Source organism: Tabrizicola sp. (assembly GCF_041913445.1).
Taxonomy (GTDB): domain Bacteria; phylum Pseudomonadota; class Alphaproteobacteria; order Rhodobacterales; family Rhodobacteraceae; genus Tabrizicola.
The window spans coordinates 330,279-379,634 of record NZ_JAYSFG010000002.1 but is presented as its reverse complement, the minus strand read 5'-3'; the positions used below and the strand labels follow the sequence as shown (position 1 = coordinate 379,634).

Genomic DNA, 49,356 nt, shown 5'->3' with positions numbered 1-49,356 from the left:
TCCGTTCCCGTCCGCTTCCGTCCGTCACCGTCGCTGTTCCGCTTCGGTGAGGGGGCTTTTAGGCCCTGGTTCCGGGACCCGCAAGCGGAAAATGTCGGAAAGATGACGATTTTTTTGGAACCCTCATCTTTCTTCGCAAAATCAATACCTTATGCGGCCCCGCCTGCCATCGCCGACGGGTCGTGGGTCACCCTGCCCCCGGCAATCGTCAGCGCGATTCCCGTCTTTCCCAGCCTCTCGGCCGGAATCGCCTCGATGTCCCCGTCGATGAGCACCAGGTCCGCCGCCAGCCCCTCGCGCAGCACACCCGTCAGCTTCTCCATATGCGCAGCCCAGGCGCCCCCTGCCGTATAGGCGCGCAGGACCTCCATCAGGCCGACGCGTTCATCCTGGCAGCCCTCATAAGGCTTCCGGGTCAGCGCAGCCTGGATGCCCCGCATCACGCTGACATCCGTCACCGGCCAGTCCGAGGCGAAGGCCAGGTGCGCGCCATGGTCGGCCAGGGTCCGGGTCAGGTAGGCGTCCTTCCAGCGGTCCCGGTGAAAGACGTGGTCCATCGTCGACATCGGGAAATCCATCGCCCCCGGCGGATGCGGCGGCTGGACCGAGGCCGTGATCCCCAAGGCCCCAAGGCGTGGCACATCCGCCCGGTCGATCAGCTCGATATGTTCGATCCGGTGGCGCAGGTCGGGCCGCCCCGCCGCCTCATAGCCGTCGATCGTCTGCCGCACTGCCCCATCGCCGATCGCATGGACCGCGATCTGCAGGTCCCGCCGGGAAATCTCCCGGCAAATCTCCTTGAACCGCTCATGCTCGAAGAGCGGCGCGCCGCGGTCCGTGGTCCCCGGATAGTCGTGCAGCATATAGGCGGTGCGGCTGTCGACGACCCCGTCCTGGAACATCTTGACGAAACCGCTCGTCACCCAGTCGCCCTGGAACTCCTCGGCCATCGCGGAGGCGCGATCCAGCTCCGACAATTCCATGTGCGGCTTGAAGTGGAAGGGCACCTTGACGCGGGCCGTCAGCCGGCCCTCGGCTTCCATCTCTTTCAAAAGGACGCAGGTGTAGCGGTTGCCATCCATGTTCACCATGCTGGTAATCCCGTGCATGGCGCAATGCTGAAGGCCGGCCGCGACCTTCTCCTTGTCCTTCGCGCGCTGCTCGGCCGACGGCCAGGGGTCCGGCTCGCCCCCCGTGGCGATTCCCAGCTGCAAGTGCAGGTCCCCGGTCAGCGCCAGCACGGGAGAAAACGCCTCGAACTCCAGCAATTCGCCCGTCGCCGTGCCATCCGCGCCCATGACGACCACATGGCCCGCAGGCATCTTCGCCCCGTGCAGAAGCCCCGCCGACTTGAGCGCCGCCGTATTGGCCCAGACCGTATGGTGATCCGGAGCCATCATCGCGATCGGGCGGTCGGCGATGACCTTGTCCAGGTCGTGCCGCGTCACCGGATGATCGAGGATCTCGTAGGCCGCCCCCTGCGCCATCAGAAGCGGCAGGCCGGGGTTCTTCGCCGCATAGGCCCGGAAGAGCCGCGCCAGTTCCTCGAAGCCCGAGACGCCGCCCAGCTGCAGCTGCGACAGCTCGTTGCCGCCGAGCACCAGGTGCAGGTGACTTTCCACAAACCCGGGCAACAACGTCCGCCCGCCGGCATCCACGACCCGTGTCCCCTGCCCCGCCAGCGCCTCGACCTCGGCCCGGCTCCCGACCGCCAGGATGCGCCCCCCCGCAAAGGCCACCGCCTCGGCCCGAGGGCGGCCCTCGTCCATCGTCAGGACCTTCGCATTGGTGATGATCATCTCAGGCTGCATGGCCCACCCTTTCATTTTTGCAGAAATATCCCGGGGGTCCGGGGGCTGGCCCCCGGTCCGCCCTCAGCCCCGAGCGACCCGTTCGGCCATGACGCAAAGCATCTCGAACATCAGGCTGATCCCCAGCCAGGCCGTCCCGCCCGACTGGTCGAACGGAGGCGACACCTCCACCAGGTCCGCGCCCACCACGTCCAGTCCGCGCAAGCCCCGCGCCACCTGCAGCGCCTGCCACGACGTCGGCCCGCCCACCTCGGGCGTCCCGGTCCCGGGCGCGAAGGTCGGGTCCACGAAGTCGATGTCATAGGTCACGTAAACAGGCCCCTGGCCCACGATCTCTCGCGCCTCGGCCATCACGTCCTCGGGGCCCCGCGCATGGAACTCGGCGATGGGGATGATCCGGATGCCGTTCGCGGCGGCAAAGTCCCAGTCCTCCCGCCCGTAAGCCGTGCCCCGGATGCCGATCAGGCAATAGCGCTTGGGGTCGATCAGCCCCTCTTCCACCGCCCGGCGGAACGGAGTGCCATGATTGTAGCGCGAGGTCCCGAAATAGATGTCGTTCAGGTCGGTATGGCTGTCGAACTGGATCATCCCCACCGGCCTAGCCTTCGCCACCGCCCGCAGGATAGGCAACGAACACAGATGATCCCCGCCCCCCGTCAGCGGTCGGATCCCCGCCACGACGACACGGGAATAGAACGCCTCCATCCGCGCCATCGAATCCATCAGGTCGCCCGGATTGGGTGCCACGTCCCCCAGGTCCGCGCAGCGCGCCAGCTCGAACGGCGCCACCCAGGTCGCCCCGTTCATCGCCCGGATCATCGTCGACAGGTCCCGCAGCTGGCGCGGCCCGTGCCGAGGCCCCGGCCGGTTGGTCGTCCCCCCGTCCCAGGGTGCCCCGATCAGGCCGATCTGCACCTCCGAAAACCGCGGATGGTCGAAGCCCACATGCGGCAGCCGCATGAAGGTCGGCACCCCGGCAAAACGCGGCAGGTCAAAGCCCGAAACCGGCTGGAAGAACGTGTCGGACATGCGGCAAGACCCCCTGATTCCCGGCCCGATCTGACCACTCCGGCCCCGCCTTGTCAGCCCCGCCAGCGACATCGTCCCCGGGGAAAGCCGCCTTCCGCGTACGCCGCCCCTTGACCCGACAACCGCCTTCCGTCCTTATCAACCTGATTGCCCGCCCAAGGATTGCCCACCATGTTCTCCAAGACTTCCGACCCGACCTCAGCCCCGTCCGTGCCCCGCCCCTCGGCCCCCGGCACCAACTCGGCCCGCTCGGTCCTGGGCGCCGATCTGAAGATCACCGGCGAAATCACATCCTCCGGCTATGTCGAGGTCCTGGGCGAGGTCGACGGCAACATCACCGCGAACGGGCTCATCATCGGCACCGAAGGCCGCATGAAGGGCACGGTCAACGCCCATACGGTCGAGGTGAAGGGCAAACTGGACGGCAAGGTCTCGTGCGAAAGCTTCACGCTGCGCGCCTCGTCCGAGGTGAAGGCCGACGTCAACACCGCGTCGCTGGTGATCGAAAGCGGCGCGACGATCGAGGGGCGCTTCCTCAAGCCGAAGTCCTGACCGGCGGGATCGAATAGGTCAGGCCCGCCCGCGCCACGGGATCGGCCGCGCCTTCGCTGAAGACCAGCACATCGCCCACCGCGAGACTGCGCCCCAGCTTCAGAATCCGCGCTTCGCCCAGAAGGTCGCACCCCATCGCGGGCTTCCGCATGAAGTCGATACTGCAGTTCGTCGTGACCGCCAGCGCCACTGGCCCGATTCGGCTCAGGATCGCCAGGTACATCGCCACATCCGCCAGCGCGAAGATGTTCGGCCCGCTGACCGTGCCGCCCGGCCGCAGATGCCGCTCGGCCACCTTCAGCCGCAGCACCACGCCGCCCGCGTCCACCCGGTCCACCGCGAAATCCGCCGCCACCTGGCCGAACTCTTCCTGCAGGAACACCTCCAGCGCGCCCGCATCCATCCGCAACTGCATCTTCCCCTCATGCCTGCCCGTCCCTAGACTGGCCGCGAAGAAGGGGGACCGCAATGCCCGACAACCTGACGAACAGCCTGATCCGCCGCGAAGACCAGGATGGCATCGCGACCGTCACCCTGGCCTCGCCCGGCACGCTGAATGCGCTCTCCACCCCGATGCTGATGACCCTGGCCGAGACGTTCGCAGCCCTCGCCATCGACGACAGCGTCCGGGTCGTCATCCTTGCAGCCGAGGGCAAGGCCTTCTCGGCCGGCCACGACCTGAAGGAAATGCAGGCCTACCGCGCCGCGCCCGATGATGGGAAGGCGCAGTTCGAAACCCTCTTCGACCGCTGCGCCGATGTCATGCAGCAGATCCATGCCCTGCCCCAGCCCGTCATCGCCCAGGTCCAGGGCGTCGCCACTGCCGCCGGCTGCCAGCTTGCCTGCACCTGCGACCTGATCGTGGCCAGCGAGACCGCGCGCTTCGGCGTCAACGGCATCAACCTCGGCCTCTTCTGTTCGACCCCCGCCGTAGCGCTGACCCGCCGCCTCGCCCCCGGCATGGCGTTCGAGCTTCTGACGACCGGCGATTTCCTCCCCGCCGACCGCGCCCAGGCGCTGGGGGTCGTCAACCGCCTCGCGCCGCCCGACCAGCTGGCCGAGACGACCCTCGCCCTCGCCCGGCAGATCGCCGCCAAGGACCCCGCCGCGATCCGCCTTGGAAAGCGCGCCTTCCAGGCCCAGCTTGGCCAGCCGCTGGACCGGGCCTATGCGCTTGCCGGCGGGATCATGGTCGAGAATGTCCTCCTCCCCGACACCGCCGCGGGGATTCAGGCGTTCATCGACCGTCGCCCCGCAAAGGCACAGTGAAGTCACGCACCTACCGCGTCCTGTCGCTTGGCGCGGGCTACAAGGTGAACGACAGCCTCGAGGTCCATGCCGATCTGGGCCGGCACAAGAACCATTTCGGCGGGGGCGACGTGTTCCGGGCCGACATGGTCAACCTCGGCGTCCGGTTCGGCCTCGGTGGCGACCCGGGGCGGCTTTTCTGGTTTCAGCCGCTGAACTGATCGCGCCGCAGCAACAGCATCGCCATCAGCGCCAGCCCCGTCACGGCCAGCCCCAGGCAAACCGCGTAGACCAGCCCCGTCCCGCCGAAGGCCAGCAGCGCCGCGCCCACCGACGGCGCCGCGGCCGAGGCGAGGATCGGCGCCACGGCCGCAGCGCCCGAGATCGCGCCAAAGCCCTGGCGTCCCAGCGTCTCGGCGATCAGCACCGGCCGCAGGATCGAAGTCAGCCCGATCCCCGCCCCCTGCGCAAGCGCAAAGCCGAAGATCAGCCAGGGCGCCACGCCCGCCAGCCACAAGAGCACGCCCGCCAGCACCGCACCGCCCAGGGACGCCATCGTCGCCTGCGCCGTCGTCACCCTCGCCCCCGCCGCCAGCAGCAACAGCCGCCCCGCCACCTGCGCGGGCCCGATGCAGGCCGCCGCCAGTGCTGCCATGCCCGGTTCGGCCCCGCGGTCGGCGAAAAGCACGAGCGCATAGGTTATCAGGATCCCATGGTTCAGGTAGACCGCCAGGAACCCCAGCGCGATGGCCCAGAAGGCAGGCCGCCGCAGCGCCGCCTGCAAGACGCCCGGAGGGGTTGGCGGGATCACCTGCCCGGCCCGCTCACGCCTCCGCAACTGCCGCGCGGCCACCGCGTTCAGGGGTGCGGCCAGCAGCACGAGCCCCGCAAAGACCAGCAAGGCCCCCTGCCCGCCAAAGGCTGCACCCAGCCAGTGCCCAAGGGGAAAGGCCAACGTGCCCGCGAACCCCGCGACCAGCGTCACCTGGGTGATCGCGGCCCGTGCCCCGTCCCCCAACCGTCGGGTCAGGAAGGCGAAACAAGTCTCGTAAAGGCTCCCCGCCTGCGCCACCCCGATCAGGGCCCAAAGTGCCAGCCATCCGGCCAGAGAGCCCACCAGCCCCAGCCCCGCCACACCAAGGGCGATGACCGCGGGCAGCCAGGTCAGCATCTCGCCCCCCAGGCCCCGGTCGACCAGCTTTCCGGTAAAGGGCGTCAGTGCCGCCATGACCAGGAAGGCCAGCGTCGGACCAAGCGCCAGTTCCCCCTTGCTCCAGCCCGTTGCGGCCTCGAGGTCGGGCAGAAGCGCGGGGAAGGAATAGTAGCAGCCCGCATAGATCAGCGTTTGGCCGACCGCGAGCAACCAGACCGCCGCCCCGCCCTTCTCCGTCACCGCCGTTCCATCCCTGCCGCCCGACATGCCCTGACTGCCCCATCGCCCCGCGCCCCGCAAGGCCCTGCCGCCTTGCTTCGGGACGAATGGCCGCTCCCCCTGCGCCCCTTGCCGGAAGGTCGCATCATGCCCTGTCATATCCTGCCCGCCCCGCGCCGGGCAGGCGATGGCCCCCGCCGTCACCCTGCCCGGTGCCGCTTCCACCTCTCCGGCCAGCGCACGCTACACCTTTCGCCCCGCCCGGCCTGGGCCTGCCCCGTGATCGCGCCATACGCCCGCCGATTTGCGCCACCGGAGGCACTCTCGACGGGCCGGGTCGTGACTTCCTCGTAGCGACTTCGCGTCATCGTCGGAACGGCCTTGGCGAGAAGCGCCGAAGGCGCGCGACGGGCGGACCCGCCGCGCGATATCAAGACCTTAAGAGTTCCCTAACGTCCGCGACCAAGTCATTGATCCCAAAAGCATCGGAGCGATTGTCCACCGTGGACACCCTGCCGTCACACCCCGTAGATCGCCCCGAACTTGGCCTCAAGGTAGTCCAGCAGCGGCCCCTCTGACGGCTCGAACCCACAGGCCCGCCGCACCACATCGCGGGGCTCATAGAGCCCCCCATGCCGCTGCAGCCGCTCCCGCAGCCACCCCGTCGCCGCCGAGACGTCACCCTGCGCCATCATCCCGTCCAGCCCCGGAACCTCCGCCCGCAGGGCCTTCACGAGGCACCCCGCATAGACATTCCCCAGCGTGTAGGTCGGGAAGTAGCCAAACAGCCCGCAGGACCAGTGCACGTCCTGCAGCATCCCGTTCGACGGCCGGTCCACCGCCACCCCGAAGTCCGCCCGGAACCGCTCGTTCCACGCCGCCTCCAGATCCTCGACCTGCAGGTCCCCCCGGATCAGCGCCCGCTCCAGATCGAACCGCATCATCACATGCAGGTTGTAGTGGACCTCGTCGGCCTCGGTCCGGATATACCCCGGATGCACCCGGTTCACCGCCTTGTAGAACGCCTCCGCATCCGCAATCCCGAAATCCCCGAACACCTCCCGCATCCGGCCGAAAAGCCACCCCGTGAAGGCCCGCGACCGCCCCAGCTGGTTCTCGTAGGACCGGCTCTGGCTCTCATGCACCCCCATCGACACGCCCTGCCCGATGGGCGTCAGCGCGTAGGCCGGATCGATCCCCTGCTCATAGGCCGCGTGGCCCACCTCGTGGATCGTCGAGTAGAAACAGTTGAACGGGTCCGTCTCGTTGACCCGCGTCGTGATCCGCACATCATGCCCCGACCCCGAGGAGAACGGATGCACCGCCAGGTCCACCCGCCCCCGGTTGAAGTCATAGCCGAACACCGTCGCCAGCTCGCGGCTCAGCGCCAGCTGCGCCTCGCTCGGGAACACGCCCACCACCCCCTTCGGAGCCGAAGCCCCGAGCACCTTCTCCCGCAGCGCAACCAGCCGCGGCCGCATCGCATCGAACATCGCCGCAATCGCCGCTCCGGTCATCCCCGGCTCGTAATCGTCCACCAGCGCGTCGTAAGGGTCGCCTCCCGCCGCCAGCGCCGCGCCCTCGGCCCGCTTCAGGTCCACGACCTTCCGAAGGGTCGGCAGGAACCCCGCGACATCCTCCTTCGCCCGACACTCCGCCCAGACCCCTTGGGCCAGCGACATCGTCGTCGCGATCTCTTCGGCCAGCTTCGCCGGCACCTTCATCGTCCGATTGAAGGACCGCCGGATCTGCCGCAGCTGCGCCTCGCCCACCGCGTCCGGGGCCTTCGCCTCGGCCAGCCACCCGGCAATCCGCGGATCGGTCCGCCGCGCGTGCAAGACACTCTCCAACGCCCCGATCTCCTCGGCCCGCTGCCCGGCCGAGCCCTCGGGCATCACCGTCTCCTGGTCCCAACCCAGGCGACCAGCCACCTGAGCCAAAGCCTCGGTCTGGCGCTGGAAGGCCATCAACTCCTGAAACGCGCTCATGCCGTGCCCTCCCGGATCGACCCTGCCACGGGGTACATGGACAGATGCCGTGCCCGCAGGATCAGCACCCACAGGATCACCGCGCCGATCTGGTGGGTGATCGCGACGTGGACATGCGCCACGGTCAGGACCGTAGCGATCCCCAGCGCCATCTGGACAACCAGCATCGCCATCACCTGATGGAAGGCCATCTGCGTCGCCTGATAGCTGGACCTCCGCCCCCGCAGCCAGACCACAACGCCGAAAGCGAACAGCAGGTAGCCCGACATCCGGTGGATGAACTGGACGAGGCCAGGATTTTCAAAGAAAGCATGCCAGACCGGCAGCGTCCCCCCGTTCCCGTCCGGCACATAGAACGCATCCGCCGGGAAGAACTGCCCGTTCATCAAGGGCCAGGTCGGAAAGGCCCGCCCTGCGTCGATCCCCGCGACCAGCGCGCCTAGGACGATCTGCAGAAAGGCGAAATGCATCAGGCCCGTGGACATGGAGTACAGCTTCGCCTCACGCCCCCGCCGCGCCGTCATCAGCTCGGCCTCGCTTCGACCCAGCAGGAAGACATACCAGGCGAGGAAGCCCAGGATCACGAAGGCCAGCCCCAGATGCGTCGCAAGGCGGTACGAGGCCACGTCCAGCATCTCGCCCTCAAGCCCCGACGAGACCATCCACCACCCGATCGCCCCCTGCAGCCCGCCAAGGCCACCCAGCAGCAGCAGGCGCCCGGTCCAGCCCGGAGGGATCTGGCGGGCCACGGCAAAGCCCAGGAAGCCCACCGCCCAGACCAGGCCGATCACCCGGCCCAGCTGCCGATGGCCCCATTCCCACCAGTAGATGACCTTGAACTCCTCCAGGCTCATCCCCTTGTTCTGCAACTGGTATTCGGGGATCGCGCGGTACTTGTCGAACTCGGACTGCCAGGTCGCCTCATCCATCGGCGGCAGCGCGCCCGTCACGGGCCGCCATTCGGTGATCGAAAGACCCGAGTCCGTCAGCCGTGTCAGCCCGCCCACCGCGATCATCGTCGCGACCAGCAGGAACAGCGCCACCAGCCACAGCCGGATGCCCCGTCTCGCCCCCTTCGGCCGCGCGTCGATCCCCCCCCCGACCGGGGCTGCAGGCACCGCCTCTCCCTCACCGACCTCTTGGAAAATGCTGCGCTTCGTGGCCATGCGTCGAACCCTTTCGTCTTGGGCCGGGACACTAGGCCCCCCCACCCCCACCTTCAAGGCCCTGCGGCAAACCGGCCGCCGCTTGAGCATCCGCCCCGCTTCCTGTATCCCCGCGTTTTATCCCTGCCCGAAAGCCCCGGCCATGAAGTTCCTCGACCTCGCCAAAGTCTACATCCGCTCGGGCGGCGGCGGGGCCGGCTGCGTGTCGTTCCGGCGCGAGAAGTTCATCGAGTTCGGCGGCCCGGACGGCGGCGACGGCGGCCACGGCGGCAGCGTCTACGCGGAAGCGGTGGAGGGCCTGAACACCCTCATCGACTATCGCTACCAGCAGCACTTCTTCGCCAAGTCCGGCCAGCCCGGCATGGGCAACCAGAAGACGGGCAAGTCGGGCGACGACATCGTCCTGAAAGTGCCGCTCGGCACCGAGATCCTGGACGAGGACGAGGAAACGGTCCTTGCTGACCTGACCGAACCGGGCCAGCGCGTCTGCCTGGCCGAGGGCGGTAACGGCGGCTGGGGCAACCTGCGCTTCAAATCCTCGACCAACCGCGCGCCGGCCCGCGCCAACCCGGGGCAAGAGGGCATCGAGCGCACCATCTGGCTGCGCCTGAAGCTGATCGCCGATGCGGGGCTGGTGGGCCTCCCGAACGCCGGCAAGTCCACCTTCCTCGCCGCCGTTTCGAACGCCCGGCCGAAGATCGCCGACTACCCCTTCACCACGCTGGTCCCGAACCTTGGCGTCGTCGGGATCGATGGGCACGAGTTCGTCATGGCCGACATCCCCGGCCTGATCGAGGGCGCATCCGAGGGCCGCGGCCTTGGCATGCAGTTCCTCGCCCACGTCGAACGCTGCAAGGTTCTGCTGCATCTGGTCGACGGCACGTCTTCGACAATCACGAAGGATTTCAAGACCATCGTGACCGAACTTGAAGCTTATTCTGAAGTCTTGGGCGACAAGCCCCGCATCGTCGCGCTGAACAAGACCGACGCGATGGACGCGAAACAGATCAGCGACCGCCGCCGCGCGCTGGAGAAGGCGTCGGGCGGCCCGGTCCATGTCATCTCCGGCGTCTCCGGCAAGGGCCTGCCCGAGGTCCTGCGCGCCCTTTACGCCACCATCACGGCGGAGGCCCCCGCCGAGGAGTCCGCGCCGTGGCAACCTTGACGCTGAGCGCTCCCGACATCCGCACCGCCAAGCGGCTGGTCGTGAAGATCGGCTCCGCCCTCCTCGTGGACCGCCGCACGGGGCTGAAACAGAACTGGCTCTCCGCCCTCGCCCTCGACGTGGCAGAGGCGAAGACGCGCGGGACGGACGTGGTCCTCGTCTCCTCCGGCTCCATCGCGCTTGGCCGCAAGGTCCTGGGCCTGCCCGAGGGCGTGTTGACCCTGGAACAGAGCCAGGCCGCCGCCGCCGTCGGCCAGATCCGCCTCGCCCGCGCCTATGAGGAGGTGCTGGCCCCCCACGGCATCACCACCGCCCAGGTGCTGGTGACGCTGGAGGACACCGAGGACCGCCGCCGCTACCTGAACTCCCGCGCGACGATGGAAACGCTTCTGGGCCTGGGCGTCGTGCCGATCGTGAACGAGAATGACACCGTCGCCACCGACGAAATCCGCTTCGGCGACAACGACCGCCTCGCCGCGCAGATCGCGGTGACGGTGGGGGCGGACCAGCTGGTCCTCCTAAGTGACGTCGACGGCTTCTACACCGCCAACCCGAAGGAAGACGCCAGCGCCACCCGCTTCGACGTGGTGGACACGATCACTCCGGAAATCGAGGCGATGGCGGGCGACCCGATCAGCGGCCTGTCGAAGGGCGGCATGAAGACCAAGCTCCTCGCCGCCAAGACCGCTGTCGCGGGCGGCTGTGCGATGGCGATCATGGAAGGCTCCACCCTGCGGCCCCTGAAGGCCCTGGCCGAAGGCGCGACGCGGACCTGGTTCGTGCCCTCCGCCGACCCACATGTCGCCCGCAAGCGCTGGATCAACGCGATGAAGCCGAAGGGCGAGTTGATGCTCGACGCGGGCGCCGTGATCGCCCTCAAAGCGGGGAAAAGCCTGCTCCCCGCTGGCGTTACCAAAGTGACCGGCAGCTTTGGCCGGGGCGAGCCGGTGGCGATCCTGTCGCCGGAAGGCGTGGTTCTCGGCAAGGGCCTCGTGCGCTATACTTCCGCCGAGGCCCGCAAGATCGCCGGGCACCGGTCGGGCGAGATCGAGGCGATCCTCGGCTACCAGGGCCGCGCGGCGCTGGTGCATCGGGACGACATGGTGGTTTGAAAGGCCCGATTTCTTCAAAGAAATCGGACCGGAAATTTTGAAATTTCCGGCGCGGAGTTTTCGAAAACTCCGCCGCCCGGACGGAAAGGAAGCGCAATGGACGGCCAGTTCACCGACCTGATGACCGACATCGGCCGCAAGGCGCGCGAGGCCGCCGCCGAACTCGCCTGCGCCTCCTCGGAACGCAAGGCCGCCGCGCTTATCGCCGCCGCCGATGCCGTCTGGCGGCGGAGGCAGGAGATCTTCGACGCCAACACCCTCGACCTCGACGCAGCCGACCAGCGGGGCATCACCCCCGCCATGCGCGACCGCCTGCGGCTCGACGACACCCGCCTGCGCGGGATCGTCGACGCGCTCCGCCAGATCGCCGAGCAGAAGGACCCCGTGGGCCGCGTCCTCGCCGAATGGGACCGCCCGAACGGCCTTCACATCCAGCGCGTCGCGACCCCCCTGGGCGTCGTCGGCGTGATCTACGAATCCCGCCCCAACGTCACCGCCGACGCGGGCGCGCTCTGCCTCAAGTCCGGCAACGCCGTCATCCTGCGTGGCGGCTCTGAAAGCTTCGAGACCTCCGAGGCCATCCACTCCTGCATGCTCGACGGCCTCAAATCCGCCAACCTCCCCGCCGCTGCCATCCAGTTCATCCCCACCCGCGACCGCGAGATGGTGACGGCCATGCTCCAGGCCACCGACTGGATCGACGTCATCGTCCCCCGCGGCGGCAAGGGCCTCGTCGGCCTTGTCCAAAGGGAAGCCCGCGTCCCCGTCTTCGCCCACCTCGAAGGCATCTGCCACGTCTACGCCGACCGCGACGCCGACCTGGAAAAAGCCCGCCGCGTGGTCCTGAACGCCAAGACCCGCCGCACCGGCATTTGCGGCTCGGCCGAATGCCTGCTGATCGACTGGCAGTTCTACACCAAGCACGGCGGCGTCCTGATCGAAGACCTCCTCAGAGCCGGCGTCGAAGTCCGCACCGAGGGCGAGCTTCTGAAGATCCCCGGCACCAAGCGCGCCGCGCCCGATGATTTTGGTCGCGAATTCCTGGACATGATCATCGCGGCGAAGCTTGTCGACGGCGTGGATCAGGCCATCGACCACATCCGCAAATACGGCAGCCAGCACACCGAGGCGATCCTGACCGAAAACGACGCCACCGCCGACCGCTTCTTCCAGCGCCTCGACAGCGCCATCCTGATGCGCAACGCCTCGACCCAGTTCGCCGACGGGGGCGAGTTCGGGATGGGCGCGGAAATCGGAATCGCCACCGGCAAGATGCACGCCCGCGGTCCCGTGGGGGCAGAGCAGCTGTGCAGTTTCAAGTACCTGGTGACGGGCGACGGGACGATCCGAAGCTAGGGTGCCGACGCTGCCGCAGTGCATCCCGGAAGGTTGAAAATGCTTGCGCAGATACTGTTCGCGACACCTTCCGCCTTGAGCAGGCGGTCTTCCAGCACGTCCGGGTCGGCATAAAGGTCCCAATAGACGCTCACGCCTGCACCAACGTCGCGGCGCATTTGGCACCGGACCGACCCATTCGGTGCGGGCTCGGTCTGGCACACGGCCTTGACCGTACCGCCCTCCGGGCCTGCGGCAAGGACCAGACGCTCTCCCTCGGCCAAGGCAAAGCTCTCATCCGTCGCGGCCTTTGGAATTGCGAAATCGCCAAGCCGAATTCCCTCCGGATCGAAGAACACAATGTCATGTGGAAGCAAGCGGAGAGCGCCAGCGTCCCGACGCGTGCAAAGGAGCTCTTCCCACCTCTGGCTCTCCGGAGACCCGCAGGGGCCACGCGGCAGATTCCAGAGTTCAACGGAAAGCGCGCTTGTGGTCAGGCGCTCCGCTCCATTTGACGTATCCCGACAGATGCTGCGGCGGTGCTCGGGAGAGAACAGGTATCGACCATCGGCACGGATGTCCGAGCCAAGATAGAGGCGGAGCGCATTGCTCCAGGGAACCGATCCCTTGCTGTCCGCCAGTGTCAGCAAGATCGGCCTTGCCGTGCATTCTGCTGGGGCCGGTCGGCGTTCCCATCGGTCGAATGCCGCCTTGCCGAACCAGGTTCCCGGCAAGGCAAGGATGCCGACGACATTCAGCAAGACCAGTCCTTTGCCGCCCAGCCCCAGCGACCTGGCAGAAAGCACGACCGCACGCGCAAGGATCGGTACGGGCAAGGCCCAGACCACGAAGTCCAGCCAGAAATTGCCAAGGCGCACCAGGAAGGCGGGCACCTCGGCTGCCGTAAAGGTTGCGACACCCCACCCAACTCCGGTGACGATACCCAGATAGACGGCGCAGAGACCAAGAAAGGACGGCCAGCCCCGCATTGCAAAGGGCAGGTAGACGATCACAAGCCAGATCAACAGAAGGGGGATGAAGACAGCCAACCCGACTGCTCCAGTCCGGCGTCAGAACGTCAGCCGGATCGTCGTGTCGCCGATCTCGGTGATCAGCCGCCGGCCCTGACGGGCAAGCTCGTCCGGCACCAGCGCGAAATGCACCTGCGCCGCCCCGATCTCGGCCGGGGCGCGCGGCTCGGTCAGCACCTCCCACAGCGCGGGGTCCACCTTCAGCCGCGGCGCCTCGGCCAGGATAGACCACCCCGTCTCGCTGCGCATGACGCTGACCTTGCCGCCATAGGCCAGCGCACTTTCCAGGCATTGCAAGAGAAGGAACACCAGCCGCACCTCGCGCCGCGACAGGTCGGTAGGGCTGGTCCAGCCGTAGGCCACCCGCCCCCCCCGCGACAGGTCGCCCAGGATCGAGGCCACCTCGGACCGCGCGATCCGCTGGTCGCTCGAGGCCTGGCCGAAGCAGATGCGGAAGAACCGGATCCGCGCATTGGCATTGGCCACGCTTTCCGAGATCAGCGCCATTTCGGGACGCGTCCCGCCCGGCTCCATCGCCAGAAGCTCCACCCCGTTGCCTATCGCGCCGATCGGGCTGATAAGGTCGTGGCAGATGCGTGAGGCGATCAGGGCGGCGAGGTCGGGCTTGTCTTGCATCGCGGATCCGGGACAAAGGACGGGAAATGGCAGCGCTATTGGAGCCGGGAATGCTGGTACGCCACCCGGAGCAGCCGGACTGGGGTCTCGGTCAGGTACAGTCGAACATTGACAACAGGGTGACAGTGAACTTCGAACATGCCGGAAAGGTCGTGATCGACAGCAAGCGCATCTTCCTTTTGCCTGTGGCCGGGTCTGATCACCCATAGTGCGAATCCGCCGGGGAAACTCAACCGGGAATTGCTGCGGTTTTCGCTTTCGCGGCCAGATGGTTGCAATGCCGCCAGCCCATGTCTAAGTCAGGTTAGCCAGAAGCCCCTGCGAAGCCGATGACCGTCGAAGTCTCTCCCTACGCTGTCCGGCTGGCCACCACGCCCGAGGACCTGACGGCCGCGCAGGCGCTGCGCTACCAGGTCTTCGTGAGGGAGCTTGGCGGGAACGGGCCGCTCGTCGACCATGCCGCCGGGCTGGAGCGCGACGCCTTCGACCCCTACTTCGACCACCTGATCCTCGTCGACCGCCGAGTGGACCCTACCACCCGCGCCCATGTCATCGGCGCCTACCGCATCCTGCCCTGCGACCGCCGCCCCGCCGCCGGGCGCTTCTATTCCGAGACCGAGTTCGATCTGAGCCCGCTTCTCGCCTCGGGCCGCAAGCTGCTGGAGCTTGGCCGCTCCTGCGTCCATGCCGACCATCGGGGCGGAACGGCCATGTTCCACCTCTGGAACGGGCTGGCGGAATACGTCCTTGACCGCGGGATCGAAGTCCTGTTCGGCGCGGCCAGTTTCCACGGTACCGAAGTCGCGCCCCTGGCCGAGCCCCTGTCCTGGCTACACCACCACCACCTCGCGCCCCCGGCCATGCGGGTCCGCGCCCTGCCGCCCCACCGGCAGGAGATGGACCTGATCCCGCCGGACCGGCTGGACCGCCGCGCCGCCATGGCCGCGACCCCTGCGCTCATCAAGGCCTACCTGCGGCTTGGCGGCTTTGTCGGCGACGGGGCCTGGATCGACCGCGACTTCAACACCACCGATGTCTGCCTGGTGATGGACACCGGCCAGATGTCCGCCCGCCACCGGGAATTCCTGATCCGCAAGGCCGGCACATGAGCGACTGGAAGGACATCCCCCCGCCACCCCTGCGTATGACGCCGCTCGGCTGGCTCCGCGTCCTCTGGCGCGGCGCGCTGGTCGGGTCAGTCACCTATGGCGGGCTGGTCGTCCTGCTGCTGGTGCGACTGGTCGAATGGCCGCTCTTCGGCCAGGCGCGGCCCGTAACGCCCCACATCACCAAGGCTGTCTGCCGCCTGGCCCTGGTCCTGATGCGCCTTCCGCTTACCGTCCACGGCCGCCCGATGACCCGGCCCGGCGCCATCGTCGCGAACCACTCCTCCTGGCTGGACATCTTCGTCCTGAACGCCGCCCAGACGATCTACTTCGTCGCCAAGGCCGAGGTCGCGGGCTGGCCCGGCATCGGCTGGCTGGCGCGTGCCACCGGGACCGTCTTCATCGCCCGCAAGGGGACCGAGGCGAAGAAGCAGCAGGAGATCTTCGAACAGCGCCTGCAGGCCGGGCATCGGCTCCTGTTCTTCCCCGAGGGCACCTCGACCGACGCGATCCGCGTCCTACCCTTCAAGTCCACGCTCTTCGAGGCCTTCTTCTCCCCCGCCCTCGAACACTCGATGCACATTCAGCCGGTCACCGTGATCTTCCACGCCCCCGACGGCACGGACCCGCGGCATTACGGCTGGTGGGGAGACATGGATTTCGCCACGCACCTGGTGAAGATGCTCGCCACTCCGCGCCACGGCCGGGTCGAGGTCATCTTCCACCCCGAAGTGCCAGTGGACGCCTTCGAAAACCGCAAGGTCCTGGCCCAGCACTGCGAACGGGTGATCCGCACGGCGCATGTGAAGGCGGAAGCCTGAGCCTAGGCCTGCCGCAGGACCTTCGCCATCGGCCGCCCCTTCGCCAGCTCGTCCACCAGCTTGTCCAGGATCCGGATCTCGCGCATCAGCGGCTCGGCGATTTCTTCGATCCGGACACCGCAGATCACCCCGGTCACCTGCTCGCGGGCCGGGTTCAGCCGGGGAGCTTCCGCGAAAAATCGCTGGAAGTCTTGGCTTTCGGCCAGCACGCGCTCCAGGCTTGCCGGGTCGTGCCCGGTCAGCCAGCAGATCACCTCGTCCAGCTCAGCCTTCGTGCGGCCCTTCTTCTCGACCTTCGTCACGTAGAGCGGATACACCTTCGCCACGCTCATCCCATAGACGCGATGCGCCATGTCGGACCTCCCGTAGGGTGGGCGATCCGCCCACCGCCCGTTTCACCGCAGACGACGCAGCAGCTCCAGCGAGGGTTCCCCGGTCACCGGCAATCCGACGCTTGCCTGATAGGCGCTGATCGCCTCGCGGGTCTTGGTACCGATCACCCCGTCCGACCCGCCGGTGTCGAAACCTGCCGCGGTCAGCAGGCGCTGCAATTCCTGCCGGTCGGCCTGGGTCATGCCCGACGCATCCGGCCCGAACGACGCCTGCACCGGCCCCCGGCCCAGAAGCCGGTCCGACAGGTGCCCCACGCCGATCGCGTAGTTCTGCGCGTTGTTGTAGCGCAGGATCGTCGCAAAGTTCTGCGTCAGCAGGAAATGGGGGCCGCCCCCGCCGTTGCCACCTGCGATGATCGACCCGCCCGCCAGGGCGCGCCCATCGGCCGACCGAACGCCCTGCGCCGCCCAGGCCTCGGCCGACTGGCCCTTGCCGCGCCCCAGAAGCCCCGCGTTGAACCCGGCAGGAAGGACCACCTCCATCCCCCAGGGCAGCCCCCGCGTCCACCCCGACTTCGCCAGGTAGGCCGCCGTCGAAGCCAGCGAATCCGTAGGGTCCTCGCCCCAGATGTCGCGCCGCCCGTCGCCGGTGAAATCCACCGCATAGGCAAGGTACGAGGTCGGGATGAACTGGGTATGCCCCATCGCGCCCGCCCAGCTTCCGACCATACCCCCGGCCGAGACATCGCCCGCCTGCAGGATCTTCAGCGCTGCGACGAGCTGGCTTTCGAAGAACTCGCCCCGCCGCCCCTCGTAGGCCAGCGTCGAAAGCGCACTGATCACGGGGACATTGCCGCGCCTTGTGCCGAAGAAGCTTTCCAACCCCCAGACGGCGGCGACGACATGGCCCTCGACCCCATAGCGGCTTTCGATCTGCGACAGGACGCCGCCGTATTGCGCGAATTTCTGGCGACCAAGGCTGACGCGTTCATCCGAGGCGGCGATGTTCAGGTAGTCTTCAAGGCTCCGCTTGAACTCGGTCTGGTTGCGGTCGCGCTCGATCACCTCGGGCAGGAACCCCGCGCCCCGGAAGGCCGCGTCGACCGTGCCGGAAGGGATGCCGCGCGACACGGCCCGGCCCTTGAACCCTTCGACCCAGGCATCCCAGCCCGCATTCGGGACAGCCCTCGGCGCCGCATCCGGCGCCCGGTATCCCCCGCCACCCGACCGGCCCGAGGACATGCAGGCCGACAACAGCGCCGCCGATCCTGCCAGAAGCGCTCCGCGCCGCGTGAGTCCGCCCGTCATTGCCGCCTGTCGCATGATCCTGCCCGCCATCTGCTCTTGTTATCCCTGCATGATAGCCCCCGCACTTGTCCGGGGCCAAGCCCCGCCGAGACGGTCTGGCAAGGGCACGCCCATCCGGCCGACGCTCGACTCATTGAATGAGCTTATTAGATGTGTTCATATGAATATGAGTTGGCCGTTGTCAGGAACCATATGATGGCCAGTGAGGACCTGCTGGACGGACTGATCGACCACATATACGACGCCTCGCTCCACCCGGACCGATGGGGCGAGGTCATGGCCCAGGTCGGCGCAACGGTCGGCGCGACCAGTGGGACCAGCCTCTGGTTCGCGCAAGGCGGGTCCGAACTTCTTCAGGCGCATGTCTGGAACATCGATCCCGCGGCTCTGGACGAATACCAGCAGCACTACCTGTCCTTCTGCCCCCGCTACCGCGCCTCACAGGGTCTGTCCGTCGGGGCGGTTTACGATGACCGCGACGAACGGGCCGCTCCGTCCCGGACCGCGCGGGAATACTACGACTTCATGGATCGCTACGAGCTTGGTCTGGCCCGGATCGTTCTGGCCGAAAAGCGCCCCGACCTGACCATCGGAATGAATTTCTACAACCGCACCGAGGATGGGCTTTCCAGCGACGGAGAGCGCATGCTGGCACGTCTCGCGCCCCATTTCCGGCGCGCCTGCAACCTGGTCCAACGGCTCGGCGACGTCGCGGATCGGGCGGCCCTTGCCGAATCCTGGTTCGCTGCCCGCACGGCATCGCTGACCTTGGATGTCTCGGGCAACGTCGTCCGGGTCAATGAGGCGGCCGAAAAGCTGCTCGGGCTTGCCGACGGCCTGCGCATCGTACAGCGCCGGCTGGTCGCGGCGACGGCGGCTGACCAGGCCCGCCTGCGCGAGGAACTTGGCCCTGCCCTTGGGCTTGCCCAGGGCTCCGGGTCACGCTCCGACGGCAGTTTCGTCCTTCTGTCCAGGCCCTCGGGTGAACCGCCCTTTGCGGTATCGGCAGTCCCAGTCACCCGACCGACCAGCCGCGAGCGGGCCATCGTCACCATCTCACCCACGGTTCCGCACATCAGTCCCAAAGCCTTGCATCGGGCCTTCGGGCTGACGCCCAGCGAAGCCAGCGTCGCCGCCGCCCTGGCCGAGGGCAAATCCCCCGAGCAGATTGCCCGCGGCCGCCTGGTCAGCCTTCAGACCATCCGCAGCCAGATGAAAGCGATCTATGCCCGGCTCGACGTCAGCTCCCAGGCGGAACTCGTCTCGCGGATCACTGCAGCCGCACTGGGGGCGCGGCTGTAGCGTCAGACTCTCCGCAGCTGAAGGTGGCGGTCATCACCCGCCAGCCTGCCGCGTCGCAAAGCAGCGTCACGACGATCGTGCGCCGGATCTGGGCGTCCTCCTGCACGATGCAGCCCGTGGCGATCCGATCGCGCACGTCGATCCAGTCGATGCGCGGCAAGGGCAACCCGCGCGGGACAAGGCGCGCCATGAAGGACATATAGGTCGGGCGGTCGGCGGCGATGAAGAGTCCATCCTCGACACCGACGGCCATAAACTGCGGGTGCAGGTGCGCCTCGAGGTCCACGGAACCACCAGAGACGCAGGCGATCAGCAGCCGCTGAACCTCGGTTTCATCATGCAGATCTCGCATTCGGCCCCCCCAGGTATCCATCCCTGGGGGCTGGTATCTTTCGTTTTGCAACCGGTTGCATCCCCTGGATTGGGGATGACGGCCCGCCATTCTTTGGCTTGCCTTCCGCAGGGTTGTGGATGCCGGTGAAGCGTTCAACCGGAAACAGATTTGCCCGGGCCAGTCCTGCGTCCTGACGAACGCTTGAAGCCCTCCGATGGCTTGCGCAGCGGTTAACAGAATCTGAACGTCCACGGCCAAGCCATTGACTTGCAATGGATTACCGCAGCGGACCAGCGTGGACCGCAGGTCAGTCGCCTTGCTTCTTCAGCTTGTACGCGATCTGCCGCAGCATCCCGTGGAAGGTCTGCACCTCGGCCCGGGTCAGCCCCAGCCGCCCCCACATGTTGCGCAGGTTCTGCTTCATCCCCTCGACCTTCGTCGCCGGAAAGAAGAACCCCGCCGCCTCGAGCCGCTCCTCGAAGTGGTCCGCGAGCCGCTCGACCTCCTCCCGGTTCGCAAGCTCGGTCCGCGCCATCTCGCGGACCACGGGGGGCACGTCAAAGCCCTGCCGGCCCCATTCATACCCCATCAAAAGGACGCACTGCGCCAGGTTCAGCGAGGGAAACTCCGGGTTCACCGGGACCGACACCGTAGCATTGGCCCGGATGATGTCCTCGTTCTCCAGCCCTGCCCTCTCGGGTCCGAACATGACGCCGACCTTCTTCCCCTCTGCGGCGAGCGCCCGGGCCACCGCCATCGCGTGTTCCGGCGTCACAACGTCCTTGACCAGCTCCCGCCGCTGCGAGGTCGTGGCGAAGACGTAGTCGCAGTCGGCGATGGCCGGCGCGAGATCGGGGAAAAGCTGCGCGTCGTCCAGCAGACGCCCCGCGCCCGAGGCCATCGCGACCGCCTTGGGGTTCGGCCAGCCGTCCCGCGGCCCCACTACCCGCATCCGCGTCAGCCCGAAGTTCAGCATCGCCCGCGCTGCGGCTCCGATGTTCTCGCCCATCTGCGGCCGGACAAGAATGAAGACGGGGGGGATCATGGGCAGACCTCTGCGAAAACCTCGCCGCCAGATAGGCTAGGCCCGCACGACAGGCAAGCGCTCGCCACCGTGCGGACCCTGCCGCCCAAGGTAGCCAAGCCGTTGAAACGCTGATAGACGGACGCGACACAGACCCCGGAGCCCGAAATGGCCGCAGACGAGCGCCCGCAGATCACCCTCATCACGCCCCCGACTTTCGATCCCGAGACCTTCTCGGACCGGCTTGGCCTGATCCTCGACGGGACCCCGATCGCCTGCCTGCGCCTGTCCCTTGCCACGCGCGACGAGGACACGCTGATGCGCGCCGCCGATGCCGCGCGCGAGGCGGCCCATGCCCGCGATGTGGCCGTGGTGATCGACAACCACATGATCCTGGCCGAACGCCTGGGCCTGGACGGCGTCCACCTGACCGACGGCGCGCGCAACGTCCGCAAGGCGCGCAAGGACCTGGGTGCCGATGCCATCGTCGGCGCCTTCTGCAAGACCTCGAAGCATGAAGGCATGACGGCCGGCGAAGCCGGGGCGGACTATGCCGCCTTCGGCCCGATCGGCGCGACGAGCCTTGGCGACGGCAGCCGGGCGGAGTTCGAGCTTTTCGAATGGTGGTCCGAAGTGATCGAGGTCCCGATCATCGCCGAAGGTGCGCTGACGGCCGAGCTGGTGGCAAAGTTCGGCCCGGTGACCGACTTCTTCGCCGTGGGTGAAGAGATCTGGTCCGCCGAGGACCCGCTGGCCGCACTGAAGGCCCTGCTCGCGCCGTTGGGCTGAGCGTTCGGCCGCGTCTCACTTAGCGTCAAGAGGCTGCACAAGGGGCGGTCGGGTGAACCGGCCCCGATCTGCCGCTGCAACCGGGCGGAGCGTCAGACGCTCCGTCCGGAAACGCGCGGCCAGCGCCATCAGTCCAGCTTGCGGATATAGGTCCAGGTCGGCACGTTTGCCCCCCGCGCCACCGAGAAGCTTTCGGCGTCGCCCAGGTACTGGAAGCCCGCATTGGTCAGGACGCGGGCCGAGCCCGGGTTGTCCTGGAAAGCTTCGGCGAACATCGTGCAGTTCTTCTGCGGATTTGCCGCGACCAGCGCCTGCACGGCTTCGGAGGCGATGCCGTGGTTCCAGAAGGCGGGGGCCACCCAGAAGGCGATCTCGGACTGGCCCCGGTCCATCTTCTTCAGTGAAATGACACCCAGAACCTCGGGCAGGGACGACCGCGTCCCATCCATGACCCAGATGTCCTCCTCGGACCCGGCGGTCATGGCACGGGTGCAGAATGCCTCGGCCGCGCCGGGGGGCAAGGGATGCGGGATGCCCTGGGTCGCCTCGGCCACGCGTTTGTCGCCGGCGTAGAGCGCGAACAGTCCTGCGTCGGACTTTCGCACGGGGCGAAGCGTGAAGCGGTCGGTCGCAATCTCGACCGGCGGGACGATCTTCTCCAGGATCATGGCTTCCCTCCTTCGAAGCTCATGTGGGGATTGTCGGTTAACCCGGCAATCGCCCGAATGTTTGGCCCTTTCGGGGTCGTGGCATGGCATTCCGCCACATTCCCGGTCTGAGGCCGGAAACGAGATGGGGGACCGGCTTGCGCCGATCCCCCATCTACAATCCGATTGTAAAGGTTCGGCTTACTCGGCTGCCTCCGCCACGGGGAGAACCGAAATGAAGGTGCGGCCTTTGAGACCTTTCTTGAAGGTCACGCGGCCCTCGACGGTCGCGAAGATGGTATGGTCGGTGCCCATGCCAACGCCTTCGCCCGGGAACCATTGGGTCCCGCGCTGACGGCAGATGATGTTGCCCGGAATGGCGTGCTGGCCACCGAACAGCTTCACCCCAAGACGACGACCGGCCGAGTCACGACCGTTGCGGGACGAACCGCCTGCTTTCTTGTGTGCCATGGGGGATTACTCCTGCGCTGCAGCGGCCTTGGCGGCACGCTTCGGTTTCTCGGCCTTCTCGGCGGGCTTGGCCGCGCCGGGGGCTTCATGGGCGGCGCGGCGCGCGGCAACGGTGCCGACGGCGGCCTTGACGCCCGACTTGTCCGCGCCCTTTTCCAGCACTTCGGTCACGCGCACCAGCGTCAGGTGCTGGCGGTGGCCCTTGGTGCGCTGGCTGGAGTGCTTCCGGCGGCGCTTGACGTAGTGGATGGTCTTCTCGCCCTTGATCTGGTCGATGACCTCGGCCTGCACGGCCGCACCTTTGACGAAGGGCACACCGATCGTGGTGCCGACCATCAGGACGTCGTTGAACTGGATCTTTTCACCGGCAACGGCATCAAGCTTTTCCACGCGCAGCACGTCACCCGCCTGCACCTTGTACTGCTTGCCGCCGGTCTTGAGGACCGCAAACATGGGTCTTTCCTTCCATCTCTCCGCGCCCTGTGGCCCCCATTCCTGGGCGTTCCCGGGGTTTCCCCGCCTCGGACAGCGCGCCCCTGAAGGGCGTCATTGCAAAAACATCACGGGCCGAGAGTCACCCCCTGGCCCGAGATGCGCGCTTATGCGTCGAAGCCCGGGCGGAGTCAAGCAGCCTTGGGGTCAGATATCGCGACCCTGCATCGCCCGCCCTGCGGCCCGGCCAAGGTCCAGTGACACGTCGCGGAAGACGGTGTCGAAGGCGCTGAACAAGGCCGCGTTCAGCACCTGCCCCGCAGGGCTTTCCCAGAAGGCGACGTAGCTTTGCAGTTCGGCCTCGGTCAGCGGATGATAGGCAAGGCCCAGGTAGGCATAAAGCCAGGTGGAGGTGTCCGCCCGCACCTGGTCTTCCTGGCCCCAGACGTCGGACAGAAGCTGGTCCTGCGGGATCGCGCCATAGGCGCCCGTCTCCGACATCCCGGTCATGAAGGCAAGGCTGCCGGACATCGCCCCGGCCACGTTCATCTCCAGCAGGTCCCCCGCCTCGATCATCTGGCGGATCAGCGCGACCTTCGGGTCCCGGGCGGCCGCGGCATCCTCGGCAGAAACGCGGGCCGCCTCCTCGGTCGCGGTGTCGATGAAGGCGCGCCGCGCCTCTATCTCAAGCCCGATGACCTTCTGCCCAAGGTCCGAACGGAAGAAGGCGATCACCTCGTCCACCGCTTCGGGCTGGGTGGACAAGGCCCTCTCCAAGGCCTCGGTGAAGGCCGCATGAAGCCGGTCCGCGTCATAGATGCCAGCGACCTCGGCCTCCCAATCCGCCCCGCCGACCGTGGGGAACATGTCCGACTGCAACTCCGCCCCGTGGGAGATCCCCTCCTCGCGCAGGACCTCGAACAGATCGCCAAGCCGCATCGCCTCGTCCAGCCCGTCGACCGAGACCCCTGCGACGGGATCGGCCGGCGTGGTTTCGGCAAAGGCCGGCGGCGTGCAGGCGACCAGTGCCGCGAGTGCAAGGCGGGAAAGAAGCATCAGCGGGCCCTTCCAAAGGTTCGACGGTTCAGAGCTAGTGCCTCCGTTCCGGCTTGCCAAGCCGACGGTCCGCAACTGCCCGTGATCGTCCCCGCGCCTCTGGACCGGATTTCTGCCGATTGCCCCTTGCGCAACGGTCTTGGCCCGGCTATCCACCCCGCCACATAGACGACCCCTGAAGCGCGGAGAGGTGACGGAGTGGTCGATCGTGGCGGTCTCGAAAACCGTTGTAGGTTTGCGCCTACCGTGGGTTCGAATCCCACCCTCTCCGCCATTCATTCCCTTTGACTCACAAAACACCAATAATATAAGATTCCCGGGCACTTCCCTTGGAGAGGGCCACTGTTTTGGGAACTAGATTGGGCACTAACTACCACCCTCCATCGCTTGTCCAAATCCCCTCCAAGGGCAACAAGTGGTTCGTAGTCATCACCAAGCCAACGGAGCTACAGGCGGGATCGAATATCCAGGTTCGTCGCTCAACCGGCACGTCTGACAAGCGGACAGCGGAAACGGCGATGCCTGGTATCGCGTCGCAGATTTACCGTGAATTCGATGCCGCCCTGAACGCTCAGCCGACCCCGGCTCCCATCACGTTCCGATATCTTTCTGACGAAGAGTCACGGGCAGACCCGTTCGCGCATCGCCGGATGCTGCCACCTGCGAAATCCCCCAAGGACCCGGCCACCAACCTTTCCCGGTTCATCATCGATTACCTAGCCTACCTGGAGACCAACCAGATTGGTTCCAACAAGGAACGAAGCACCAGGAAGACCCGCTGTGGCGAGTTCCTGCGGTGCGTTGGTGATATCCACATCACGGAGGTCAAGAAAGTCCACGCATACCAGTATGAGGACTCGCTTGCTCAGAAGGGACTTGCTAACAAGACGATTACCAGCGCCATCAGCAGAATTTCGGTCCTGTTGGTGCGGGCCGAGAAGCTTGGCATCATCGATGCAAACCCCTTCACGAACCTGAGTATGGATGACTACGGGAAGCGGGCTGAGTCCTATCTGCCCTTCGATCCTGCCGAGATGAAGACAATCTTCGCTCAGAAGATGACTGAACAAGATCGGTTGTGCTTGACCCTACTGGCGACCACTGGCGCACGTCTGGATGAAATCGCTCTGTTGGATTGGTCCCAGATCAAGACGGAAACCGGTATCACCTACCTGGACCTCCGGAATGCAGAGAAGATCAAGAATGCTCAGTCACGCCGGGTAGTCCCGATACACTCACGAGTCGCGCCTATGCTGGAAAAGCGGGGCGTAGGGCGCATCTTCGACTATCCTCTGGATAGTGACGGCAAGGCCCAGAACGCCGCTGGCAAGCGGCTTTCCCGCTATGTGAACAAGGTCACGGAAGACCCTCGCAAAGTGCTGCATTCGCTCCGTCACACGTTCAAAGACATGCTCAAGAATGCCGGGGTGACACCGGACATGGTGACCAAGCTGGAAGCTGGTGAAATCCAGCTTGAGGCGTTCGCGGATGCCATCAATCAGGGGCAGGTCAGCAAGGAACTTAATGACCGGATTACGGGCCACGCCATGCCGGATGTGGCCGGGCGGTATGGGCTTGGGCATGCCTTGATTCCCCGTGCTGCAGCGATTGAGAAGCTTCGGCTAGAGTTCTTACCCAGCTAGTCCGGTGTGACATTTCGGGCTGAGGCATCCAACTGGGCGAGGACTCTACAGATTGTTGGTGAGAAGTTTTTTTCGCCGGGCAGCCGTAGCCACTGCCGCCTAAGGCCTCGGGGATGCATCCGCCGATAGTGTCATTCGTTCATCAACTGTTCCACCATGCCGTCGAGGACCTGCTTGTGTTGGTTCCAGTCTGGCACTTCACGGTCCAGGACCCGGAAGAATTCTGGGCCGTGGTTGTGGTGGATCAGGTGGGCGAGTTCATGGATGATCACGTAGTCCACACTCGCCCGAGGTGCCTTTATCAAGTGCGGGTTCAGGATGATCCGGCCAGATGGGGAACATGAACCCCATTGCCGGGTCATCTCCAACAGATTGAACGGTGGCGTCGTATCCACCCATGAAAGCTTCGCAGACAGTAAGTCCAGGCGTTGAGCAAGGTAATCGCGAGCCCTGGAGCGATACCACCCCCGCACACGCCCCTTGATGTCGTCCGGGTCACCTGTGCGGGATTCGACCTCCAGCCGGTTTCCGCGCAACTTTGCAGTTTTCGACGGCTTGGCGGTGATGACCACCTTCAACAGATAGCGACGGCCCAGGTAGAGCACCTGTTCGCCGGACACGTATTCGCGTGGTCGCACCAGTGCAAACCTCTGAACTGCGTCGGTGACGTGGGTGGTAATCCACCTCGCCCGCTTCTGGACGGCACGCTGCACGGTCTCGTCGGAATAGCCCGGCGGAGCATCGACGATCACTGTTCCGTTGGGCTCGACATGGATGGCAATGCGGGTGGACCGTTTGGGGTCTTCCTGGACATGATAGGGCAACTTGGCGTCGCCATAGATCAGAACGAAAGACTTCGTCACGAACGACCCCGGGCGTGACCCGTACGGACTATGGTGATGACACGCTCGATCAACTCGGTAGCTCGTTCCAGGCCCCCAAGAAATTTGAAGTATCGTGGCAACAAGGCACGGCGTATCTCGGCTTCGATGCTGCCTGGGTTGATCGAGTAGGTGAGGATGGCGTTATCTACCGCAGCTTCGATGTGGTGGGCTTCGGCTACAAGCTGATCTTCCGAGATTCCGTCGAGGCCACCGGCACCAATGGTATCGAGGAAAGCCCCATAGAAGGCTTGTGCCATGGGATGATCGGCGAACCGATCCGGCAACCCCGGCGTGGATCGCCTGGCCACTTGTGCTTCGAGGTCTTTGAACAACGTGAATTGCTTGCCGGGATAGTCGAAGAGAGCATCGGCCTCGCGGATGGCCTCCTTGAGAAGCTCAGAGAAGACACGTTGCGCATACGGGTCATCGATCAGGTCTTGTTCAATAGTCTTCCGGATACGGGTCTTGATCAGGTCAGCCTCGGTCCGGGTCTTGTCATCGGACCAGTCCTCTGGGTCATCTGGCCCGCCCAGATCACCCACCAGGATCACTCCATCTGGGTCGATGATCTCCTGTCCGATCACCTGTTTGTCCACCAGCCGCCGTATCTGGGCTTCATACTCGGAGAAGTCCACGACCTCTTGGGCATCACGCTTGGACTGGATACGCACCTCAGTGAAGAACTTGAGGTCCCGTTTGTAGGTTCGGATCAGGTCTTCCGAAAATGCCCCATCCTCAAAGAATGCCCGCGATGACAGGGCCAGCTTTAGACACATCCCGAACGCGGTGAGGGCATCATAGAAATCCTCACGAACTTTCTGGTTTGCGTCAAAGCTCAAGCCAGAACCGTCATCCGCCAGACGCGGCACCAGAATGCGACGGAACTGTTCGCGGTCAGCACGGTTGGTCACACCCGCGAAGATGGCCCACAAGGCATCATGCAGGGCGGGTAGGCGCTTATACTCGGTCGAGACGTTGGAGATGGTGCCCGCCAGGTCGTCGATGTCGTAGCCGCCTTGGGTCTGGGCCGCGAGGTCCTGATACTCACGGATGGACGTGTCCAGTTCCGCCAGAATACCCCGGTAGTCGATCAGGAACCCGTGCTTCTTTGCGTCATGCAGCCGGTTCACGCGGGCGATGGCCTGGAGCAGGTTGTGGCCTTTGAGGTTCTTGTCGATGTAGAGAACCGCGTTTCGAGGCTCGTCGAACCCAGTCAACAACTTGTCCACGACGATCAGGATATCTGGTGGTCCATCGGTGCTGAAATCCTCGATCACCCCGGTCTCATAAGCCTCGGGATCATTCCCGACGTTGGCTTTCCACCATGCCTGAACCTCTGGCGCTTTCGATTCATCGGCCTCTTCGTGACCTTCACGGGTATCCGGTGCGGATATGACCACGGCGCTGGTCACCAACCCGGTGGCATCCAGGGCATTCTTGTATCGGATGGCGGACAGCTTGCTGTCGGTGGCCAGTTGGGCTTTCAGGCCATCATGTTCGAAGTTTGCTTTGAAATGCTTGGCAATATCAAACGCGATCAGATCGATCCTGCTCAAAGCTCCATAGATGTGTCCACGGGTCGAATATTTTTGTTTGAGGTCAGATTTCTGTGCCTCAGACATACCCTCGGTGAAGTAGTCAAACTGGGCATCTATCGCGGCCTCGTTGACATCGACCACCGGCCTTCGTTCTTCATAAACCAAAGGCGTGACGGCCCCGTCATCGACCGCCCGTTGCATGGTATAGGCGTGAAGGATCGGGCCGAATTTGTTCCTGGTCTTGTCGTCTTTCAGCAGAGGGGTTCCGGTGAACGCGATAAATGCGGCATTGGGCAGAGCTTTCCGCATCCGCTCATGGTTCTCTCCACCTTGGCTGCGGTGACCTTCATCCACCAAGACTATCAGCTTGTCCGAAGCGTTCTGGCACTCTGGCAGTTTGGTGGCCGAGTTGAACTTTTGCAGCAGTGTGAAAATGATCCGTTCGGACCCCGATCCGATCCGCACCGCCAGGTCACGACCAGACTGGACCTTTGCCGCCGCTCCATCCTTCTTGGTCGCCACATCTGATCCGAAGGCACCACCGGTCAGGAATGTTCCGCTGAGTTGTTTTTCCAGATCGACACGATCCGTCACCACGATGACTCGGGCACCGGCAAGCTCCGGTTCCAGGAGCAAAGCCTTCGTCAGGAACACCATCAGGTTGGATTTGCCCGATCCGGTGGTATGCCAAATCACACCCCCCACACGGCGCCGGTCGGTTTTTATCTTCCGCACCTGGGCGATAAGCCCCTTTACCCCCTCCACGTGGTGTTTGGGGGCGGCTTTCTTCCGGTTTTTCTTGGCTTACAAAAAAAACCGCCGGGTGAAATCTAGAAGCCTGTCAGGACGCATCAGGCTGACCAACAGACGATCTTGATCGGTTACCAGCACGTGTGACCCATGCAGCCGGTCAAAGGCTTCCAGGGCCCATCTGGGACGGTCTGCGAAGATTGCCGTCCGATGTGCTGCCGAAAGAGGGGTGCCCTTTATCTGAGCCATCTCGGCTTCTGGGATGTCTTCCTCACGCCAAGATGACCAAAACTTCTTTTTCGTGTCGGTGGTGCCATAGCGCCCATCGACACCCGAGATGGACAGCAGCAACTGTGAATAGACATACAAGTCCTGGATACCATCACCCATCTGGTTGCGCAGATGCTGACTGATACCTTCTTCCACCATCGCGGTGGGTTTGGTCGATGAAATTGGCCGCTTGGCCTCGATCACCACCAGCGGGATGCCGTTCACATAACACACGATATCCGGGCGGAACCGGCCCATCCCGGCGGGACGTTCCACACTCAGTTCTTCCGTCACCTGAAACCGGTTCGCATTGATGTCGGCCCAGTTGATCAGCGGCACCGTGATGCTGGCGCGTTGGCCGTCCACGAACTCGGTGACCGTGATCCCCATGGTGAGATGCTGATAGATTGCCCGGTTGGCTGGGATCAGCCCCTGGGACAGTCCGGTCTGGGTGACCTCACGCATCACCTGGGCGATACCGGCTGGGGAGAGTGGGTAGGTCTTCCCCTTGTGGTCGAACCGGTGCCGCGTGAGGTGTTCCCTCAGCACATCTTCCAGCACCACAGCCCGCTCAGAGCCCCGCAGAGCCATGCACTGCGCCGGGGAGAGGTAATCCCACCCCAGCACCGTAAGGATGTGCAGGGCGGGCAGCTTGGCCGCAGCTTCTTCACGGGTGTCGGGGATGTGGTGGCCAGACATATCAGGACCCATCCAAAGCGAATTGGTTGAGTTCGACTTTCATACCATCAAAGAGAAAGCGGTTCTGCATCGATTGCCAACGGCCTATGATCTCATCGCCCATCGGGATTTCGTCGATCTTGGCCAAGTCTAGGGTTTCCTCTTCGTGGAACGGGGCTTTCAACCCATTCTCAGTATCGGCATCACCCACGATCACGAATCCAAGTCGCTTGCAGTCAGTGGGCATAACGTCGAGCAAGGTTCCCCGGATCGGCAGTGCTCGACCTGGTTCGACACCAACGCGAAACACTCTGGGGAGCACGACCTCATAATAGGTTGCGTCGCCATTAGGCTTGTGCAGCCAGAGGTGATTGGGAGCAATCACTTCAAGGTTCACCCAAAACCGCAACGGTCGGTCACGATCCGATCTATCTTGCCGGTAGACGTCTAGAGCATGTGCATATTGTGCGTCAGGTGGGGCATTGGTTGGCAAGAAGTGAGTGAAGCCGGAATCCGACATTGCGATTTCCCAGAGGTCGAAAGTCGATCTGATGCGAGGAAGACTGGTGAAGTAGCCATAAGCCACATTCGACAGTTTCCGGACCCCCTGGATGTTCCAGGGTGAACTCCAAATTTCTTTCAATGCTCGAATCCCGGCCTCACCTACCGCGTTGGTATGATGAAACAGAGCGATCTCAAACCGGTCATCCCTTCGACGCCACACGCCTTGAGATACAGGTGCTTCGCCGCCGTTGACCGGTCTGAACGCGCATTTATAGATCAGTGAATGGTCTGCACATTGCTTTACTAAGCCCTTCCTGAAAAACGCTACACTGACATCGACGTTGCCGCCCAGAGTGATCACAAACCGGCAGAAATCACCCGAGCCATCCCCACCAAACCACAGGATTTGATTGGGTTGGAAGAATTTGGGCGAGAAAAACTTCTTGTGGAGCCCACTTGCCAACAGGATGTCTGGGATCACGAATGACTTGTCCGTCAAATGGACAAGACGGCATTTGATATAGCCTTGGCGGAAATCCGTCGCCCCGAGGACATCGGCATACCCCAGTATCGGCGGCTCCCCGACCTGCTCATCATCTGGATGAACCTGATCCACAGTCATACAACCACCCGCCCTTTGCCAGTCAGGAGTTGCTGCATCAGGGATTTCTTCTCAGTGCGGAGGTGGTAGAGGTCAGACTGCAAAGCTGACACCTCATGTTCAGCGCAGTCGATAGCGTCTGAAATCTTGGCCTGTTCGTTCTTGTTTCCTGGCAGGCCGATCCTGAGTTCACGCAACAAATCCAGCGTGATGCCCTTGACAGTGCTGCCAGTCCCCAACGTTGCAAGTGCATCTTGGGACATTTGCAAACAATGAAATAGATACCGATTCAGGATAAGGTCGTTCGGAATTATGGCCTTTAGGTCCTGGTTGATCGCCATGCGTGCCCCGAGAATTGCGCAAGAACCGACTGCCATTCGGGTCGCCATCACGATTGTTCCTGCTGGGAAGGCGTTGGTTGCGCTGCTGCTCAGGCCCGCTTCGGTAATCGTGTCCTGAGTCTGGGTTAGAACTGTGGACTTCAAATCTTTCACGCTGACCCATGGAAGATCACCACCCCAGAACGATGGGTTGCCTTTGTCGGGTGTTCCGCCGCCGGGAATTCCGGCCACCACATCCCCCAACCGCACCTCCCGCCACGGGTGATCCTCGAACCCAGGAAACCGGCGGGTGCCGGTGAGGAGGGATTGCATCAGGGCGCGCTTCTGGGTGCGGGCGTTGGCCAGCAGGGCCTCGGTCGTCTCGATGGCCTTGTCCCAGGTGCCCAGGATTTCCGCGATCTTTTGTTGTTCGGGGAGGGGTGGGAGGAGGATGGCGAACGAACCGATCTGCTCAAAGTTCAACCCTTGTCGGTTCCCACCGGCCTGGAACTGCTCGATCTGTTTTTGACCTCCATCTGAGATCAAGACGGCTTTCAAATATTCGGGCGATAGTGTTGGCTTTGCCCTTATGATGCAAACATGCTGGTTCACGTTGGCCGCGTTGTCGTCGCCCTGGTAGATTGCCGACCGACCGATAGAAGCACCCGTGATGTTCAACAGAACATCACCGTGCCTCACTTTGCTACCGGACATACTATCGTGTTGGCGTTCGTCTATGAAAGCTACGTCATCCAGCATTAGTTTTCCCCAGCCCACGTTCTGGCTGCGGATCAGAGGAATGCCTTCATCGAGGTATGTTTCGCGGCCACCTTTCGGCGTGATGCCGCTTCCAATCTTGGAACTCAACTCGCGTAGTTTGCCGATCTTCCACCCCTCAGGAACCATACCCAAGCTCCCGCAGATACCCGGCCATGCGGGTCTCCAGACCCTCCATCTCGGATTTCAGCCGCAGCCGCTCGGCCCGGATAGCCATCAGGTCGATCTGGTCTTCTTCCTCATAGGTATCGACATAGCGGGGCAGGTTCAGGTTGAAGTCGTTGCCCCGGATATCGGCCAGCGTGGCCCGGAAGGCGTATTTCTCTACCGTGGTGCGGGCCAGGTAGGTGGCCACGATCTTTTCCACCTGGGTGGGACCAAGGCGGTTCTGGTTGGTGCCCTCTTCATACTCCCGGCTGGCATCGATGAAGATCACGGAATCGTCGGCCTTGCGTTTTCGAAACACCAGGATTGCCGCCGGGATGCCGGTGCCGAAGAAGAGCTTGTCGGGCAGCCCGATGACGGCATCGAGGAGGTTCTCCTCCACCAGCTTCTGCCGGATTGTCCCTTCAGTCGATCCCCGGAACAGCACCCCGTTCGGCACCACCACCGCCATGCGCCCGGTGCGGGGTTTCAAGGTTTCGATCATATGCAGGATGAAGGCATAGTCGCCCTTGGTCTTGGGCGGGACACCCCGGCGGAACCGGCTGAACTTGTCCTTCTCTGCTGTCTCGACCCCCCACTTCTCCAGACTGAACGGCGGGTTGGCAACGACCACATCGAAATGCCGTAGCAGATCATCCTGGGTGCGCAGCTTGGGGTTCCGGATCGTATCGCCCCATTCGACTTGATGGTTCTCCTCGCCGTGGAGGAAGAGGTTCATCTTGGCCAGGGCCCAGGTGGACCCGATAGCCTCTTGCCCGAACAGGGCATAGCGTTTGGTGCCAGTCCGGTCCCGGATCAGCCGCCCACATTTCATCAGCAGCGAGGCCGAGCCACAGGTGGGATCACAAATGTCATCGCCTTCCTGCGGGTCAACCAAACGGGCCATGAGGTCAGACACCTCGGCGGGGGTATAGAACTCCCCGGCCTTCTTGCCCGCCGTGGCCGCGAACCGGGAGATCAGGTATTCATAGGCTCCGCCGATGATATCAAGCTGCCCCACCCGTGAGGGGCGAAGATCGAGGGCGGGCTTGGCGAAGTCTTCCAGTAGGTGCCGAAGGATGTCGTTCTTCTGTTCCTCATCGCCCAGCTTGTTCGAGTTGAAGCTGATGTCCTGGAACACATCCCGCAGTTTCGAGATGTTCGAATCCTCGATGGCGTGCAGGGCCTTGTCGATCCGCTCCCCATTCCCGGCTTCGTGGCGACGCTTGTGCAGCGCGTCAAAGCTGGCATGCGGTGGAAGGATGAAGGCTTCCTGCAACATCATGGCATCGACCAGTTCCGGATGGTCAGGGTGTTCAGCCTCATACCGGGCGCGGTGATCCTTCCAGACATCGGACAGATATTTCAGGAACAACAGCGTCAGCACGTAGTCCTTGTAGACCGAAGGATCGACAACCCCCCGGAACGTGTCGCAGGCCCCCCATGCGGCCTTGTTGATCTCGGCTTGGGTGACGGGGTTCATTGGGTCAGTCCTCAAAAATCGCTTTGACCATGCCGGTGTAGCGCGTCGGGTCGAACTCTGCATCTGCCGTGCGCAAGGCGTCCTGGCGAGAGAGGCGCATAGTTTCCACCACCGCTTTTCGAACCTTTTCGGGGCGAGGCCGTGTGTCGAGGGCGATGATGATACGTTCGACCATCTCCACTACCTGACCAAGGTGATCCAGGTTCATATCGTCTTGAACCGGGACGATCTGGCCTTCGAACAGATCGCCCGCTCGCACACCATAGGCGGCGGCGATGGTCTCCAGTTTGGTGGCTGTGATCGGGCTGTGGCCATTTTCCAAGCGTGACAGATCACTCTTGGATAGGCCGGTGCGAAGGGCCGCCTTGTCGAGGCTGAGGCCAGCCTGAAGCCGGATCGCGCGGATGTTGGCGTTGAGCAAGGACGTAGTTCCACGGTGACTCCCTATAATGTTCCATAATACGGAACGATTGGAAAGAAAAATCGCACTAGCGGAGATTTAGGCTAGCGAATCGTTCCATATCCCGGAATACAAGGCAACATGAAACTCGCCGAATTCCTCGCTGCCAATAACCTGAGCTTGCGGGAATTCGCCCGGCGCTGCGGCACCAGTGCGTCATCGATTTTGCGTGCCAGGGACGGGCAGGCGGTGCCGAGCCGTCGCATCCTAAACGCCATCCACCGGGAGACGGCGGGCCAGGTTGGCCCTGCTGATCTGATCATTGCCGGGGAGCCGGATCACACTGACGAAGATGGGGAGGTTGGGTGATGGAGCAGACTTTGGGACAAAAGGCTGTGACCACCGTCCTTGGTGCGGGGCTGGTCTTTCTGGCGTTGTGGTGGTGGTCCCCATCAGATCGAGCGACCATTGCGCGGTGCATCAATGGCATGGTGGAGGCATCCCGGGGCGACGGGCTCTATTCGCAATATCGCGATCAGTTGGAGGAGATTTCGGTGGCGGACACGGGTGGGCATACGACTACACGGCAGATGGTCAACGCCGTGTGATCATTTGCGGGAAATGAACGCCGTGCCAATGCCTGGTCCCAACACTTCTGACCATGTGGCTCTGATCCCGTGCCCGGCCTGCGGTCGCTCAATCTCGACTGACGCTCAAGCATGCCCAGGATGCGGCCGGGTGAATGATTGGGCGCATCCGAAGCTTTTGAGCGTTGTTGAACATCTCCGAGTTCATCATCCTGACGCCGTCTAAGAAGTGCTCGGCCACCGGATGGCAATCGAGATGAAGACTTATAACACGCGGCAGAAGCTCGGTTCGGCTTGCCTTGCATTCAGTATGCTGTTCGTGATCGCTGGACTCTTTATCCCATTCTTCATGGGCTTGGCGATTTTGCTTTTGGCGCTTGGTGGATGTCTGGTCGGCTTTGGCCTTTCGGCATTCACGCGCCACGCCATCCAGATCGACATCCGACTTCCGAACCCGGTCATTGCCGTTTCGGACGCAGGTGTGTGGGCCAGCGTCATAGGGCTGATTCGGTGATGACAGCGCCGTCACGCCGAGTTTAGGGAGACGGTTCGAACTGTAGATCAGGGGGGATCGATTTATGACCAATAAAGCGAACCATGCGATCCAGTCTGCACAGGTCGCCCGGGAGGATCGGGAACGCATTCTCGGAGCAATCTGGCACAGGAACGCCGTCCGGCGTCATGCCTCGCTGCCACTGCTCAACGTTAAGAGCGAGTTCGAGCGGGAAGTTCGGAGGATGGCAACCGCCCGGTATCTGGCTCTTCTGCAGCCGTATCTTCACGATGCGCTGGCGGAGACTGGCGGCCAACCTGGGATCGCTGGACGGTTGGTGCAGCGACTTCGAGCCACCCAGATCGCCCGGCGACGTCTACGCGATGCAACTGGAATTGATCACCCGGATCACGGCCTGTCACTGGGGACAGGGTCTGCTTGGTATCGGGTGATGCTGGGTGTCGAACAGTCGGCGATCTGCCCGATCTTGACGGACCTGAACGCTCCCGTGTCCACCCGATGAGAGGTAGCATAGACAACAATGACCGACGGCCACGGTTAGACGTCGTGCGTCTCGCAAAGCCACATACTCTTCCCTGGTGACGGCCAGCCCCGTCGGCAGCATTCAAGACCGTCTTTGCAATGAACTTGGAGAATATTCTCGCAGAACGTCATCGGATGCCTGTCGTTCATCGGTCTCACTGGCCGCATCGACCCTCACCTCACCAGGTCAGATAATGGGGGCAGGTCATGATCATCTTCGAGGTATAGGGCCCAGAGCGCGTCCACCGCGTCATCAATGAGGCTGCCATAGGTGAGCCGAGAGTAATCCCTCAGGGCGACAAGCCGGGCCCTCGACTGGGCAGATACGGACCTTACTGTAATTCTTTCGACGCTGTTCAACATGTGCAATCTCCTTGTCCGTATTTATCGGATCAAGCTTCATCTGAACCAAGTGTCAGCCCCGTCTATTTTCGACGAATCCTCCCGCTGAGAACACAGATGTCAGCTATCCTCGTTTCACCGATTTTGGAGCGTGTCAGACAAAAATCTGCCAACAGGCCCCTCAGACCATCATTTTTGCCTACATACCCCATGGAAGCTTCCAGGGGATTTAGATGGCGTGGAACTGTATTGATGTAGGGATAGTTGATCAGGAGCAGGTTCTTGCACTTGCTGCCAACCTCTACACCGGGACCATGCGTGAACGCAAAGCACTGGAACTTGCGCTTCTTAGTCTCGACCCCCGCGCGTGGGAACAAGTCCAGAAGGTAATGGACTGCAGCTACCGATGGCGCTGCAACAGTCCATTCTGCTACCATTGTTCCGTAGCGTCCAATTCAAGGCATCTGCGTCGGGTTGAACCAGGAACTGTCTTTGACACCTCGGTTGTGAACTATGTCGGCCCCGCTCACGGCCAGCCACTGTCGCGCAACTACCGAGTGCGGGCGGGACAGGCTCAAGCGAGATGCTTCGATGGGCTCCCCAGGAATGAAGTCGGAGCTTCAACGGTCATGCTGGGAGTAATGCGTGGCGGAGACCCATATCGTGATCTGATCTCCAGATTCAAAGCCTACCTTCGGTCCGGGCTAAGCTCCCTCGGTGACGACACCATCGCTTACGTCCGTCTGGAGTATGCGATGAAGCGTGCCGGTGACATCCGGCAGTCGTTCGATCAGATCGTGCCGGGCGGTCATGATCTGAACGACATTCCGGACGACGAGATTGTTGCGTTGTTCCATGGCCACGGGCTGATCTATGTCCCTGGATTTTCTCCCTCTCAGATAGGAGATTTGCTGCGCAAGACCTTCACCGGCAGTAATCAGGTTCATACTCAGACAGTAAAGGCAGAGAAGATCGCAGCCTGCGGGATCGTAACTAGTGGAGCCCAGGGCTACGCAGAATACTCCGGAAAGAAGAAAACCTCCAAATTGGGCAAGACCGAGCGGAACTCTCCTGATGGACAGACCGGCCAACAAGTTGACCTTGAAGATCACGAAGACGACGCATCCTGGAGCGATGACGGTCGGGAACTAGACAACGACGATCTTGCTGCCATGAGTGAGGGGCCAGACCCCATACATGATCCGGCAGCATTCGGATCGAGCGATCACCGTGATGCGGCTATCGGCCTCTTTGCTGACGCCGAGATTCGCCGGGCATTGCACGGTGTCAATATGACTGTTCGTATCGGAGTGAACAGAGAATCCGGTGAGAGCGATAAGGTTGATCATCCAGAACCGGTCGCTGGCGAAAGCAGAGGCAGTTGCTCGGCATCCTCGGCGCTGCGAAGAGATATAGTTGGGACACATCTTGTCAAAGTGCTGTCTCCAGCTTCGCCTGATTGTCCTCTTCCCCAAATTGGTCTGCACGAACCTCACGCGGGTTCACTGGTCCCCCAAATATGGAAGAAGACGGCAGGTTACCATTTTTCTCCTTGGTTCGCCTGCGGCGCTACAAGATATAACTCGACTTCATTATCGCTTGGCTACTGCCCTGATTTCATTGAGCCGAAATGGGTGCGTTTCCAGAAGCGAGTGAGTTTCGGTCTGGACCTCCGTCCTCCCTGACACTGGAAGCTTCAATACGATCATTCTCGTCAAAGTGTCGGTCTAATCTGCTCCTGGATGACTTCACATGAGAACCGAAGCGCCTCGAACATCAGATGCCCGGCCTCCAAAAAGGGGGCCGGGTCGAGATCATTGTGGAGATCAGTTGGCAGCTAATGAGCATGACGAACTGTCCTGCAAAACTATAATCATAAAGGACGGCAATTAGCCTCAAGAATATTTCCGATTAGACTTTACGAATCAATTATCGGACGGTATGCACATATCGGACAGTCAAACGGGACGGAGCGGGGTATTATGGGGGAGCTAATAGGTTATGCCAGGGTCTCTAGTCGGTCACAGTCGCTGGACATTCAGATCGCGGCATTGATCAGTGCCGGGGTCAGTCGGGAACACCTCTACATGGAGAAGGTTTCTGGCCGAACTCGGGACGGACGTGCTGCCCTAGAAGACATGCTCTTTAGGGGCATCCGCCGTGGGGACACTGTCGTCTGCACCAGGCTTGACCGCCTGGCCCGGTCAACCCGTGATTTGCTGCAAATTTCCCAGATGCTGGAGGGTAAGGGAGTTGGGCTTAGGGTCATTGAGCAGGCAGTAGACACGACAACTGCGACGGGCAGGCTGTTTTTCACGGTTCTTGGGGCTTTCGGGGAATTTGAAGCCACTATCCGAGCCGAACGACAGCGGGAAGGAATCGATGCGGCGCTGAAACGGGATGTCAGCCCATTTCAGGGTCGTCCCGCAACCATCGACGGTAAACGTATTGCTGAACTGCATGTAGAAGGGGTCTCGCCGACCCATATTGCGCGAGACCTCGGGGTGGCCCGGTCCTCCGTGTATCGATACCTGGCAGCAAACGTCGGAAAATCTAGTCTCGGGACTTCATTTCGGAGTGGACTTTGACTTTCTAGAACGGATGACTCGCGTCTCCGGTTGCGCTATGGATTGTATCTCGCTTTGGGCGGCTGCCCCTATTTTGAAACGTGATACTACATGTCCATCCTCGAACTACCGAAAGACGCGCTTCTTGCTCTCACCGATGCTCAACTGGAACAGTTGATCGGCAGGCTTGCAGAGGCCGAGGTCACGGCGTGTGGTGGCTCGGCGGGGGATGTTCGGTTCTCCGGGTCAATCACTGCGCCCGATGGTGGGGTCGATGTGCGCGTCGATGTAAAGACAGAGCCGTTCACCTCAAGCTTTATACCGAAGCCCAATACCATTTTTCAGTCCAAGAAGCCCAACATGCCAGCCGGGAGCATCACCGGTGAGATGAGACCAAAGGGCGCATTGGCCGACGTGATCAGTCAACAATGTGAGGCCGGTGGAGCATATGTGATCGTCAGTCTGGGGGACGACTGCACTGAACCCAATCTAAAGGCGCGCCAGGAGGCTATGAGAGCGGCTGTTGTCGGCCATCCGAAAGCCGACGCGATCCACCTCGACTTCTATGACCGGTTCAAACTGCACCAGTGGCTCCGACAACATCCAAGTGTGATGCTATGGGTTCGGTTGCTACTCGGTCAGCCCCTATCCGGGTGGCAATCGTATGGTCGATGGACCAACGTCCCAACTGCCATGACCGATGACCTAATCCTTGCTCCTGGGGTCTCAGTGATCCTCCCCGGACAGCGCCATCAGAAACTGCCCATCGAGCAAGCGATCAACCCGACCAGGCAACTGATTCTGTCCTCGAAGAAAGCAATCCGGATTGCAGGGCTTTCCGGCGTGGGAAAAACCCGGTTTGTTCAGGCGCTGTTTGATGAACAGATCGGACAGGACGCACTGGATCGAACCTCGGTGGTCTATGTTGACACCGGTGCTGATCCGGTTCCATCCGCCCGCCAGATGATTGATCACCTGGCCCAGGATGGCCGCACAGCCACGGTGGTCATCGACAACTGCCCGCCCGCCCTACACGCTGATCTGGCCAGCCGAATCACAAGGTCGGAGAACCGCATCAAGCTCATTACGGTTGAATATGACATCCGTGATGACAAGCCGCAGACTACCGAGGTGATCCAAATTGAGGCTGACGGGCCAGAGATCGCAGAAGCCCTTGTCCTGAGGCGATACCCCGGGATCGGCCAAGCCAATGCCCATCGAGTGGCAGAGTTTTCGAGCGGAAACACCCGCGTCGCTTTGGCATTGGCTGAACGTGTTGAAGTTGGTGAGTCGCTGGCCCACCTGTCGGATGCCAACCTGTTCGACAGGCTTTTCCAACAACGACATGGCGAGGACGGAAGGCTCTGTGAGCATGCGGAAGTCCTGTCCTTGGTATACTCATTTTCCATCGAAGCCGCAGAAGGTGAGGCTGACGAACTGGGGATTCTTGGGTCGCTATGTGCCATATCCGGTGATGTCCTCTACCGGTCGATGCGGGCCCTAGTAGATCGCCAGATTGCACAGCGGAGGGGACGGTGGCGTGCAGTTCTGCCGCATGCCATTGCCAACAGATTGGCCACATCCGCCTTGGATAGAATTCGACCCCAAACACTGAGGGCAACATTTGAAGCCCCAGGGCACGAACGCCTACTGACATCTTTCGCCCATCGTTTGGGTCTGATGCACGAGCATCCGATAGCACAGCAGATCGTTCAGGGCTGGTTGGCCCCTGGTGGTATGCTGGTTCCAATAATTGGTCTGGACGACAGAAAAGCCAGGATACTCGACTATGTTGCGCCTGTCTGCCCCGAGGCACTGCTCGATCGGATCGAGTTGGAACTCATGGCACCCGGCTTCGGTGGCCTGGAAGTTCGATCCAACCCTCGACGCACTACGATTCTGAGAATGCTGGTGGCTTTGGCCTATGAACCAATCGCATTCGACCGGTGTGTGAACCTGCTTCTGCGGATCGCCCATCATGAAGACCCGGCAAACAACCATGACTCCGTCCGGGACAAGATTGTTCAACTCTTCCAACCTTACTTATCGGGGACACATGCCACACCCAGGCAGCGGGCATTGATCATGCGTTCAACACTTTGGTCAGCGGAACCGAAGCTTCGATCCTTAGGTCTCAAAATGCTGTCCAAAGCCCTTGGTGGCCCAAGCTGGACGGGGATGGGTATGGGGGAATTCGGTGCCCGACCGAGAGATTTCGGCTTCGAGCCGAATCGTTCTCAACTGATGGAATGGCGTAACCAATTCATCAATCTTGCTGTCCGTGCTGGGCTCGACCCTGATCCCGATCTCAGTCGCCGCGCCCGAGAAGTGCTAGCGAATGCGTTCCGGGGGCTCTGGTCTCATGCTGAGGTGCGCAACAAGCTGGCGGAAGCTGCAACGACCTTGAACGATCAACGACCATGGACGGATGGCTGGAAGGCTATTCAGTCAACGATCTTCTTTGACTACCGCAGAAAGAGTGCAGACTTGAACCCAACGCCTGTGCAGCCCGGTTTGCTGACCTTGAGGGATTTGCTGGCTCCAAAGGACTTGGTATCCAACATCAGAACCCATTTGCTCGGGAGGAACCAAGACCTGTGGGCTCTGGACCCAGGCTTTGATCATGATGATACTTCCAAGTATCAAAATGCGCAGCAGCGCATGACGGAGCGCATTGCAGGTTTTGGTGAACAGTTTGGTCTCTCTGAGCTAGGGGTAGATCAATTGGGGGCCGAGATTTTCTCAACTAGTTATATGCCATTCGGACATGCCTTTGGTTCCGGCCTGGCCAGAGGTTCCAACGATCCGACGGGGCGTTGGGCTGAACTGGTGGAGGTCCTACGACGCAGCGGCGTCACCAATTACAACTGCTCCGTCTTTTCTGGGTTCCTCGAAGAAGTTGGGCGGCTCCATCAGGGGCTTGATCGGCAAATTTTGGATGGATGCCTGGCCGACCCTCTTCTACGCCCGGCAATCGTCATGCTCCATCCATCCCACGATTTTGGTGAGGCTGATCTGGATCGGTGCATGAGGGCCTTGGAGCAACCGGATGTTGGGGCGTGGGGTTACGGGATTCTATTCTGGCGCAAAGAGTTTGCATCACTGCCGAAAGCAAAGGTTCTGGAGCTTGCGACCCGGCTTCTTGAGAAGCCTGATGGTGATCGTGTGGTTCTAGATGCACTCCACATGAAGCTTCATGATACCGACAAGACGGTGGATGTCCTCGGCCATGATCTTCGTCGGATTGCCTTAACTGCGGCGTCATCACAGTTGAACCGTGATAGGGATGGCAACAACGACCGTTTTGACTACGAAATGGCGGAAGTGTTGCGCCCGAGCCTGACGTTCGAGGGCAACGAGGCCGAGAAGTCGGCTTGGCTGGACGCGATTTTTTCTAGTGTGGACAACCACTACGGCTATGCACCAGGCTATGACGAAGCCATGCAAGTGACCGCTGAGGGCGTGACAGAGGATTTCCTGGACCGTGCATTTAGTGGTGAAGAACGCCAGCGGGAGCTTCGTCTCCATTTTCTTGGCCACGGCGGTCTCCGGCGCTCGTTGCTGGCAACCTCGGACGTGGGCAGGATCATCGAGTGGTGCCGGGCAAAAGCCGATCCGGAAATCTGGGCAGGCGTGGCAACCGCTCTGGATGTGTTTGAAACGTCGGGTGACGAAAAGACCGTTGTCATCACTGAACGGTGTATGCGGTTTCTGGAAGCATGCCCAAACCCTGTGCTAGTCTTGAACAGCTTTGCAGACCGCATCACCCCAAATGGTTGGTCAGGTAGCAAGGCTGACATAATGGATCGCAATACCAATGCCTTGGCGGCTCTTAACGAACACCCGGAACCAAGGATAGCCGAAGCGACACGGCGTGTGGTCGTCGAAGCCAGAACATGGATCACGAAGGAACGTGACCGAGAACGCCGAGAAGACGAGGCCAGTGAGCAGACATTCGAGTAGGTCGTCAGGCGCTACCCACGGTTGGAGGCGTTGCAGACGGAGTTACCGTTTACCACGATGATGTCTTTGCTGAAGCTGCACATCAAGAAGTGATACACTCGCGCGATGGCTATTCAGCACATCAAGATTCCAGTATGCTTCTCACCAAGCATATTGGAGGGACCATAACGTTTAAGCTTTCTGACGACGACCATAAAGAACTTGACAGATACCTGGAAGAAATTCTGGACTACTACAAGTCTGGAATGACCATGAAGATCGCGGCAACGCATGAAATTGCTGAGGCATTTGCCATGATGGCCAAAGGAAACGAAGGATTCTACAAATACATCCGAACTCCGATAGAAAGGCGTAAGCTTGAGAGAGGCCATACCGACGAAGGTTGAGTGAGTGGCACTGCAACAGCCTCGGATTGGAAATGACTAATGGGTTCATTCGATATCAACAGCTTTGATGACCCCCCTCCCCCACCAAAACATCTATTCAAGTATCTCTCGGTAGCTCGCATTCAGAATGTTCTTGAGCAAGGAACGGTGCGATTCACACCGTTGATGAATACCAACGACAGCTTCGAAATTCGTTCAACATTCAAGAAATTTGCAGGTCCACGATTTCTGAAGATGCTTGGCGAGCAAATGGACATCGCCACAAGCGAAGCCAACTTCGAAGCGATGCTAGTGGAAAAGATGAAAGAGTTTGGCATTGACGGAGTTCATCCACAAGCCATCATTCAGATGATTGAAGCCCAACAAGGCGGAGATTTTCTACAATTACTGCGGATACAGATACAAGGAACCATCGATACGGTGATGCTACCTCTGTTGAACGATCCCCAATACGCCCAACAGCTTCTAGAAGATTTTGGTCGCAACCTGCTTTGCTTTTCGCTTTCTGAACGTGCCGATAGCGCACCCATGTGGGCGCACTATGCGGACAATCACCAAGGATTTGTTGTTGCCTTCGACACTGATCATGAATGGTTCAAGCAGCGCAAGGACGGGAAGAAGAACCGCCTTCAGAAAGTGATCTACTTTGATGGAATGGTAGAAGAGCCACTTGAGAACGTATCCGCCTCATTCATGTCGAAAACGACCGACTGGACTTATGAGCGTGAATGGCGTTTGTATGCGCAAGTAGACCAAGTGGATGCCATATACGGGAGTGACGATGACCCTGTGCACGTTGTAAACTTTCCGGCAGATGCGGTTCAACGGGTCATCGTAGGCAGTAAGGCCACGCCGGAAACTATCGAGAGCATTAAGTCAGTTCTCAAGAAGAAGTATCCACATGCGGGCCTAACCAAGTCCACTCCCAATCGAAGCACGACTTCATTTGATGAGGTGGAAGTGCAAGGAGGCCAGACGGCATGACAATTGAGTCCCTCTACTGGAAGGAAGAACTGGCCCGCATAGCCAAGACTATTCGTCCGGTTCTGAAGCCCAAGCGGTGGTCTGAACGTGCTGTTTGCACGGTGGAGCGCGATGTGATGATCGGATTCTTCATAGTCCGAAGGCTGATCGAACTGCACAAGGTTTCTTCGCGCATAGCCGACAAGAAGCTCAACGTGTTCTGCGCCCCAGTTACGCAAAGCATAACAAAAGGCAACTGGCATCGCCTGGAAGAAAACTACGATTGGAATGCCGAGAAAGCAGAAAAGAAGTCCGTAAGCTATCTAAGCAATCAGTGCATTCATGCATATCTAAGCTTCGTGTTTCGCGGGAAGGACCGAAATTGGTCCGATCTTGTCGTTGTGTCTGATTTTGATCGAAACAAGACCGTGTGGCGCATTCCTTTCCCGGAAATTATCGAACTATTCCAGGAAGCATCTAAAGACTGGCCTCACACTGTGAGGATGACATTCAATCCCAAGACCGGCGATTACGATGTGGTAACAAATTGAGGAAGGCCATCGGTCACTCCAAATCTGTTAAAGGGGACAGTCCGAATTCTGAAGTAGCACTTCTAACCTTACGTTCATGGTATTTCATAGAAGCATATTCCCCCAGCATAGTGCCAGGTATTATGGCGCATATGTAGCGAGCTATCCATCGAAGGTGGGTCACCCTTTCTCTATCATCCTTGATAGAGAAATTTTCATAGTCTTCGCTGTTGATCCGAAAAACCTCGTCCAGCCGAACCCGATCTAGTTCGAAAGTGTGAGCAATTTGGTTTCTTAGCCTGTTAATGCCTTCTACAGTCGGCAAAAGGATAGGGTCGTTAGCGCCGAATCCCAGGAGGTAGGCGACTTCTAGCTTCTGACTGAAGCTTAGTCGAATGTCCTTGTCAGTCACAGCGACCGTCGCATAACCCCTGATATACTGCGTAATAGCGTATTCGATAATGAGATGAGCTTTTAGAAGCGCATACTCGACGTTCTGAGTTCGCGGGAATTTCTTGCCAATTTCGCGCAATTCTTTGGCGATACGTTCGATCTCTTCGCTTCGCTCCTCTTCAAACGTAAAATGCTTTGCCGGATGGATAGAGTAGCTCCCCTCGCGATGGTAGTCATGTGCACTTTGAAGGTTGGGCCTCGGCCTCTTTACCTGCTTTGTTTTCATGCTAAGCCCAGAAATTAAGGATTCACAACGTAGTAGTTCTTTTCGCCACGCGGGCAGTTTTCCCGTAGGAGGTATGCGCATCGGCTGAGTGAGCCATCGTGAGTTCCGCCGCTTTGTTCTGAGTGTCCGCACCTGTCGCATGAGACTTCAACGCCTGCGACCGAACCATAATCGCCATCAACGTCGATGTAGTCGGTCGTTGTGGATACTCTTGCCATCGTCACATCCATGGTTGAACATAGGCAGGACCGATATCGTATTTTGTGGATTTTTGCACCACCTGCGAACGGACTGCAATATAGTGATGCGGAGACCGATGTATGTTTGGAAGCCTGGTCGGGTGGTTCACCGAACCCGCAAACGCACTAGCAGTCGCACAGCTTGTCGCAGCCTTCGTGACAGCCTTGGCGACTATCGCCCTGTGGCGGGTCACCCGCGTTCTAGCTGTAGAAACGAAGGCGTTGGCGGCTATGACGGCACGACCTTTTGTCGTTTGTTTGCTTGAATCTAGTGAATCAAGCGCCATCGCCCTCAATCTCACGCTTCGCAACACAGGCAACGCAACAGCTTTTGACGTTCAGCTTGAGTTATCGCCAGCCTTGGAAAAGCCGAACGGCAACCCGCCTGATGACCCTACCAAGACAACCTGGACAATCTCGCTGCTACCACCTGGTCAGTCTCTGACTACTCAAGGCGTTCTTTCCACGAAGATTTCTGAAAAGGTCTTCGCTGCTACGATCAGTTGGGCAACAATGCCCGGCTCTAGCGTTCGCGAAAGCCTATCATACAGTTTCGAACCCAAAGATGGCTTCCGTGGTGGTTGGGTCACGAAAGGCTTGCATCAGATCGCCGGAGAGCTTGAGAAGATTAGAAATAAGCTGCCAAAGGCATAGGAGGTATCGCTTGGACAACGTGACTTCGGATATCCTTACAGGTTTAGGTCTAGGGATTACGCTGGTTGGGGCTTGGCTAACTGCCCGCGCCGTCATCCTGAGAGAGTCCGATGCAGTCAATATAGGGGTTTCGCGTTGGTCAGGCGGAACTCACGAAGAGAACCTAAAATTGCCTATGGTTCAGAACTTGCTTGCATCTTCACGTGGGGCACGACGGGGCCTCCTGGTCATCGCATTTGGCACCGCACTACAGATTGTGCCGATTGCCCTGCGGCTTGTGTCGTTAGCAACCTCATAGAGAAACAGCCGCCTTCACTCAAAGCAACGGAGTAGCCAAGAGTTTGCAAGTATGTTGCTCTGGATGGTGATGGTTGCCTGAAAATAACCACGCTCACTTATGAGCCTCTGAGGGTCACTGGCAATAGATATTGTCTCAAGACTGATCACGGACTCGGCAATGGCGTGACGCGCAAGTGAATCAGATGCAAAAAAGATGAACCGCTCCTCGCTGTCATCATACCGTTCCGATTCCGTTTTGACTGAGACTTCAGTTGGGGTGACGAAAAGCGTGAATTTCTTCTTCATATTCGCTTCGATAAATTGCTGATCCTTGTCGCTAAACCCCTTGAAGTCTTCAACCAAGCAGTTCCATTTTTGGACCTCTTGAGCTTCCAAGCTCATTGTTGGAAGAAGAAAGAAGGCAATGAAGGCGGTAGAGAATCTGAAAATCATGCGCTTTCCCCTTAGGCACCCTGCCCCTCAATCGACTGGAACAACCGCTAGCCGATTTTTGGTAGGTATGGCAACCGTGTGCCGCTATCATCACAACGACCACCAATCTTAGTTGTGGATAACTCCGCATATGGGTCCGTCAGATGTATAGCTTTAACCCATGAGTTCTAGTATGCTTCGGCCAGAGCAAAGGAGATGACATGGCTAGCTTTATTGCACTTGCGCGACCGAATGGCTTAACAGCATGGGTGAATCCAGACAATATCGCTTTCATGACGGAGTATGGCAAGGGCATGACCAGTATCCATTTTGTTGGCGGGGGAGACCCTGTGGTCGTTGGCGTAGAACCCGACGATATCACGATCTTGGTGGAGCGCGAGAACTCGGCTAGGCGCTAGCGGATCGAAACTATGCGCCAACTCTACATCTGGGTCCAACAGGGGTATCGCCACAACCTATAGATTTTGGTATGCTTTGGCTAGAGCGTAGGAGGTTGATCATGCTTGACCACACAGTCACTGTTTCGGGCCGAAAGTCCCACCTAGTCTATCACATCTGCCGCGACATGGCCGATGCTGTTCGGGTAGCCAAGACGATGGTAGCGGAAGGCTACAATCGCGTTCGGATCGATGGTGCATACGTCGTGGACGCCTGAGGGCCTGGAAGAAGCGAAGTGCCGTTCAGACCCGCCGTTCGCATGCCACAGGGTTCCCTGAGCGCCACACCCCTACGACCTACCGGAGCCGTAGAATGGACCATTACCACGTCATCATGGATGGCTATGGCGACAAGGAAAGCGGCGATGTCGTGACCATGGACGGCGAGATCATAGGAACGTGGGTCCTGGACCCTGAGGACCATCCAGGCTTCATCCCGTTGGGCGGGACTGAGCAAATCATCTGGTCCCCGTGGATCGGCCAGTTCTGCAAGCTCGTTAAGGAGTGGCACGAAGAGCGTGAGGCGCAGAGACTGAGTGGCGCGTCTGGTCCAGGCCACGATGCTTAGGCACGTCCGTTACTTCTGGGGGTATCGCGGCATGCACAGAGTCCTGTAGCCTTTGTGCGCAACATCTGGAGGCTAGGCGTGACTGACATAATCGAAGCTAGACTACTCAAAGCCCTGAGGGACAAGACCGCCCTAATTCAGGAGAAGGCAGATATAGAAGCACGCCGTGCGATTGCTGGGGTCAGTGGTCCAGACTTATGGCCTGAGAAAAACCAGCTTGTCCACGAGTGTGACGAGATACTGGACAAACTGAAAGCCCACTACGCACAAAAGGCCACGTAGTCCAAACTGATGAAAGCTGACGGGCCTGAGCGATTCTCTGCAGGCGAACTGAAGGCCCCCGGCCACCCACTGGAATCGGCACCAGAATGGGCACTAACGTGGGAACTAGCAGCATATTTTTATGTAGCTAAATCAAAGCTCTACAGAAATTCCACATAATCCCACCCTCTCCGCCACCCATCCCTAGATAGCCGACTTCAAAGGCCCGGATCGGACGGCCGGGGTTAGCCTTGCGGATGCCTCGAAACACGGCACCTCCTTGCGCTTTGCACGCCCGCGCTGCTGTTCGATCCTCTTGAGAAGGGGGCGCCATCTCTCCCCGAATAATTAAGGCCGCGCGTTGCGGCTGGTCAGAAGTGCCCCGGAAGCCATCAAGCCGAAGCCCTCCGCGTGGATCATCCGGGCAGCACATCGCGCAGCAGCGGATTTGGGAAGCGGCGCTCGCGGGTCACCGCAAAGAACGTCTCGCCGATGCCGTCCAGCCGGCTTGCCTCGACCAGCGCCCCCGACTGCAACTCGTCGCGCACGACGATCGGCGGGATCACCGCCAGTCCCGCATCGGCACGCGCCAGGAGACGGATCATGGCCATGTCGTCCACTTCAGCCGCATAGATCGGCGTCACCTGCAGCCGCGCGGCCAGCGCATCGAAGGCCGCGCGCAGCCCGGTTTCACGCGTCGGCACGATCAGGGGCTGGCTGGCCAACAGATCGCGCAACGCGGCCTTCGGTCCGACCCGGGCCGGGGTGCCAATCAGGCTGACCGGCTGCTCGTCCAACCTGTGTACCAGCCAGTGGCTCGTCGCGTCGCGGGCGGGGGCGACATTGGTCAGGATCACGTCCAGCGCCAGCGCCTCGAGATCCCGCAACAGCTCTTCCTGCGACCCCGAGCGCAGCACGACCTCGACATCCGACCGTGCAATCAGCGGCCGCAGGAACTGCATCTGGAAGTTGCGCGACAATGTCGCCAGCGCCCCCACCCGCAAGGCGCGCCGCGCCCGGCCCGTCTCGCGCAGGGTCGCTGCAAGATCCTCGGCCGTCCGGAAGATCGCCTCGGCATGGTCGAGCGCGATGCGCCCCGCTTCCGTCAGCACCAGGCCCCGGCCCCGGCGTTCGAACAGATCCTGGCCCAGAGAGGCCTCCAAGGCCTTGATCTGGCTGGACAGTGCCGACTGCGACAGGTTCAGCGCCCGCGCCGCGCCGGTCAGCGTCCCGTCACTGGCGACCGCCCGGAACAGGCGAAGATGGTGCAGGTTGAGCTGGGCCATTCTTCTACCAGATAGAACGATATGGTGAATTATATGTATTTTTCTGAAATCCCGACAAGGGTTAAAT

52 protein-coding genes and 1 tRNA gene are annotated in these 49,356 nt (G+C 61.5%); 27 read left to right on the top strand and 26 right to left on the bottom strand.

Annotation, left to right across the window (positions count from 1 at the left end):
- Nucleotides 1–149: 149 nt before the first annotated feature.
- A complete protein-coding gene (locus tag ACE3Q6_RS04155) occupies nucleotides 150–1,811 on the bottom strand; it encodes an amidohydrolase (protein ID WP_374428821.1) in 1,662 nt (553 codons plus the stop codon).
- Between the two features lie 63 nt (nucleotides 1,812–1,874).
- The gene (locus ACE3Q6_RS04150; protein WP_374428820.1) at nucleotides 1,875–2,840 is read right to left on the bottom strand and encodes an agmatinase; all 966 of its coding nucleotides are present in this window, start codon (nucleotides 2,838–2,840) and stop codon (nucleotides 1,875–1,877) included.
- A 171-nt stretch (nucleotides 2,841–3,011) separates the two neighbouring features.
- Here ACE3Q6_RS04150 and ACE3Q6_RS04145 point away from each other — a divergent pair, with 171 nt between their 5' ends.
- A complete protein-coding gene (locus ACE3Q6_RS04145) occupies nucleotides 3,012–3,392 on the top strand; it encodes a polymer-forming cytoskeletal protein (protein WP_374428818.1) in 381 nt (126 codons plus the stop codon).
- Here the strand turns inward: ACE3Q6_RS04145 and ACE3Q6_RS04140 are convergent.
- On the bottom strand, nucleotides 3,376–3,807 hold the full coding sequence (locus ACE3Q6_RS04140) for a PaaI family thioesterase (RefSeq protein WP_374428817.1): 432 nt from the start codon (nucleotides 3,805–3,807) through the stop codon (nucleotides 3,376–3,378). The two genes, ACE3Q6_RS04145 and ACE3Q6_RS04140, sit on opposite strands and share 17 nt — an antisense overlap.
- Nucleotides 3,808–3,860: 53 nt before the next feature.
- Here ACE3Q6_RS04140 and ACE3Q6_RS04135 point away from each other — a divergent pair, with 53 nt between their 5' ends.
- Together ACE3Q6_RS04135 and ACE3Q6_RS04130 are read left to right on the top strand one after the other, a co-directional pair.
- Nucleotides 3,861–4,661 (top strand): enoyl-CoA hydratase, encoded by an 801-nt coding sequence (locus ACE3Q6_RS04135; protein ID WP_374428813.1) that lies wholly within the window; start codon nucleotides 3,861–3,863, stop codon nucleotides 4,659–4,661.
- Nucleotides 4,658–4,861, top strand: coding sequence for a hypothetical protein (locus ACE3Q6_RS04130; protein ID WP_374428809.1), 204 nt, complete (start codon nucleotides 4,658–4,660; stop codon nucleotides 4,859–4,861). The genes ACE3Q6_RS04135 and ACE3Q6_RS04130 overlap by 4 nt, the downstream gene beginning before the upstream one ends.
- Here ACE3Q6_RS04130 and ACE3Q6_RS04125 read toward each other — a convergent pair.
- From ACE3Q6_RS04125 to ctaA, 3 genes are all read right to left on the bottom strand, one after another.
- Complete coding sequence (locus ACE3Q6_RS04125; RefSeq protein WP_374428807.1) at nucleotides 4,846–6,060, bottom strand: MFS transporter; 1,215 nt, start codon at nucleotides 6,058–6,060, stop codon at nucleotides 4,846–4,848. The genes ACE3Q6_RS04130 and ACE3Q6_RS04125 overlap by 16 nt on opposite strands.
- Before the next feature lie 470 nt (nucleotides 6,061–6,530).
- A complete protein-coding gene (locus ACE3Q6_RS04120; protein ID WP_374428805.1) occupies nucleotides 6,531–8,000 on the bottom strand; it encodes a carboxypeptidase M32 in 1,470 nt (489 codons plus the stop codon).
- Nucleotides 7,997–9,166: a heme A synthase gene (gene ctaA, locus ACE3Q6_RS04115; protein WP_374428803.1), complete on the bottom strand. Its 1,170-nt coding sequence runs from the start codon at nucleotides 9,164–9,166 to the stop codon at nucleotides 7,997–7,999. Before ctaA ends, ACE3Q6_RS04120 begins: the two co-directional genes overlap by 4 nt.
- Nucleotides 9,167–9,308: 142 nt before the next feature.
- Between ctaA and obgE the strand changes: the two genes are divergently transcribed.
- From obgE to ACE3Q6_RS04100, 3 genes are all read left to right on the top strand, one after another.
- Nucleotides 9,309–10,331 carry a GTPase ObgE gene (obgE, locus tag ACE3Q6_RS04110; RefSeq protein ID WP_374428801.1) on the top strand — a complete coding sequence of 341 codons (1,023 nt, stop codon included), beginning with the start codon at nucleotides 9,309–9,311 and terminating at the stop codon, nucleotides 10,329–10,331.
- Complete coding sequence (gene proB / locus ACE3Q6_RS04105; protein ID WP_374428799.1) at nucleotides 10,319–11,443, top strand: glutamate 5-kinase; 1,125 nt, start codon at nucleotides 10,319–10,321, stop codon at nucleotides 11,441–11,443. The genes obgE and proB overlap by 13 nt, the downstream gene beginning before the upstream one ends.
- A gap of 96 nt (nucleotides 11,444–11,539) precedes the next feature.
- A complete protein-coding gene (locus tag ACE3Q6_RS04100; protein WP_374428797.1) occupies nucleotides 11,540–12,799 on the top strand; it encodes a glutamate-5-semialdehyde dehydrogenase in 1,260 nt (419 codons plus the stop codon).
- On the opposite strand, the gene ACE3Q6_RS04095 is transcribed toward ACE3Q6_RS04100, so the two are convergent.
- Nucleotides 12,796–13,827, bottom strand: coding sequence for a hypothetical protein (locus ACE3Q6_RS04095; RefSeq protein WP_374428794.1), 1,032 nt, complete (start codon nucleotides 13,825–13,827; stop codon nucleotides 12,796–12,798). The genes ACE3Q6_RS04100 and ACE3Q6_RS04095 overlap by 4 nt on opposite strands.
- A 21-nt stretch (nucleotides 13,828–13,848) precedes the next feature.
- Nucleotides 13,849–14,445, bottom strand: coding sequence for a histidine phosphotransferase family protein (locus ACE3Q6_RS04090; protein ID WP_374428792.1), 597 nt, complete (start codon nucleotides 14,443–14,445; stop codon nucleotides 13,849–13,851).
- 26 nt (nucleotides 14,446–14,471) lie between these two features.
- Between ACE3Q6_RS04090 and ACE3Q6_RS04085 the strand changes: the two genes are divergently transcribed.
- From ACE3Q6_RS04085 to ACE3Q6_RS04075, 3 genes are all read left to right on the top strand, one after another.
- Complete coding sequence (locus tag ACE3Q6_RS04085; RefSeq protein WP_374428791.1) at nucleotides 14,472–14,654, top strand: DUF3553 domain-containing protein; 183 nt, start codon at nucleotides 14,472–14,474, stop codon at nucleotides 14,652–14,654.
- Between the two features lie 120 nt (nucleotides 14,655–14,774).
- Complete coding sequence (locus ACE3Q6_RS04080; protein WP_374428789.1) at nucleotides 14,775–15,554, top strand: GNAT family N-acetyltransferase; 780 nt, start codon at nucleotides 14,775–14,777, stop codon at nucleotides 15,552–15,554.
- Nucleotides 15,551–16,372: a lysophospholipid acyltransferase family protein gene (locus tag ACE3Q6_RS04075; RefSeq protein WP_374428787.1), complete on the top strand. Its 822-nt coding sequence runs from the start codon at nucleotides 15,551–15,553 to the stop codon at nucleotides 16,370–16,372. The genes ACE3Q6_RS04080 and ACE3Q6_RS04075 overlap by 4 nt, the downstream gene beginning before the upstream one ends.
- 2 nt (nucleotides 16,373–16,374) lie before the next feature.
- On the opposite strand, the gene ACE3Q6_RS04070 is transcribed toward ACE3Q6_RS04075, so the two are convergent.
- Both ACE3Q6_RS04070 and ACE3Q6_RS04065 read right to left on the bottom strand, forming a co-directional pair.
- The gene (locus tag ACE3Q6_RS04070; RefSeq protein WP_374428785.1) at nucleotides 16,375–16,725 is read right to left on the bottom strand and encodes a DUF2200 domain-containing protein; all 351 of its coding nucleotides are present in this window, start codon (nucleotides 16,723–16,725) and stop codon (nucleotides 16,375–16,377) included.
- A 42-nt stretch (nucleotides 16,726–16,767) separates the two neighbouring features.
- On the bottom strand, nucleotides 16,768–18,012 hold the full coding sequence (locus ACE3Q6_RS04065; protein ID WP_374428783.1) for a lytic murein transglycosylase: 1,245 nt from the start codon (nucleotides 18,010–18,012) through the stop codon (nucleotides 16,768–16,770).
- Nucleotides 18,013–18,207: 195 nt separating this feature from the next.
- Here ACE3Q6_RS04065 and ACE3Q6_RS04060 point away from each other — a divergent pair, with 195 nt between their 5' ends.
- Nucleotides 18,208–19,314 carry a helix-turn-helix transcriptional regulator gene (locus tag ACE3Q6_RS04060; protein ID WP_374428781.1) on the top strand — a complete coding sequence of 369 codons (1,107 nt, stop codon included), beginning with the start codon at nucleotides 18,208–18,210 and terminating at the stop codon, nucleotides 19,312–19,314.
- On the opposite strand, the gene ACE3Q6_RS04055 is transcribed toward ACE3Q6_RS04060, so the two are convergent.
- Both ACE3Q6_RS04055 and ACE3Q6_RS04050 read right to left on the bottom strand, forming a co-directional pair.
- On the bottom strand, nucleotides 19,283–19,666 hold the full coding sequence (locus ACE3Q6_RS04055) for a hypothetical protein (RefSeq protein ID WP_374428780.1): 384 nt from the start codon (nucleotides 19,664–19,666) through the stop codon (nucleotides 19,283–19,285). The genes ACE3Q6_RS04060 and ACE3Q6_RS04055 overlap by 32 nt on opposite strands.
- A 289-nt stretch (nucleotides 19,667–19,955) precedes the next feature.
- Entirely contained in the window at nucleotides 19,956–20,693 is a 738-nt protein-coding gene (locus ACE3Q6_RS04050; RefSeq protein WP_374428778.1) for an RNA methyltransferase, read from the bottom strand.
- Nucleotides 20,694–20,840: 147 nt separating this feature from the next.
- Between ACE3Q6_RS04050 and ACE3Q6_RS04045 the strand changes: the two genes are divergently transcribed.
- Nucleotides 20,841–21,461, top strand: a complete 621-nt coding sequence (locus tag ACE3Q6_RS04045; RefSeq protein ID WP_374428776.1) for a thiamine phosphate synthase — start codon at nucleotides 20,841–20,843, stop codon at nucleotides 21,459–21,461.
- Between the two features lie 128 nt (nucleotides 21,462–21,589).
- Here ACE3Q6_RS04045 and ACE3Q6_RS04040 read toward each other — a convergent pair whose 3' ends face one another.
- The 4 genes from ACE3Q6_RS04040 to ACE3Q6_RS04025 all read right to left on the bottom strand — a co-directional run bounded on the left by ACE3Q6_RS04040 (nucleotide 21,590) and on the right by ACE3Q6_RS04025 (nucleotide 24,067).
- Nucleotides 21,590–22,129, bottom strand: a complete 540-nt coding sequence (locus ACE3Q6_RS04040) for a GNAT family N-acetyltransferase (protein WP_374428774.1) — start codon at nucleotides 22,127–22,129, stop codon at nucleotides 21,590–21,592.
- A gap of 180 nt (nucleotides 22,130–22,309) precedes the next feature.
- A complete protein-coding gene (rpmA, locus tag ACE3Q6_RS04035; protein ID WP_374428770.1) occupies nucleotides 22,310–22,579 on the bottom strand; it encodes a 50S ribosomal protein L27 in 270 nt (89 codons plus the stop codon).
- Between the two features lie 6 nt (nucleotides 22,580–22,585).
- The gene (gene rplU, locus ACE3Q6_RS04030; protein WP_374428765.1) at nucleotides 22,586–23,032 is read right to left on the bottom strand and encodes a 50S ribosomal protein L21; all 447 of its coding nucleotides are present in this window, start codon (nucleotides 23,030–23,032) and stop codon (nucleotides 22,586–22,588) included.
- A gap of 186 nt (nucleotides 23,033–23,218) precedes the next feature.
- Nucleotides 23,219–24,067, bottom strand: coding sequence for a DUF2059 domain-containing protein (locus tag ACE3Q6_RS04025; RefSeq protein ID WP_374428762.1), 849 nt, complete (start codon nucleotides 24,065–24,067; stop codon nucleotides 23,219–23,221).
- Nucleotides 24,068–24,251: 184 nt separating this feature from the next.
- Here ACE3Q6_RS04025 and ACE3Q6_RS04020 point away from each other — a divergent pair.
- A tRNA-Ser gene (locus tag ACE3Q6_RS04020) sits at nucleotides 24,252–24,341 on the top strand.
- Nucleotides 24,342–24,426: 85 nt separating this feature from the next.
- Nucleotides 24,427–25,710 carry a tyrosine-type recombinase/integrase gene (locus ACE3Q6_RS04015; protein ID WP_374428757.1) on the top strand — a complete coding sequence of 428 codons (1,284 nt, stop codon included), beginning with the start codon at nucleotides 24,427–24,429 and terminating at the stop codon, nucleotides 25,708–25,710.
- Between the two features lie 131 nt (nucleotides 25,711–25,841).
- Here ACE3Q6_RS04015 and ACE3Q6_RS04010 read toward each other — a convergent pair whose 3' ends face one another.
- Genes ACE3Q6_RS04010 through ACE3Q6_RS03980 form a run of 7 tightly spaced genes read right to left on the bottom strand, consistent with a single transcriptional unit; the run spans nucleotide 25,842 to nucleotide 34,080 of the window.
- Nucleotides 25,842–26,573: a M48 family metallopeptidase gene (locus ACE3Q6_RS04010; RefSeq protein ID WP_374428752.1), complete on the bottom strand. Its 732-nt coding sequence runs from the start codon at nucleotides 26,571–26,573 to the stop codon at nucleotides 25,842–25,844.
- Nucleotides 26,570–28,897 carry a type I restriction endonuclease subunit R gene (locus ACE3Q6_RS04005; protein WP_374428749.1) on the bottom strand — a complete coding sequence of 776 codons (2,328 nt, stop codon included), beginning with the start codon at nucleotides 28,895–28,897 and terminating at the stop codon, nucleotides 26,570–26,572. The genes ACE3Q6_RS04010 and ACE3Q6_RS04005 overlap by 4 nt, the downstream gene beginning before the upstream one ends.
- Before the next feature lie 39 nt (nucleotides 28,898–28,936).
- Complete coding sequence (locus ACE3Q6_RS04000; protein ID WP_374428747.1) at nucleotides 28,937–29,851, bottom strand: type I restriction endonuclease; 915 nt, start codon at nucleotides 29,849–29,851, stop codon at nucleotides 28,937–28,939.
- Between the two features lies 1 nt (nucleotide 29,852).
- A complete protein-coding gene (locus ACE3Q6_RS03995) occupies nucleotides 29,853–30,956 on the bottom strand; it encodes a hypothetical protein (RefSeq protein ID WP_374428744.1) in 1,104 nt (367 codons plus the stop codon).
- Complete coding sequence (locus ACE3Q6_RS03990; protein WP_374428742.1) at nucleotides 30,953–32,161, bottom strand: restriction endonuclease subunit S; 1,209 nt, start codon at nucleotides 32,159–32,161, stop codon at nucleotides 30,953–30,955. The genes ACE3Q6_RS03995 and ACE3Q6_RS03990 overlap by 4 nt, the downstream gene beginning before the upstream one ends.
- Entirely contained in the window at nucleotides 32,151–33,659 is a 1,509-nt protein-coding gene (locus ACE3Q6_RS03985; protein WP_374428740.1) for a type I restriction-modification system subunit M, read from the bottom strand. Before ACE3Q6_RS03985 ends, ACE3Q6_RS03990 begins: the two co-directional genes overlap by 11 nt.
- A gap of 4 nt (nucleotides 33,660–33,663) precedes the next feature.
- Nucleotides 33,664–34,080: a helix-turn-helix domain-containing protein gene (locus tag ACE3Q6_RS03980; RefSeq protein ID WP_374428738.1), complete on the bottom strand. Its 417-nt coding sequence runs from the start codon at nucleotides 34,078–34,080 to the stop codon at nucleotides 33,664–33,666.
- A 120-nt stretch (nucleotides 34,081–34,200) separates the two neighbouring features.
- On the opposite strand from ACE3Q6_RS03980, the gene ACE3Q6_RS03975 reads away from it, so the two are divergent.
- The 10 genes from ACE3Q6_RS03975 to ACE3Q6_RS03930 all read left to right on the top strand — a co-directional run bounded on the left by ACE3Q6_RS03975 (nucleotide 34,201) and on the right by ACE3Q6_RS03930 (nucleotide 44,454).
- The gene (locus ACE3Q6_RS03975) at nucleotides 34,201–34,428 is read left to right on the top strand and encodes a hypothetical protein (RefSeq protein ID WP_374428737.1); all 228 of its coding nucleotides are present in this window, start codon (nucleotides 34,201–34,203) and stop codon (nucleotides 34,426–34,428) included.
- A complete protein-coding gene (locus tag ACE3Q6_RS03970; protein WP_374428733.1) occupies nucleotides 34,428–34,667 on the top strand; it encodes a hypothetical protein in 240 nt (79 codons plus the stop codon). Before ACE3Q6_RS03975 ends, ACE3Q6_RS03970 begins: the two co-directional genes overlap by 1 nt.
- Before the next feature lie 223 nt (nucleotides 34,668–34,890).
- Nucleotides 34,891–35,160: a hypothetical protein gene (locus ACE3Q6_RS03965; protein WP_374428731.1), complete on the top strand. Its 270-nt coding sequence runs from the start codon at nucleotides 34,891–34,893 to the stop codon at nucleotides 35,158–35,160.
- Nucleotides 35,161–35,224: 64 nt separating this feature from the next.
- Nucleotides 35,225–35,662: a hypothetical protein gene (locus ACE3Q6_RS03960; RefSeq protein WP_374428729.1), complete on the top strand. Its 438-nt coding sequence runs from the start codon at nucleotides 35,225–35,227 to the stop codon at nucleotides 35,660–35,662.
- A 1,117-nt stretch (nucleotides 35,663–36,779) separates the two neighbouring features.
- Complete coding sequence (locus ACE3Q6_RS03955; RefSeq protein WP_374428727.1) at nucleotides 36,780–37,709, top strand: hypothetical protein; 930 nt, start codon at nucleotides 36,780–36,782, stop codon at nucleotides 37,707–37,709.
- A 297-nt stretch (nucleotides 37,710–38,006) separates the two neighbouring features.
- On the top strand, nucleotides 38,007–38,612 hold the full coding sequence (locus ACE3Q6_RS03950; protein WP_374428725.1) for a recombinase family protein: 606 nt from the start codon (nucleotides 38,007–38,009) through the stop codon (nucleotides 38,610–38,612).
- 90 nt (nucleotides 38,613–38,702) lie between these two features.
- On the top strand, nucleotides 38,703–42,554 hold the full coding sequence (locus ACE3Q6_RS03945) for a hypothetical protein (protein ID WP_374428722.1): 3,852 nt from the start codon (nucleotides 38,703–38,705) through the stop codon (nucleotides 42,552–42,554).
- A 134-nt stretch (nucleotides 42,555–42,688) separates the two neighbouring features.
- A complete protein-coding gene (locus ACE3Q6_RS03940; RefSeq protein ID WP_374428720.1) occupies nucleotides 42,689–42,940 on the top strand; it encodes a hypothetical protein in 252 nt (83 codons plus the stop codon).
- A gap of 39 nt (nucleotides 42,941–42,979) precedes the next feature.
- Nucleotides 42,980–43,924 carry a DUF2971 domain-containing protein gene (locus ACE3Q6_RS03935; RefSeq protein ID WP_374428718.1) on the top strand — a complete coding sequence of 315 codons (945 nt, stop codon included), beginning with the start codon at nucleotides 42,980–42,982 and terminating at the stop codon, nucleotides 43,922–43,924.
- A complete protein-coding gene (locus ACE3Q6_RS03930) occupies nucleotides 43,921–44,454 on the top strand; it encodes a hypothetical protein (protein WP_374428716.1) in 534 nt (177 codons plus the stop codon). The genes ACE3Q6_RS03935 and ACE3Q6_RS03930 overlap by 4 nt, the downstream gene beginning before the upstream one ends.
- A 13-nt stretch (nucleotides 44,455–44,467) precedes the next feature.
- Here the strand turns inward: ACE3Q6_RS03930 and ACE3Q6_RS03925 are convergent, their stop codons facing one another.
- Nucleotides 44,468–45,112 carry a hypothetical protein gene (locus tag ACE3Q6_RS03925; protein WP_374428714.1) on the bottom strand — a complete coding sequence of 215 codons (645 nt, stop codon included), beginning with the start codon at nucleotides 45,110–45,112 and terminating at the stop codon, nucleotides 44,468–44,470.
- A gap of 320 nt (nucleotides 45,113–45,432) precedes the next feature.
- On the opposite strand from ACE3Q6_RS03925, the gene ACE3Q6_RS03920 reads away from it, so the two are divergent.
- On the top strand, nucleotides 45,433–46,005 hold the full coding sequence (locus ACE3Q6_RS03920; protein WP_374428712.1) for a hypothetical protein: 573 nt from the start codon (nucleotides 45,433–45,435) through the stop codon (nucleotides 46,003–46,005).
- 312 nt (nucleotides 46,006–46,317) lie between these two features.
- On the opposite strand, the gene ACE3Q6_RS03915 is transcribed toward ACE3Q6_RS03920, so the two are convergent.
- Nucleotides 46,318–46,737, bottom strand: a complete 420-nt coding sequence (locus ACE3Q6_RS03915; protein ID WP_374428708.1) for a hypothetical protein — start codon at nucleotides 46,735–46,737, stop codon at nucleotides 46,318–46,320.
- Between the two features lie 200 nt (nucleotides 46,738–46,937).
- Here ACE3Q6_RS03915 and ACE3Q6_RS03910 point away from each other — a divergent pair, with 200 nt between their 5' ends.
- The 3 genes from ACE3Q6_RS03910 to ACE3Q6_RS03900 all read left to right on the top strand — a co-directional run bounded on the left by ACE3Q6_RS03910 (nucleotide 46,938) and on the right by ACE3Q6_RS03900 (nucleotide 48,024).
- Nucleotides 46,938–47,135: a hypothetical protein gene (locus ACE3Q6_RS03910; RefSeq protein WP_374428706.1), complete on the top strand. Its 198-nt coding sequence runs from the start codon at nucleotides 46,938–46,940 to the stop codon at nucleotides 47,133–47,135.
- Nucleotides 47,136–47,487: 352 nt separating this feature from the next.
- Nucleotides 47,488–47,742, top strand: coding sequence for a hypothetical protein (locus ACE3Q6_RS03905; RefSeq protein WP_374428704.1), 255 nt, complete (start codon nucleotides 47,488–47,490; stop codon nucleotides 47,740–47,742).
- A 78-nt stretch (nucleotides 47,743–47,820) separates the two neighbouring features.
- Nucleotides 47,821–48,024, top strand: a complete 204-nt coding sequence (locus ACE3Q6_RS03900) for a hypothetical protein (RefSeq protein ID WP_374428701.1) — start codon at nucleotides 47,821–47,823, stop codon at nucleotides 48,022–48,024.
- Between the two features lie 395 nt (nucleotides 48,025–48,419).
- On the opposite strand, the gene ACE3Q6_RS03895 is transcribed toward ACE3Q6_RS03900, so the two are convergent.
- Complete coding sequence (locus ACE3Q6_RS03895; RefSeq protein ID WP_374428698.1) at nucleotides 48,420–49,289, bottom strand: LysR family transcriptional regulator; 870 nt, start codon at nucleotides 49,287–49,289, stop codon at nucleotides 48,420–48,422.
- Nucleotides 49,290–49,356: the final 67 nt, after the last annotated feature.

Bases quoted from the DNA above. Each gene is read 5' to 3' on its own strand.
- ACE3Q6_RS03910 (WP_374428706.1), top strand. From the start codon at position 46,938: ATGGCTAGCTTTATTGCACTTGCGCGACCGAATGGCTTAACAGCATGG.
- ACE3Q6_RS03935 (WP_374428718.1), top strand. From the start codon at position 42,980: ATGGGTTCATTCGATATCAACAGCTTTGATGACCCCCCTCCCCCACCA.
- ACE3Q6_RS04090 (WP_374428792.1), bottom strand. From the start codon at position 14,445: ATGCAAGACAAGCCCGACCTCGCCGCCCTGATCGCCTCACGCATCTGC.
- ACE3Q6_RS03905 (WP_374428704.1), top strand. From the start codon at position 47,488: ATGGACCATTACCACGTCATCATGGATGGCTATGGCGACAAGGAAAGC.
- ACE3Q6_RS04065 (WP_374428783.1), bottom strand. From the start codon at position 18,012: ATGACGGGCGGACTCACGCGGCGCGGAGCGCTTCTGGCAGGATCGGCG.
- ACE3Q6_RS04000 (WP_374428747.1), bottom strand. From the start codon at position 29,851: ATGTCTGGCCACCACATCCCCGACACCCGTGAAGAAGCTGCGGCCAAG.
- ACE3Q6_RS04135 (WP_374428813.1), top strand. From the start codon at position 3,861: ATGCCCGACAACCTGACGAACAGCCTGATCCGCCGCGAAGACCAGGAT.
- ACE3Q6_RS04125 (WP_374428807.1), bottom strand. From the start codon at position 6,060: ATGTCGGGCGGCAGGGATGGAACGGCGGTGACGGAGAAGGGCGGGGCG.
- ACE3Q6_RS03970 (WP_374428733.1), top strand. From the start codon at position 34,428: ATGGAGCAGACTTTGGGACAAAAGGCTGTGACCACCGTCCTTGGTGCG.
- ACE3Q6_RS03925 (WP_374428714.1), bottom strand. From the start codon at position 45,112: ATGAAAACAAAGCAGGTAAAGAGGCCGAGGCCCAACCTTCAAAGTGCA.
- ACE3Q6_RS03915 (WP_374428708.1), bottom strand. From the start codon at position 46,737: ATGATTTTCAGATTCTCTACCGCCTTCATTGCCTTCTTTCTTCTTCCA.
- ACE3Q6_RS04075 (WP_374428787.1), top strand. From the start codon at position 15,551: ATGAGCGACTGGAAGGACATCCCCCCGCCACCCCTGCGTATGACGCCG.
- ACE3Q6_RS04055 (WP_374428780.1), bottom strand. From the start codon at position 19,666: ATGCGAGATCTGCATGATGAAACCGAGGTTCAGCGGCTGCTGATCGCC.
- rpmA (WP_374428770.1), bottom strand. From the start codon at position 22,579: ATGGCACACAAGAAAGCAGGCGGTTCGTCCCGCAACGGTCGTGACTCG.
- ACE3Q6_RS04080 (WP_374428789.1), top strand. From the start codon at position 14,775: ATGACCGTCGAAGTCTCTCCCTACGCTGTCCGGCTGGCCACCACGCCC.
- ACE3Q6_RS03930 (WP_374428716.1), top strand. From the start codon at position 43,921: ATGACAATTGAGTCCCTCTACTGGAAGGAAGAACTGGCCCGCATAGCC.
- ACE3Q6_RS04140 (WP_374428817.1), bottom strand. From the start codon at position 3,807: ATGCAGTTGCGGATGGATGCGGGCGCGCTGGAGGTGTTCCTGCAGGAA.
- ctaA (WP_374428803.1), bottom strand. From the start codon at position 9,166: ATGGCCACGAAGCGCAGCATTTTCCAAGAGGTCGGTGAGGGAGAGGCG.
- ACE3Q6_RS04040 (WP_374428774.1), bottom strand. From the start codon at position 22,129: ATGATCCTGGAGAAGATCGTCCCGCCGGTCGAGATTGCGACCGACCGC.
- ACE3Q6_RS04085 (WP_374428791.1), top strand. From the start codon at position 14,472: ATGGCAGCGCTATTGGAGCCGGGAATGCTGGTACGCCACCCGGAGCAG.
- ACE3Q6_RS03985 (WP_374428740.1), bottom strand. From the start codon at position 33,659: ATGAACCCCGTCACCCAAGCCGAGATCAACAAGGCCGCATGGGGGGCC.
- obgE (WP_374428801.1), top strand. From the start codon at position 9,309: ATGAAGTTCCTCGACCTCGCCAAAGTCTACATCCGCTCGGGCGGCGGC.
- ACE3Q6_RS04025 (WP_374428762.1), bottom strand. From the start codon at position 24,067: ATGCTTCTTTCCCGCCTTGCACTCGCGGCACTGGTCGCCTGCACGCCG.
- ACE3Q6_RS04155 (WP_374428821.1), bottom strand. From the start codon at position 1,811: ATGCAGCCTGAGATGATCATCACCAATGCGAAGGTCCTGACGATGGAC.
- ACE3Q6_RS04060 (WP_374428781.1), top strand. From the start codon at position 18,208: ATGGCCAGTGAGGACCTGCTGGACGGACTGATCGACCACATATACGAC.
- ACE3Q6_RS03975 (WP_374428737.1), top strand. From the start codon at position 34,201: ATGAAACTCGCCGAATTCCTCGCTGCCAATAACCTGAGCTTGCGGGAA.
- ACE3Q6_RS03990 (WP_374428742.1), bottom strand. From the start codon at position 32,161: ATGGTTCCTGAGGGGTGGAAGATCGGCAAACTACGCGAGTTGAGTTCC.
- ACE3Q6_RS03960 (WP_374428729.1), top strand. From the start codon at position 35,225: ATGACCAATAAAGCGAACCATGCGATCCAGTCTGCACAGGTCGCCCGG.
- ACE3Q6_RS04045 (WP_374428776.1), top strand. From the start codon at position 20,841: ATGGCCGCAGACGAGCGCCCGCAGATCACCCTCATCACGCCCCCGACT.
- ACE3Q6_RS03895 (WP_374428698.1), bottom strand. From the start codon at position 49,289: ATGGCCCAGCTCAACCTGCACCATCTTCGCCTGTTCCGGGCGGTCGCC.
- ACE3Q6_RS03950 (WP_374428725.1), top strand. From the start codon at position 38,007: ATGGGGGAGCTAATAGGTTATGCCAGGGTCTCTAGTCGGTCACAGTCG.
- ACE3Q6_RS03965 (WP_374428731.1), top strand. From the start codon at position 34,891: ATGGCAATCGAGATGAAGACTTATAACACGCGGCAGAAGCTCGGTTCG.
- ACE3Q6_RS03920 (WP_374428712.1), top strand. From the start codon at position 45,433: ATGTTTGGAAGCCTGGTCGGGTGGTTCACCGAACCCGCAAACGCACTA.
- ACE3Q6_RS04070 (WP_374428785.1), bottom strand. From the start codon at position 16,725: ATGGCGCATCGCGTCTATGGGATGAGCGTGGCGAAGGTGTATCCGCTC.
- rplU (WP_374428765.1), bottom strand. From the start codon at position 23,032: ATGTTTGCGGTCCTCAAGACCGGCGGCAAGCAGTACAAGGTGCAGGCG.
- ACE3Q6_RS04050 (WP_374428778.1), bottom strand. From the start codon at position 20,693: ATGATCCCCCCCGTCTTCATTCTTGTCCGGCCGCAGATGGGCGAGAAC.
- ACE3Q6_RS04100 (WP_374428797.1), top strand. From the start codon at position 11,540: ATGGACGGCCAGTTCACCGACCTGATGACCGACATCGGCCGCAAGGCG.
- ACE3Q6_RS03955 (WP_374428727.1), top strand. From the start codon at position 36,780: ATGAAGCGTGCCGGTGACATCCGGCAGTCGTTCGATCAGATCGTGCCG.
- ACE3Q6_RS03940 (WP_374428720.1), top strand. From the start codon at position 42,689: ATGCTTCTCACCAAGCATATTGGAGGGACCATAACGTTTAAGCTTTCT.
- ACE3Q6_RS03945 (WP_374428722.1), top strand. From the start codon at position 38,703: ATGTCCATCCTCGAACTACCGAAAGACGCGCTTCTTGCTCTCACCGAT.
- ACE3Q6_RS03995 (WP_374428744.1), bottom strand. From the start codon at position 30,956: ATGACTGTGGATCAGGTTCATCCAGATGATGAGCAGGTCGGGGAGCCG.
- ACE3Q6_RS04120 (WP_374428805.1), bottom strand. From the start codon at position 8,000: ATGAGCGCGTTTCAGGAGTTGATGGCCTTCCAGCGCCAGACCGAGGCT.
- ACE3Q6_RS04145 (WP_374428818.1), top strand. From the start codon at position 3,012: ATGTTCTCCAAGACTTCCGACCCGACCTCAGCCCCGTCCGTGCCCCGC.
- ACE3Q6_RS04150 (WP_374428820.1), bottom strand. From the start codon at position 2,840: ATGTCCGACACGTTCTTCCAGCCGGTTTCGGGCTTTGACCTGCCGCGT.